The organism is Streptomyces venezuelae (assembly GCF_008642275.1).
GTDB classification, from domain to species: Bacteria; Actinomycetota; Actinomycetes; order Streptomycetales; family Streptomycetaceae; genus Streptomyces; species Streptomyces venezuelae_E.
On the sequence record NZ_CP029189.1, the window covers coordinates 3,091,888 to 3,147,389 of the forward strand.

The 55,502-nt window shown below is 72.5% G+C and carries 56 protein-coding genes and 1 tRNA gene (2 of these 57 only partly in view); 24 read left to right on the top strand and 33 right to left on the bottom strand.

Annotated features, from left to right (window positions below):
• Both DEJ51_RS13300 and DEJ51_RS13305 read right to left on the bottom strand, forming a co-directional pair.
• Window positions 1–1,077: the 5' portion of a hypothetical protein gene (locus tag DEJ51_RS13300; protein WP_150257779.1), read on the bottom strand. 348 nt of this gene lie to the left of the window's left edge; the window shows 1,077 of its 1,425 coding nt (coding positions 1–1,077); its start codon is at window positions 1,075–1,077; its stop codon lies off the left edge, out of view.
• Window positions 1,078–1,087: 10 nt separating this feature from the next.
• Complete coding sequence (locus DEJ51_RS13305) at window positions 1,088–1,558, bottom strand: hypothetical protein (protein ID WP_150257780.1); 471 nt, start codon at window positions 1,556–1,558, stop codon at window positions 1,088–1,090.
• Window positions 1,559–2,043: 485 nt separating this feature from the next.
• Between DEJ51_RS13305 and DEJ51_RS13310 the strand changes: the two genes are divergently transcribed.
• Window positions 2,044–2,538, top strand: a complete 495-nt coding sequence (locus tag DEJ51_RS13310; protein WP_223835788.1) for a polymorphic toxin type 44 domain-containing protein — start codon at window positions 2,044–2,046, stop codon at window positions 2,536–2,538.
• A complete protein-coding gene (locus tag DEJ51_RS13315) occupies window positions 2,535–2,846 on the top strand; it encodes a hypothetical protein (RefSeq protein ID WP_150257781.1) in 312 nt (103 codons plus the stop codon). Before DEJ51_RS13310 ends, DEJ51_RS13315 begins: the two co-directional genes overlap by 4 nt.
• Window positions 2,847–3,018: 172 nt before the next feature.
• Here the strand turns inward: DEJ51_RS13315 and DEJ51_RS13320 are convergent.
• The 7 genes from DEJ51_RS13320 to galU all read right to left on the bottom strand — a co-directional run bounded on the left by DEJ51_RS13320 (window position 3,019) and on the right by galU (window position 8,404).
• A tRNA-Ala gene (locus DEJ51_RS13320) sits at window positions 3,019–3,092 on the bottom strand.
• A gap of 78 nt (window positions 3,093–3,170) precedes the next feature.
• Entirely contained in the window at window positions 3,171–4,193 is a 1,023-nt protein-coding gene (locus DEJ51_RS13325; protein WP_150257782.1) for a hypothetical protein, read from the bottom strand.
• 179 nt (window positions 4,194–4,372) lie between these two features.
• Window positions 4,373–4,981, bottom strand: coding sequence for a GNAT family N-acetyltransferase (locus tag DEJ51_RS13330; protein ID WP_150257783.1), 609 nt, complete (start codon window positions 4,979–4,981; stop codon window positions 4,373–4,375).
• Between the two features lie 17 nt (window positions 4,982–4,998).
• Window positions 4,999–5,517: a molybdenum cofactor biosynthesis protein B gene (locus DEJ51_RS13335; protein ID WP_150261889.1), complete on the bottom strand. Its 519-nt coding sequence runs from the start codon at window positions 5,515–5,517 to the stop codon at window positions 4,999–5,001.
• A 59-nt stretch (window positions 5,518–5,576) separates the two neighbouring features.
• The gene (moaC, locus tag DEJ51_RS13340; protein ID WP_150257784.1) at window positions 5,577–6,056 is read right to left on the bottom strand and encodes a cyclic pyranopterin monophosphate synthase MoaC; all 480 of its coding nucleotides are present in this window, start codon (window positions 6,054–6,056) and stop codon (window positions 5,577–5,579) included.
• 73 nt (window positions 6,057–6,129) lie between these two features.
• The gene (gene glp, locus DEJ51_RS13345) at window positions 6,130–7,497 is read right to left on the bottom strand and encodes a gephyrin-like molybdotransferase Glp (RefSeq protein WP_190620355.1); all 1,368 of its coding nucleotides are present in this window, start codon (window positions 7,495–7,497) and stop codon (window positions 6,130–6,132) included.
• A gap of 4 nt (window positions 7,498–7,501) precedes the next feature.
• Window positions 7,502–8,404, bottom strand: a complete 903-nt coding sequence (gene galU / locus DEJ51_RS13350) for a UTP--glucose-1-phosphate uridylyltransferase GalU (protein WP_150257785.1) — start codon at window positions 8,402–8,404, stop codon at window positions 7,502–7,504.
• Between the two features lie 95 nt (window positions 8,405–8,499).
• Between galU and DEJ51_RS13355 the strand changes: the two genes are divergently transcribed.
• The gene (locus DEJ51_RS13355; RefSeq protein ID WP_223835789.1) at window positions 8,500–9,117 is read left to right on the top strand and encodes a 5-formyltetrahydrofolate cyclo-ligase; all 618 of its coding nucleotides are present in this window, start codon (window positions 8,500–8,502) and stop codon (window positions 9,115–9,117) included.
• On the opposite strand, the gene DEJ51_RS13360 is transcribed toward DEJ51_RS13355, so the two are convergent.
• A complete protein-coding gene (locus DEJ51_RS13360; RefSeq protein ID WP_150257787.1) occupies window positions 9,114–11,978 on the bottom strand; it encodes a penicillin acylase family protein in 2,865 nt (954 codons plus the stop codon). The genes DEJ51_RS13355 and DEJ51_RS13360 overlap by 4 nt on opposite strands.
• Window positions 11,979–12,193: 215 nt before the next feature.
• Between DEJ51_RS13360 and DEJ51_RS13365 the strand changes: the two genes are divergently transcribed.
• From DEJ51_RS13365 to mscL, 9 genes are all read left to right on the top strand, one after another.
• On the top strand, window positions 12,194–13,717 hold the full coding sequence (locus DEJ51_RS13365) for a potassium/proton antiporter (RefSeq protein WP_223836170.1): 1,524 nt from the start codon (window positions 12,194–12,196) through the stop codon (window positions 13,715–13,717).
• Window positions 13,718–14,084: 367 nt separating this feature from the next.
• The gene (locus DEJ51_RS13370; RefSeq protein ID WP_150257789.1) at window positions 14,085–15,503 is read left to right on the top strand and encodes an MFS transporter; all 1,419 of its coding nucleotides are present in this window, start codon (window positions 14,085–14,087) and stop codon (window positions 15,501–15,503) included.
• Window positions 15,504–15,570: 67 nt separating this feature from the next.
• On the top strand, window positions 15,571–15,894 hold the full coding sequence (locus tag DEJ51_RS13375; RefSeq protein ID WP_150257790.1) for an FmdB family zinc ribbon protein: 324 nt from the start codon (window positions 15,571–15,573) through the stop codon (window positions 15,892–15,894).
• 81 nt (window positions 15,895–15,975) lie between these two features.
• Complete coding sequence (locus DEJ51_RS13380) at window positions 15,976–16,809, top strand: S-methyl-5'-thioadenosine phosphorylase (RefSeq protein ID WP_150257791.1); 834 nt, start codon at window positions 15,976–15,978, stop codon at window positions 16,807–16,809.
• A 95-nt stretch (window positions 16,810–16,904) separates the two neighbouring features.
• The gene (locus DEJ51_RS13385; protein WP_150257792.1) at window positions 16,905–17,405 is read left to right on the top strand and encodes a hypothetical protein; all 501 of its coding nucleotides are present in this window, start codon (window positions 16,905–16,907) and stop codon (window positions 17,403–17,405) included.
• Between the two features lie 212 nt (window positions 17,406–17,617).
• Window positions 17,618–18,196 (top strand): carboxymuconolactone decarboxylase family protein, encoded by a 579-nt coding sequence (locus DEJ51_RS13390; protein WP_150257793.1) that lies wholly within the window; start codon window positions 17,618–17,620, stop codon window positions 18,194–18,196.
• Window positions 18,193–18,903, top strand: a complete 711-nt coding sequence (pyrF, locus tag DEJ51_RS13395) for an orotidine-5'-phosphate decarboxylase (RefSeq protein ID WP_150257794.1) — start codon at window positions 18,193–18,195, stop codon at window positions 18,901–18,903. Before DEJ51_RS13390 ends, pyrF begins: the two co-directional genes overlap by 4 nt.
• A 439-nt stretch (window positions 18,904–19,342) precedes the next feature.
• Window positions 19,343–19,753: a hypothetical protein gene (locus DEJ51_RS13400; RefSeq protein WP_411757309.1), complete on the top strand. Its 411-nt coding sequence runs from the start codon at window positions 19,343–19,345 to the stop codon at window positions 19,751–19,753.
• 123 nt (window positions 19,754–19,876) lie between these two features.
• Window positions 19,877–20,368: a large conductance mechanosensitive channel protein MscL gene (gene mscL, locus DEJ51_RS13405; protein ID WP_190620356.1), complete on the top strand. Its 492-nt coding sequence runs from the start codon at window positions 19,877–19,879 to the stop codon at window positions 20,366–20,368.
• Window positions 20,369–20,390: 22 nt separating this feature from the next.
• On the opposite strand, the gene DEJ51_RS13410 is transcribed toward mscL, so the two are convergent.
• The gene (locus tag DEJ51_RS13410) at window positions 20,391–20,603 is read right to left on the bottom strand and encodes a hypothetical protein (protein ID WP_150257796.1); all 213 of its coding nucleotides are present in this window, start codon (window positions 20,601–20,603) and stop codon (window positions 20,391–20,393) included.
• Between the two features lie 197 nt (window positions 20,604–20,800).
• Between DEJ51_RS13410 and DEJ51_RS13415 the strand changes: the two genes are divergently transcribed.
• Window positions 20,801–21,967, top strand: a complete 1,167-nt coding sequence (locus tag DEJ51_RS13415) for a low temperature requirement protein A (protein ID WP_150257797.1) — start codon at window positions 20,801–20,803, stop codon at window positions 21,965–21,967.
• 126 nt (window positions 21,968–22,093) lie between these two features.
• Window positions 22,094–23,347 carry a cytochrome P450 gene (locus tag DEJ51_RS13420; protein WP_150257798.1) on the top strand — a complete coding sequence of 418 codons (1,254 nt, stop codon included), beginning with the start codon at window positions 22,094–22,096 and terminating at the stop codon, window positions 23,345–23,347.
• 173 nt (window positions 23,348–23,520) lie between these two features.
• Here the strand turns inward: DEJ51_RS13420 and DEJ51_RS13425 are convergent, their stop codons facing one another.
• Window positions 23,521–24,015 carry a DUF5949 family protein gene (locus DEJ51_RS13425; RefSeq protein WP_030009737.1) on the bottom strand — a complete coding sequence of 165 codons (495 nt, stop codon included), beginning with the start codon at window positions 24,013–24,015 and terminating at the stop codon, window positions 23,521–23,523.
• A gap of 56 nt (window positions 24,016–24,071) precedes the next feature.
• The gene (locus DEJ51_RS13430) at window positions 24,072–24,662 is read right to left on the bottom strand and encodes a DUF4352 domain-containing protein (protein ID WP_150257799.1); all 591 of its coding nucleotides are present in this window, start codon (window positions 24,660–24,662) and stop codon (window positions 24,072–24,074) included.
• 155 nt (window positions 24,663–24,817) lie between these two features.
• Between DEJ51_RS13430 and DEJ51_RS13435 the strand changes: the two genes are divergently transcribed.
• Complete coding sequence (locus tag DEJ51_RS13435) at window positions 24,818–25,258, top strand: DUF6299 family protein (RefSeq protein WP_150257800.1); 441 nt, start codon at window positions 24,818–24,820, stop codon at window positions 25,256–25,258.
• 68 nt (window positions 25,259–25,326) lie between these two features.
• Here DEJ51_RS13435 and DEJ51_RS34485 read toward each other — a convergent pair whose 3' ends face one another.
• From DEJ51_RS34485 to DEJ51_RS13455, 5 genes are all read right to left on the bottom strand, one after another.
• Window positions 25,327–25,494, bottom strand: a complete 168-nt coding sequence (locus DEJ51_RS34485) for a hypothetical protein (protein ID WP_190620357.1) — start codon at window positions 25,492–25,494, stop codon at window positions 25,327–25,329.
• A 71-nt stretch (window positions 25,495–25,565) separates the two neighbouring features.
• Window positions 25,566–27,653 (bottom strand): SpoIIE family protein phosphatase, encoded by a 2,088-nt coding sequence (locus DEJ51_RS13440; protein WP_411757310.1) that lies wholly within the window; start codon window positions 27,651–27,653, stop codon window positions 25,566–25,568.
• A 12-nt stretch (window positions 27,654–27,665) separates the two neighbouring features.
• A complete protein-coding gene (locus tag DEJ51_RS13445; protein WP_150257801.1) occupies window positions 27,666–27,938 on the bottom strand; it encodes a hypothetical protein in 273 nt (90 codons plus the stop codon).
• Window positions 27,939–27,962: 24 nt separating this feature from the next.
• Window positions 27,963–29,261 carry an NAD(P)-binding domain-containing protein gene (locus DEJ51_RS13450; protein ID WP_150261893.1) on the bottom strand — a complete coding sequence of 433 codons (1,299 nt, stop codon included), beginning with the start codon at window positions 29,259–29,261 and terminating at the stop codon, window positions 27,963–27,965.
• A 67-nt stretch (window positions 29,262–29,328) separates the two neighbouring features.
• On the bottom strand, window positions 29,329–30,738 hold the full coding sequence (locus DEJ51_RS13455; protein ID WP_223835790.1) for an ATP-grasp domain-containing protein: 1,410 nt from the start codon (window positions 30,736–30,738) through the stop codon (window positions 29,329–29,331).
• A 294-nt stretch (window positions 30,739–31,032) separates the two neighbouring features.
• On the opposite strand from DEJ51_RS13455, the gene DEJ51_RS35520 reads away from it, so the two are divergent.
• Entirely contained in the window at window positions 31,033–32,724 is a 1,692-nt protein-coding gene (locus tag DEJ51_RS35520; protein WP_150257803.1) for a glycoside hydrolase family 26 protein, read from the top strand.
• Between the two features lie 5 nt (window positions 32,725–32,729).
• Here the strand turns inward: DEJ51_RS35520 and DEJ51_RS13465 are convergent, their stop codons facing one another.
• The 9 genes from DEJ51_RS13465 to DEJ51_RS13505 form a co-directional block, all read right to left on the bottom strand.
• Complete coding sequence (locus DEJ51_RS13465) at window positions 32,730–33,872, bottom strand: GNAT family N-acetyltransferase (protein ID WP_150257804.1); 1,143 nt, start codon at window positions 33,870–33,872, stop codon at window positions 32,730–32,732.
• Window positions 33,869–34,681 (bottom strand): lipopolysaccharide biosynthesis protein, encoded by an 813-nt coding sequence (locus tag DEJ51_RS13470; RefSeq protein WP_223835791.1) that lies wholly within the window; start codon window positions 34,679–34,681, stop codon window positions 33,869–33,871. The genes DEJ51_RS13465 and DEJ51_RS13470 overlap by 4 nt, the downstream gene beginning before the upstream one ends.
• Before the next feature lie 77 nt (window positions 34,682–34,758).
• On the bottom strand, window positions 34,759–36,054 hold the full coding sequence (locus tag DEJ51_RS13475; RefSeq protein WP_223835792.1) for a glycosyltransferase: 1,296 nt from the start codon (window positions 36,052–36,054) through the stop codon (window positions 34,759–34,761).
• Entirely contained in the window at window positions 36,051–36,827 is a 777-nt protein-coding gene (locus DEJ51_RS13480) for a polysaccharide deacetylase family protein (protein ID WP_150257805.1), read from the bottom strand. The genes DEJ51_RS13475 and DEJ51_RS13480 overlap by 4 nt, the downstream gene beginning before the upstream one ends.
• Window positions 36,817–39,117 carry a lipid II flippase MurJ gene (locus DEJ51_RS13485; protein WP_411757311.1) on the bottom strand — a complete coding sequence of 767 codons (2,301 nt, stop codon included), beginning with the start codon at window positions 39,115–39,117 and terminating at the stop codon, window positions 36,817–36,819. The genes DEJ51_RS13480 and DEJ51_RS13485 overlap by 11 nt, the downstream gene beginning before the upstream one ends.
• 137 nt (window positions 39,118–39,254) lie before the next feature.
• Entirely contained in the window at window positions 39,255–40,667 is a 1,413-nt protein-coding gene (locus DEJ51_RS13490) for an O-antigen ligase family protein (RefSeq protein WP_150257806.1), read from the bottom strand.
• Window positions 40,667–42,196, bottom strand: coding sequence for an exopolysaccharide biosynthesis polyprenyl glycosylphosphotransferase (locus tag DEJ51_RS13495; RefSeq protein ID WP_411757312.1), 1,530 nt, complete (start codon window positions 42,194–42,196; stop codon window positions 40,667–40,669). The genes DEJ51_RS13490 and DEJ51_RS13495 overlap by 1 nt, the downstream gene beginning before the upstream one ends.
• Window positions 42,193–43,380, bottom strand: a complete 1,188-nt coding sequence (locus DEJ51_RS13500) for a glycosyltransferase (RefSeq protein ID WP_150257807.1) — start codon at window positions 43,378–43,380, stop codon at window positions 42,193–42,195. Before DEJ51_RS13500 ends, DEJ51_RS13495 begins: the two co-directional genes overlap by 4 nt.
• 19 nt (window positions 43,381–43,399) lie before the next feature.
• A complete protein-coding gene (locus tag DEJ51_RS13505; protein ID WP_411757313.1) occupies window positions 43,400–44,491 on the bottom strand; it encodes a DUF3344 domain-containing protein in 1,092 nt (363 codons plus the stop codon).
• 174 nt (window positions 44,492–44,665) lie between these two features.
• On the opposite strand from DEJ51_RS13505, the gene DEJ51_RS34490 reads away from it, so the two are divergent.
• The 5 genes from DEJ51_RS34490 to DEJ51_RS13525 all read left to right on the top strand — a co-directional run bounded on the left by DEJ51_RS34490 (window position 44,666) and on the right by DEJ51_RS13525 (window position 47,609).
• Window positions 44,666–44,803 (top strand): hypothetical protein, encoded by a 138-nt coding sequence (locus DEJ51_RS34490; RefSeq protein ID WP_190620361.1) that lies wholly within the window; start codon window positions 44,666–44,668, stop codon window positions 44,801–44,803.
• 79 nt (window positions 44,804–44,882) lie between these two features.
• Window positions 44,883–45,293 (top strand): rodlin, encoded by a 411-nt coding sequence (locus DEJ51_RS13510; protein WP_030011310.1) that lies wholly within the window; start codon window positions 44,883–44,885, stop codon window positions 45,291–45,293.
• A 250-nt stretch (window positions 45,294–45,543) separates the two neighbouring features.
• Window positions 45,544–45,777 (top strand): chaplin, encoded by a 234-nt coding sequence (locus DEJ51_RS13515; RefSeq protein WP_150257809.1) that lies wholly within the window; start codon window positions 45,544–45,546, stop codon window positions 45,775–45,777.
• Between the two features lie 121 nt (window positions 45,778–45,898).
• Window positions 45,899–47,074, top strand: a complete 1,176-nt coding sequence (locus DEJ51_RS35525; protein ID WP_150257810.1) for a chaplin — start codon at window positions 45,899–45,901, stop codon at window positions 47,072–47,074.
• 190 nt (window positions 47,075–47,264) lie between these two features.
• Complete coding sequence (locus DEJ51_RS13525) at window positions 47,265–47,609, top strand: hypothetical protein (protein WP_150257811.1); 345 nt, start codon at window positions 47,265–47,267, stop codon at window positions 47,607–47,609.
• 82 nt (window positions 47,610–47,691) lie between these two features.
• Here the strand turns inward: DEJ51_RS13525 and DEJ51_RS13530 are convergent, their stop codons facing one another.
• Together DEJ51_RS13530 and DEJ51_RS13535 are read right to left on the bottom strand one after the other, a co-directional pair.
• Window positions 47,692–47,931 carry a chaplin gene (locus DEJ51_RS13530; protein WP_150257812.1) on the bottom strand — a complete coding sequence of 80 codons (240 nt, stop codon included), beginning with the start codon at window positions 47,929–47,931 and terminating at the stop codon, window positions 47,692–47,694.
• Between the two features lie 154 nt (window positions 47,932–48,085).
• On the bottom strand, window positions 48,086–48,571 hold the full coding sequence (locus tag DEJ51_RS13535; protein WP_150257813.1) for a hypothetical protein: 486 nt from the start codon (window positions 48,569–48,571) through the stop codon (window positions 48,086–48,088).
• 271 nt (window positions 48,572–48,842) lie between these two features.
• On the opposite strand from DEJ51_RS13535, the gene DEJ51_RS13540 reads away from it, so the two are divergent.
• A complete protein-coding gene (locus DEJ51_RS13540; RefSeq protein WP_150257814.1) occupies window positions 48,843–49,253 on the top strand; it encodes a rodlin in 411 nt (136 codons plus the stop codon).
• A 116-nt stretch (window positions 49,254–49,369) separates the two neighbouring features.
• Here the strand turns inward: DEJ51_RS13540 and DEJ51_RS13545 are convergent, their stop codons facing one another.
• A complete protein-coding gene (locus DEJ51_RS13545; RefSeq protein ID WP_190620362.1) occupies window positions 49,370–50,011 on the bottom strand; it encodes a vitamin K epoxide reductase family protein in 642 nt (213 codons plus the stop codon).
• 192 nt (window positions 50,012–50,203) lie between these two features.
• Between DEJ51_RS13545 and DEJ51_RS13550 the strand changes: the two genes are divergently transcribed.
• Window positions 50,204–50,971, top strand: a complete 768-nt coding sequence (locus DEJ51_RS13550) for a DUF6227 family protein (RefSeq protein WP_150257816.1) — start codon at window positions 50,204–50,206, stop codon at window positions 50,969–50,971.
• A gap of 25 nt (window positions 50,972–50,996) precedes the next feature.
• On the opposite strand, the gene DEJ51_RS13555 is transcribed toward DEJ51_RS13550, so the two are convergent.
• Both DEJ51_RS13555 and DEJ51_RS13560 read right to left on the bottom strand, forming a co-directional pair.
• A complete protein-coding gene (locus tag DEJ51_RS13555) occupies window positions 50,997–51,947 on the bottom strand; it encodes a 1-phosphofructokinase (protein ID WP_150257817.1) in 951 nt (316 codons plus the stop codon).
• A gap of 220 nt (window positions 51,948–52,167) precedes the next feature.
• Window positions 52,168–53,730: an MFS transporter gene (locus DEJ51_RS13560; protein WP_150257818.1), complete on the bottom strand. Its 1,563-nt coding sequence runs from the start codon at window positions 53,728–53,730 to the stop codon at window positions 52,168–52,170.
• Window positions 53,731–53,792: 62 nt separating this feature from the next.
• Here DEJ51_RS13560 and DEJ51_RS13565 point away from each other — a divergent pair, with 62 nt between their 5' ends.
• Window positions 53,793–54,746 carry a helix-turn-helix transcriptional regulator gene (locus DEJ51_RS13565; RefSeq protein ID WP_150257819.1) on the top strand — a complete coding sequence of 318 codons (954 nt, stop codon included), beginning with the start codon at window positions 53,793–53,795 and terminating at the stop codon, window positions 54,744–54,746.
• Window positions 54,747–54,840: 94 nt separating this feature from the next.
• Here DEJ51_RS13565 and DEJ51_RS13570 read toward each other — a convergent pair whose 3' ends face one another.
• Window positions 54,841–55,502 carry the 3' portion of an RNA polymerase sigma factor RpoD/SigA gene (locus tag DEJ51_RS13570; RefSeq protein WP_150257820.1) on the bottom strand. The gene runs 316 nt beyond the window's last position, so the window shows 662 of its 978 coding nt (coding positions 317–978); its start codon lies beyond the right edge, outside the window — the gene reads right to left on this strand; the stop codon is at window positions 54,841–54,843.

A 55,502-nucleotide genomic window follows, 5' to 3' on the forward strand; every position in this document is an offset into this window, starting at 1 on the left:
ATCCTGATGGGTGTAGGACCGGCCAAGGGACTCCACCGGTATGGAAACGGGCTTGCCGCCCGATTCCGCAAAGGCCTCCAGCGCTTGGCGGCGCCACTCGTCCTGCTCATCGGCACGCGCCTTGGCGACCACGTTTCGCAGCGCTGCGTCGTCGGTCAGCATCCGGTCGACGTCGAGGTCGAGGGTGGTTCCGATGCCGCGCAGATAGTGGTCCATGTGCCTGGCAGCATCGGTCTTGCCTATGAAGTCACCGCTGTTCGAGATGCCGTTGGCCTGGAGTTCCTTCCAGTAGTCCCCGAGGTCCGGTGATTCGACGTCGTACCGTCCTGCCCCGTCGTCAGCAGCCACTCTCTTCACCGTAGGGGTCAACAGACCAGCGGCCAGGAGATCGTCTCTGTTCTGGGACCACAGCTGTGCCCGCGCCTCCGGGCTCAGGGACTGCCACAGTCGCTGCAGCTGCCCGCGCTGCTTGTCGTTCGCCTCTTCCCCCAGACCGGCGAGCTTCACGGCCCTGGGCAGCATGTCCTGGTCAAGCGACGTGTACGCAGCGTGGCCTGCGTTGGTCGCATCACCCCCGTGGCTCGCGCGTAGCGCCCGTACAGCCGCCGTGTCCACTTCGGAAGCGTGGCTCACGAAGCCGGTCAGCGTGTCGGCGTACCACTGCATCATGTCGCGTTTCCTCTGCCCAGGCCCGTCCACCTCGCAGATGACAGCATCCGCAATGACCACGGTTCCGTCCTTGCGTCCGGTGACGCTGAAGCCCTCTTCCTTGGCGTTGGCAGTCACGCTCTTGGCCTGCTGCTGGATCGTCTTCAGCTCCGAGTACGCGTCATCAAGGACACTGGCAATACTCTTTGCTTCACGGTGCAGGTCCTCGAACTCCTTCACCGTTTTGTCAACGAAGTCCCGGGTCACGCCCGCGTTGACCCCTTCCCAACGGGCTTTGTCAGTCTTCGCTTTCATGCCGTCGCGGGCCTCGCCGCCCAGCCGCTGCATCTCCCCGACCACGCGCTTCCAGTCGGCGACCGCTGTCCCCAGCTTGCCGAGGTCGACTTCCATGAGCTCGGTGTAGTTCATGGTTAACCCCCTACTTGAAGTACTCGGCGAGACGGGAAGCGGGCACGGCCGACCCATCCCGGTTCTGGAGGGACGCGGCGATCGCGGCGTCGTCCTCCGCGTGTGCCTTCTTCGAGTAGTCCAGGTGGTTCGATATGTGAGCGCAGGCCTGCAGGATGCTCTTGACCTGAGAAGTCCATACGGACACCGTCGCCTCAAGCTCACCCCCCAGGGCGAAGTTGCTGCCCTTCAAGGCTGCTGCGGCCTGCATCGTGGAGCCGGCCCCCTCTTTGTCGGCACCAGCGCCGGCGATGTCCGCTTCCTTCTGCAACTGGCTGTGGAGCACGAACGCCTCATGTCCGACAGCACCGAGGTCGTCCTGATGCACGACAAGGTCGCTCTGCCCGCTCCCGGAGCCTCCCGGCACCTGATTGAGCCTCATCGACACCCGCTGGTCGGCGGCCACCGTTGTCTTCGCGGTCTCCCACTCATCCCATGCCATCGCGCCATTCCACCACGCACCTGCGACAACTTGATCGACAGGAGCAAGAGTGCAGTCGACTCTCAGCCAGCACTACGAGGTGTCGGCCTCCGCGCAGCGGAGACACAGCCGGACCGCTGATCACCAGCCCCGGGCAGCCAGGGCCGCTTCGCATGCCCCCGGAACAGCCAGATGTCCGCCGGAGGGGATGCTAGCCGGTGCGCACAGCCATCCATCACCCCTCACACGCAGCGAACCAGCTGTCGTCTGTGGGGTGTTCACGAGTGTGCCTGAACAGGCACTCCAGAGGCTGCCGTAGCTCGCTTCCCATCTGACTGGAGATCATTTCCCAGCGCTGCACCGATGCCGCTGGTAAGAAGTTGGTGTTCGAACGGCTGCGCACGGCACAGTGGCGTGGCCAGTGAGCTATGGGCAAGCGCCCTGGCTGGGGCGGATATCGGTCCGCGCCGACACAGCGGCCGAGTGCCGCCTGATCTCGTGGGGCAGTGGTGAACGAACGGGACGTCCTGGATAAACCCGAATGGTACGAATTCGGGCGCAACTACGGTTCCGACATCAACGCGGCGCTGATGATGTGGGGCGTGAAGGTGGCTCCCGGACAGGACTGGGACCACAAGCCGCAGCTCCAGGAGCGGTACGACCTCCAGACCCTCGACGACTACTACTTCAAGCAGCCCGGAACGAACCGCGAAGTCTTCTACGACATCTACTCCAACGTCCACTACGGATACGTCGGCCGCGCGGCCGGCTTCGACGCGGACACCTTGATCAAGGGCGCCTCCCTCGGAGAGACGCTGCTCACCGGGGACGACGACCAAGGCGATCAGATCACCATGCGCGTCGGTATGGATCTCTACGACAAGTACGGCGACAGCCTGACCGAGGAACAGCTCCGGCAAGGGATCGGCGAAGCGATGGACCGGATGGAACAAGCTCAGCGCAACGGCGAGAACGTCCCGCAGATCAGGAATCGGAAGTGACGCGGGGACAGTGGGGGTGTGCGCTCGCCCCTGTGGCCGGTCTGGCCACCGGCGTGCTCGGGTCGGTGCTGCTGGCAGCCGCCTGGCGGGCATGCGACGTCGGGGTGAACGGCGCAGCCAACGGGCTCGCGCTGGCCTTCTACGGAGCCCTGCTCGCGATCACGGCGGCGGTGTGGTGGGCGGTGCTCATCGGGTACGTGGGGCGTTGGAACCTCACGGCCGCCCTCCTGGGCGGCACGGTCGGCGCCGCGGCCATGGTGTGGATCTTCGTGGCTCTCCTCCAGGTCCCCGACGGCTACCGCTGCTGACGAGGTCGCCCGGACACGGTGACACGCCGAGCCGGGTGCTCACCGGCCCCGTACAGCAGCCGAGTCGGCGGGCCTACGGCAACAAGCCCCGCAAACGCCGAGATCCCGCCCGGTCTTTCGACCGGGCGGGATCTCGTGACGTTCCCGAGAGCTACTCGCGAACTGTCGTCTGTGGACCTGTGGGGATTTGAACCCCAGACCCCCTCGATGCGAACGAGGTGCGCTACCAGACTGCGCCACAGGCCCTTGCGACGTGTGAAACATTAGCATCCCCGCGCGGGTGCTCCAAAACCGATATCCCGGAGCGTCCGCGCAGGTCACCGATCACTCGTTCGCGGCGCGCGGGCGGTCGTCGCCCTCGTACTGGTCGAACAGCGGGGTGCGGCCCTTGCCCTGGGCGCGGGGGCGCGGGGTGGCCTGGGGCTTCGGGTCCGGCTTGGGGGGGCCGGGCTGGGCGCGCAGGCGGGGTTCCGTCGGCTCGGCCGTGCTGGAGCGGGTCGCGCTCCAGGCGTCCGGAGCCGCCGGGCCCGTGGCGCGGGGGGCCACCGGTGCGGTCACGTACGTCGGCAGCGGGACCGGGACCGGCTCCCAGCTGTCACCGCGGGCCGGGCCGCGTTCGCGTTCGCGCTGCTGGTCCACCCACTCGGCGTGGTCGGTCTGCTCGACCAGGGCGCGCCGTCCGGCCTCCTGCGGGGAGACCGGTGGCGCAGGGTCCGGTTCGCTGCCAGCCGCGGCCTCGGGCTCACGACGGCTCGGGCGGTTCTCCCGCAGCTGCCGCGCGGCCGCCTCGGCGCGCCTGCGGTCCATGGTGAACTCGTAGCGCCGCCGCTCCTGGACGCGCAGGTGCACGATGTACGTGCTCAGCAGCAGCGCGGGGACCGCGGGTGCCCACAGGTAGTGCAGGCCGCCCACCGCGGCGACGATCGCGCCGAGGGTGAAGACCAGGAAGAGGAGTGCGGTGGTGCGCCGACGGCGTGCGAGGACCTGCAGGCGCTGTTCGCGCCGGGCCCGCTCCGCCCGCTGCTCCCGTTCGACGGTGGCCGGTCTCGGCTCCGCCCTGGTCGGGGGCACGGCAAAGGCCCGGGCGTCGGCGTCGACGGAATCGACCGTTTCCGTCGCGGCGTCCGGGTCCGCGTGGGGCTCCGCCTGCTCGTCACCGCGCTCACGCAGCCCCTTGGCGTAACGGCGCTCCATTCCCGCCCGGCCGGAAAGCAGCCGAATGGCAGTGGAGAAGCGTTCCGTCGGACGGGCTTCGTTCAGCTCGTCCTGCCTCCGGAGCCACATGGGCACCAAGTAGGCGGCCCAGGCCCCGACAATGACTGCGTAGATGAGGCCGCTGCTGCTCACACCTCACACCGTAGAGGGGCGCGGCCGGGGGGATCGGCCAATTGGGCCGGTGTGTCGCACGATCTCGCTGATATCACGGACTTTTTTTGTGATTCTTCGGATCAGGTTATGGGCGAATCGGTTACCCGAGGCCATTAATTCGAACAGATATTCGTTTATCGACGGAGGGCTCCGCGCCGCTATTTTGGCGGGGACTGCGAGTGGCGCGCACGGTGCCAGCGGCGCATCAGCCCTTCGGGGACCTCCTCCACCGTCACCGCGTAGACGAGGTGGTCGCGCCACGCGCCGTCGATGTGCAGATAGCGCGGCCGCAGCCCCTCCTCGCGCAGGCCCAGCTTCTCCACGACCCGCCGGCTCGGGACGTTCTCGGGGCGGATGCACACCTCGATCCGGTGCAGACCGACCTTCCCGAAGCAGTGGTCCACCGCCAGCGCGACCGCCGTCGGCATCACACCGCGGCCCGCCACCTCGCGGTCCACCCAGTAGCCGATGTGGCCCGCGCACATCGAGCCCCAGGTGATCCCGGCGACCGTCAGCTGGCCGACCATCCGACCCTGGTACTCGATGACGAAGGGCAGCATCCGGCCCGCGTTCGCCTCCGCCCGCAGATGGCGGACCATCTGGCGGTACGTGGGCCGCTGGACCACCGGCCCCCACGGCGCGGGCGGCGGGATCGTGGCCTCCCACGGCCGGAGCCAGTCACGGTTGCGCCGGTTGAGCTCGCGCCAGGCCTTCTGGTCCCGCATCCTTATCGGCCTGAGGGTCACGTCTGCGTCCGACAGGACCACCGGCCAGGTCGGGCCGTTCAGCTCGGGCTCCCGGAGGGTGCCGCCGGTCTGGGGTGGTCGCCGCCCCGCATCTGGTCCACCGCGTGCGGCAGGACGCGGGCCAGGACGGCGAGGCCGTCGCGCACCCCGCCCGTCGATCCGGGGAGGTTGACGACGAGGGTGCGCCCGGCCACGCCCGCCAGGCCCCGGGACAGGGCCGCGGTCGGCACCTTCGCGAGGCCTTCGGCGCGGATGGCCTGCGGGATGCCGGGGATCTCGTAGTCCAGCACCCGCGCGGTGGCGTCCGGGGTGCGGTCGGTCGGCGAGATCCCGGTCCCGCCGGTGGTCAGGATGACGTCGTAACCGGCGGCCACGCCCTCGCGCAGCGCCTGCTCCACGGGATCGCCGTCCGGGACGACCCGCGGGCCGTCCACCGTGAACCCGAGCTCCTCCAGGGCCGCGGCCAGCAGCGGTCCGCCCTTGTCCGCGTACACGCCCTGCGAGGCCCGGTTCGAGGCCGTGACGACCAGTGCCCGGCCCAGCGGCCGCGGGGTCATTACCGGCTCGGCGGGGGCGTGGTGACCGTGGCTGTGGACCTCGCCGCCGCGCTCGGCGTTCACGAGCGCGCCCAGTCGCCGGACTTGCCGCCGGTCTTCTCCTCCACCCGGACGTCCGTGATGACCGCGCCCTTGTCGACCGCCTTCACCATGTCGATCACGGTGAGGCCGGCGACCGCGACCGCGGTCAGGGCCTCCATCTCGACGCCCGTACGGTCGGTCGTCTTCACGGTGGCGAGGATCTCGACCGCGTCGTCGGCGACCCGCAGGTCCACCTTCACGCCGGAGACGGCCAGCGGGTGGCACAGCGGGATCAGGTCGGGGGTCTTCTTCGCCCCCATGATCCCGGCGATGCGCGCGGTCGCGAGGGCGTCGCCCTTGGGGACGCCCTCGCCGCGCAGCAGCTCGACCACCCGCGGGGCGACGAGGACGCGTCCGCTGGCCCGTGCCGTCCGGGTGGTGACGTCCTTCCCGGACACGTCCACCATCCGGGCCGCGCCGGCCTCGTCGATGTGGGTGAGCCTGCTTTCGGTACTCATTGCTGCGCCGCTCCGCTCTGGGCTCCCGGGGAGCCTGTGTGGTGCGACACACGCTACCCGCACCGGCCCGGCTTCAGCCGAGCAGGACCACTTCCAGCTCGGTCCCCGGCTCCACCGAGGTGACGTCCTCCGGTACGACCATCAGGGAGTCGGCGTGCGCCAGCGCGGCGATCAGATGGGAGCCCGATCCGCCGACCGGGGCGACCGTGCCGCTCTCGGCGTCGTACTTGCCGCGCAGGAACTGGCGGCGGCCGGCCGGGGAGCCGAGTGCCTTGTCGGCGCTCAGCACCGCGCGCACGCTCGGCCGCCGGACCTCGGACTCCGGCAGCCCCATGAGGGTGCGGATCGCGGGTCGCACGAACAGCTCGAAGGAGACGTACGAGGACACCGGGTTGCCGGGCAGGGCCAGCAGCGGGGTGTGGTCCGGGCCGATGGTGCCGAAGCCCTGCGGCTTGCCGGGCTGCATGGCGAGCTTGCGGAAGTCCATCCGGCTGCCGTCGACGTCCTCGTCATCGCCCTCACCCGCGCCGGACTGCCCGACCGAGGACAGCGCCTCCTTGACGACGTCGTACGCGCCGACGCTGACCCCGCCCGTGGTGACCAGCAGGTCGGCGCGGATCAGCTGGTCCTCGATGGTGGCGCGCAGGGTGTCGGCGTCGTCCGCGACGGCGCCGACCCGGTAGGCGATGGCGCCGGCGTCCCGGGCGGCCGCGGCCAGCGCGAAGCTGTTGGAGTCGTAGATGGTGCCCGCCGTGAGCGCCTCGCCGGGCTGGACCAGCTCGCTGCCGGTGGACAGGACCACCACGCGGGGGCGCGGCCGCACCCGTACGGTGCCGCGCCCGATGGCGGCCAGCAGGGCGATCTGCGGCGGCCCGAGGACGGTGCCGGCCGCGAGGGCCAGGTCGCCGGCCTGTACGTCGCTGCCGCGGGAGCGGACGTGCGCCCGCGCCTCGGCGGCGCGGTGCACCCGTACCTCGCCGCCCGCGTGTTCCGGGGCGGCGCTGGCCGGGGTCATCCCGGCGGCCGCGCCGCCGCCCGTGCCGCCGTCGGTCCACTCGACCGGTACGACGGCTTCCGCGCCGGGCGGCAGCGGGGCGCCGGTCATGATCCGGGCAGTCTCGCCGGGGCCCACGGTGGGCAGCTCACCGCTGCCCGCCGCGACGTCCCCGACGACCGTCAGCACCGCGGGGAACTCCTCGCTCGCACCCTGGACGTCGGCCGTCCGGACGGCGTAGCCGTCCATGGAGCTGTTGTCGAAGGGCGGGAGGGCGACGGGCACGGTCACGTCCTCGACCAGGACACAGCCCTGGGCGTCCAGCAGTTGGAGCTCGATGGGCTCCAACGGCCGGACGGCCGAGAGGACGTCCGCGAGGTGCTCGTCCACGGACCACAGACGGTGGCCGCCCGCCAAGCGTGGATGCTGCGGTGCGGAACTGCTCAAGGTGCTACATCTCCTCCGTGACGTAACGGTGAAGCCAGGTGCGGAACTCGGGGCCCAGGTCCTCGCGCTCGCACGCGAGGCGGACGATGGCCCGCAGGTAGTCGCCGCGGTCCCCGGTGTCGTAGCGACGGCCCCGGAAGACCACGCCGTGCACCGGACCGCCGACGCTCTCGTCGGCGGCCAGCTTCTGCAGGGCGTCGGTGAGCTGGATCTCCCCACCGCGGCCCGGCTCGGTCTCCCGCAGTATGTCGAAGATCGCGGGGTTGAGGACGTAACGTCCGATGACCGCGTAGTTGCTGGGGGCGTCCTGGGGGTCCGGCTTCTCGACGAGGCCGGTGATGCGGACCACGTCCTCCTCGTCCGTGGCCTCGACGGCGGCGCAGCCGTAGAGGTGGACGTTGGCCGGGTCGACCTCCATGAGCGCGATGACGGTGCCGCCGGTGCGGGCGTAGATGTCGGCCATCTGGCGCAGCAGCGGGTCGCGCGGGTCGATGAGGTCGTCGCCGAGCAGGACGGCGAAGGGCTCGCGGCCGACGTGCGGCTCGGCGCACAGCACCGCGTGGCCCAGGCCTCGCGGGTCGCCCTGGCGGACGTAGTGCATGGTGGCCAGGTCGCTGGACTCCTGGACCTTCTTCAGGCGGTCGTCGTCGCCCTTGGCGATGAGGGCCGACTCCAGCTCGTAGTTCCGGTCGAAGTGGTCTTCCAGAGCACGCTTGTTACGCCCAGTGATCATGAGAACGTCATCGAGACCGGCCCCGACGGCCTCCTCGACCACGTACTGGATGGCCGGCTTGTCCACAACCGGGAGCATTTCCTTCGGGGTCGCCTTGGTCGCCGGAAGGAAGCGGGTACCGAGGCCAGCGGCCGGAATCACGGCCTTCTTGATCACGGGGTGCAACATAGTCATGCCCCGAACGATAGTGGGCTTCCGTCGAACACCCGACGAGATCCCATCATGTAGATACAGGTATGCCCCGATTCGGAAGGATATTTGATTTCCTCGTGGCACAGAACCCGCCCACCGCCTCGGCCAAGGCCGAACTGCGCCGAGAACTGCTCGCCGCGCGCCGCTCCTTGTCGCCCGAGAACCGCCGTGCGGCGGCCGCCGCACTCGCCGTCCGCTCCCTCGAACTGCCCGAACTGGCCGGTGCCCGCACGGTGGCCGCGTACGTCTCGGTCGGCACCGAACCCGGCACCCGGGACCTCCTCGACGCCCTGCGCGCGGCCGGCAAGCGGGTGCTGCTCCCCCTGCTGCTGCCCGACGACAACCTCGACTGGGCGGCGTACGAGGGCCCGGCCTCCCTCTCCGAGGCCGCCCACCCGGGCAAGATGCGGCTGCTGGAGCCGACCGGCCCCGCGCTCGGACCGGACGCGGTCACCGGGGCCGACGTCGTGCTGCTGCCCGGGCTCGCGGTGGACGGCCGCGGTATGCGCCTCGGCCGCGGCGGGGGCTCGTACGACCGGGTGCTGCAGCGGCTGGAGCGCGCCGGGGCACATCCGGCGCTGGTCGTCCTCCTCTACGACGACGAGGTGGTCGCGCGGGTCCCGGAGGAACCGCACGACCACCCCGTTCAGGCGGTGGCCACCCCGTCAGGGGTGCGCCGTTTCAGCCGTCCCTAGGAACCCTCGGGCTTGAGGGTCAGGGTGTCGACCGTGGCCTTCTCGACGGCGTCCTTGCCGAAGGGCCACTCCAGCAGCTCGCCCTTGGCCCACATCGTCGTCTGGTCCGTGTAGTGCGCGTTGTAGGCGTGCCCCGAGGCGCCCGTGAGGTTGATCCAGCGCGACTTGTCCAGCTCGTTGAGGTTGACGACCATCCGCATCGACGGCACCCACGTGACCTCGTACCCGCTGGAGGCGTTCCAGCCGGTCGCGTTGACCGTGGCCTCGCCGCCGCCCAGGTTCCACGGGCCACGGTTGAGGAGCCACTGCAGGAAGCCGGGGCCCTCCTTGCCGATCGTCTGGTTCTTCAGCGTCAGCTGGTGCAGACGGCCCCAGCTCCAGGTGGACTGGTCCTTGCCGAGCTTGGCGGTCAGCTCCCAGCGGGCGTCGGCCATGGCCCGCGCGAACAGCTCGTCGCGGGTGGTGGTGGCCGGCTTGTTGAGGCCCTTGGCGGGCACGCTCCACCACGGCGACTTCTCGTCCTTGACCAGGCGGCGGACCACCTCGAACCAGCGGTCGCCGCCGTCGGGCTGCGCCGAGGCGGAGTCACGGGTGCCGCATTCGCGGACCGTCTTGGCGAGGTCGTCGGCCGGGCCGGTGCCGTTGCCGAGGACGTTCATGCAGCTGCCCTCGATCCGCAGCTCCTTGGGCATCTTCTCGCCGAAGGACAGCTTGAGGATGTTGCGCCAGACCGCGTTGAAGTAGGCCGCGGCCGCCGAGTCGGGCTCCTGCGTGTAGTTCCAACCGTCCAGCAGCTTCTGCGCGGCACGCACCCCCGGGTCCGAGACCTCTATCTTCGCCAGCATCGGGGTCAGCAGCGCGGCGATCTCGCTGCTGTTGTCCATCTGCATGGTGCGCATGTCGTCGGTCGAGATCCGGCCGCCGTCCTTGATCTTCGCCTCGATGAGGTCGTTGATCCGCTGGCTGCGGGCGCCGTAGCCCCAGTCGGTGGTCAGCACGTACGGGTACTTGCCCGCGCCGGTGCCGCTCTCCACGACGGCCTGGTTGGCGGTCACGATGTAGCCGCGCGCGGGGTTCTGGTCCCAGGGCATCTCGTTCTGCGGGATGTAGCCGGCGTTGCCGTCCTTGGCGCCCTTCCAGGCGTACTTGGAGTCCCAGCCCGGGGCGGGCATCCGGCCGTCACCCTGGCCGCGCACCGGGATGCGGCCCGGGGCCTGGTAGCCGATGTTGCCGCTGGCGCCCTTGTTGTCGGCGTAGATCAGGTTCTGGGACGGGACCTCGAAGTCGGCGGCCGCCTTGCGGAAGTCCTCGAACGTCTTGGCCCGGTCGAGCTTGAAGACCGCGTCCATGGACTTGCCGGGGTCCAGCGCCGTCCAGCGCAGGGCGACGGCGTACCCGTCACCGCGGTCGGGCGCGGAGCTGGCGACGGGGGCGCGGGTGCCGACCGTACCGAGCTCCTCGCTGCGGTCGGAGACGAGCGGACCGTTGTTGGTGGTCCGGACGGTGATCTTCTTGCTGGCGCCGCCCGCGACCTTGATGACCTCTTCGCGGGTGTCGAAGGGCAGCACCTTGTTGTCGTAGACGTAGCCCTCGGGCTTGACCTGCTCCAGGTAGAGGTCGGTGACGTCGGCACCGAGGTTGGTCATGCCCCAGGCGATGTCGGCGTTGTGGCCGATGACCACGCCGGGCATGCCGGAGAAGGTGTAGCCGGCCACGTCGTACTGGCACTGGGCCGAGACGGTGCGGCAGTGCAGGCCCATCTGGTACCAGACCGAGGGCAGCTGCGGAGACAGGTGCGGGTCGTTCGCGAGCAGCGGCTTGCCGGTGGTCGTGTACTTGCCGGAGACGACCCAGGAGTTCGAGCCGATGCCGCTGCCGTTGGGACCGAGGATCGCGGGGATCTCGTCCAGGGTGTCGGCGAGGGAGGTGAGCTGGGTGCGCAGACCGACGGCCGCGCCCTGGCCGGTGACGTTGTCGGCCAGGCCGGTGGCGGTGCCGGCGGGGGTCACGGTCTGGGTCCCGACGGCGTTGCCGTTGCCGGAGCCGCTGCCCGAGCCGGAGCCCGAGCCGGTGCCGGAGCCGCTGCCGGCGGCGCCGCCCTGCGGGGTGTACTTCCCGCCGTCGACCTTGCCGCCCTCGACGATCGCCTTGTTCCGGTCGAAGGGGTACGGCGGGTAGAGCTCGTCGATCTGCGCCTGCGACAGCTTGGTCGCCATCAGCGCGCGGTCGATCTCGTCCTGCATGTTGCCGCGCAGGTCCCACGCCATCGCCTTGAGCCAGGCCACCGAGTCCACCGGCGACCACTGCTCGGGCTGGTAGTCGTCGCTCAGCTTGAGCGCGGCGTGCTCGACCGAGAGGTCCTTGCCGGACTTCCCCTTCAGGTACGCGTTGACCCCGTCGGAGTAGGCCTGGAGATACTTCTTGGTCTCCGGCGACAGCTTGGTGTCGAACTCGGCCTGCGCGACCTGGCGCCAGCCCAGCGTGCGCAGGAAGGCGTCGGTCTCGACCTGGCCGGAGCCGAACATCTCGGAGAGGCGGCCGGACGTCATGTGACGTCGTACGTCCATCTCCCAGAACCGGTCCTGCGCGTGCACGAAGCCCTGCGCGCGGAAGAGGTCGTCGTCGTTGTCCGCGTAGAGCTGGGGAATGCCGTGGGCGTCGCGCTTGACGTCGACGGTCCCGGTCAGGCCCGGCACCTTGAGGGAGCCGGTCGTCTGGGGGAAGGAGGCGCGCACGCCGTCCACGCTCCAGTACGCCCCGTAGCCGAGGCCCGCGAAGAGCGCCAGGACCAGGACGAGCACGATCAGACGGGCGCGTCGTCCCTTCTTCTTGACGGGAGGAGCGGTTTCGTTGGCGGGCATCGCTGTCCTTAGAGGGGCAGGGTGGTCCTGGGAGTACTGGGAGCAACCATAGGCGCAGGACCGACTTCGTTGATCCGCCAGGGGTGGAGCTGGCGAGGACAGGGGGGAACAGGCGTTTCACAATGTGGTTATCGCGTAAAGGGCGCGTCAAAGATTAGGTAAGGTAACGAACTACTTGCCGAACTTGTCGCCGGGAGGATCGATCCGCCGGGCGCATTGAGGAGGGCCGCCCGCTGACTGTCCACACGCTCAATGAGCTCTTGCTGGTCTGCTCGCTCGTGCTGCTCGTCGCCGTGGCGGCGGTACGCATCTCCTCACGCAGCGGCCTCCCCAGCCTGCTCATCTACCTCGGCATAGGCATCGCGATAGGACAGGACGGCATCGGCAACGTCGTATTCGACAACGCCGAGCTGACCCAGGTCATCGGTTATGCCGCACTCGTCGTGATCCTCGCCGAGGGTGGTCTGGGCACCAAGTGGAAAGAGATCAAACCGGCCCTGCCCGCGGCGGTCATGCTGTCACTGGTGGGCGTCGCGGTCAGCGTGGGCGTGACGGCTGCGGGAGCGCACTACCTGGTCGGACTGGAATGGCGCCAGGCCCTGCTGATCGGCGCGGTCGTCTCCTCGACCGACGCCGCGGCCGTCTTCTCGGTGCTGCGCAAGGTCCCGCTGCCCGCCCGGATCACCGGCGTGCTGGAGGCCGAGTCCGGTTTCAACGACGCACCCGTCGTCATCCTGGTGGTGGCCTTCTCGACCGTCGGTCCGGCGGACGAGTGGTACGTCCTGATCGGCAAGATCGCCCTGGAGCTGGCGATCGGCGTCGCGATCGGCCTGGCCGTGGGCTTCCTGGGCGCGTACGGGCTGCGGCACGTGGCCCTGCCCGCCTCCGGCCTCTACCCGATCGCCGTGATGGCCATCGCCATCGTGGCGTACGCCGCCGGCGCCATCGCGCACGGCTCCGGCTTCCTCGCGGTGTACCTGGCGGCGATGGTGCTCGGCAACGCCAAGCTTCCGCACTGGCCGGCCACCCGGGGCTTCGCCGACGGGCTCGGCTGGATCGCCCAGATCGGCATGTTCGTGCTGCTGGGCCTGCTGGTCACCCCGCACGAGCTGGTCCGCGACTTCTGGCCGGCCGTGGTCATCGGGCTGGTGCTGACGATGGTGGCACGCCCCCTGGAGGTCTTCATCAGCCTGCTGCCCTTCCGGATCTCCTGGCAGGAGCAGGTGCTGATGTCGTGGGCCGGGCTGCGCGGAGCCGTGCCCATCATCCTGGCGACCATCCCGATGGTGTCCGGGATCGAGGGCAGCGACCGGGTCTTCAACATCGTCTTCGTGCTGGTCGTCGTCTACACCCTGGTGCAGGGCCCGACCCTGCCCTGGCTCGCGCGCAAGCTGAACCTCGGGAACGGGGACGAGGGCGCCCTCGACCTCGGGATCGAGTCGGCACCCCTGGAGAAGCTGCGCGGACACCTGCTGTCCTTCGCCATCCCGCCGGCCTCGCGGATGCACGGCGTGGAGGTGAGCGAGCTGCGGCTGCCGCCGGGGGCCTCGGTCACGCTGGTGGTCCGGGACGCGAAGAGCTTCGTACCGGCGCCGTCGACCGTGCTGCGGCGCGGGGACGAGCTGCTGGTGGTGGCCACGGACCCGGTCCGGGACGCGGCGGAGGCGCGGCTGCGCGCGGTGGCCAGGGGTGGCAAGCTCGCGGGGTGGCTGGGTACGGGCGGACCCGCGCCGCGTTAGAGCGACGTTCTAATTCAGCCAATTTCGCCGAGGTATGTCCACTTCTGTCTGCTTTTCCGGGCTCTTTACATGCGAAGCAGCCGTTAATCCCAGGTGAAGACACCCCTTGTCGTCGAATTCACAAGGCGTGGTAGTGGCTTTCCCTGTACGATGAAGGCACACCAGATCGAACCAACTCTGCCTGACGCAGAGCTGGCGCGACCGCAAAGCGGCCGTGGCACCACCCCGTAGTGGGCGCCCAGGTATCACTCGGTTCTGCGCAAGAGGACAGCTCTCGGGGCTCCCACATGTACGGGTGCGGTCGCTCACAAGGCGAAGCACCGTCCGCAGACGGGGACGCTCTACCAGGCAGCGGAAAGGCAAGGCCGTGACATCCGCGGTCACGACCGACACGTCCGCCCGCCCCGGCTACGGGCAGCTGCTTCGCACTCCCGGCGCCCTCGGCTTCGTACTCCCCGGCTTCGCAGCCCGACTGCCCTTCGGCATGCTGACCATCGGCATCCTGCTGCTGGTCCAGCACACCACCGGTTCCTACGGCAGCGCCGGCGTCGTCGCCGCCGTCACCGGCATCTCCATGGCGCTGTCCGCCCCGCTGATGGGCATCTTCACCGACCGCTTCGGCCAGACCGCCGTCCTGCTGCCCGTGGTCCTCACGCACTCCGTCGCCGTCACCGGCCTGGCCGCGCTCGCGCTGCTGGACGCACCGGTCTGGGCACTGGCGATGGCCGCCGTACCCACCGGCGCCTCGGTCCCGCAGGTCGGACCGATGGTCCGGGCGCGCTGGGCCGCCAAGCTGGAGGGCTCTCCGCTGCTGCCGACGGCCGCCGCGTTCGAGTCCGTCACCGACGAGTTCACCTTCGTCGTCGGCCCGGTCCTGGCGACCGCGCTGTGCACCGGCGTCCACCCGGCGGCCGGCCTGGTCACCGAGGCCACGCTGACCCTGCTCGGCGGCCTGCTCTTCGCGGCCCAGCGGGCCAGCCAGCCCAAGACGCACACCCCGTCGCACACCGGTGAGAAGCGCGCCTTCGCGCTGTCCTTCCCCGGCCTGCGCGTCCTGATCTTCGCCTTCCTCGGGATCGGCGCCGTCTTCGGCGGCATGCAGGTCTCGCTCGCCGCCTTCTCCAACGAGATCGGCAACCCGGGTGCCAACGGCCTGCTCTACGGGGTCTTCGCCGCGGGCAACATGACCGCCGGAATCGCCATGGGCGCCATCGCCTGGAAGATCGGCCCGCGTCGCCGGCTGATCCTGGGCTACGTCGGCCTCACCGCCGCCGCGTCCGTCCTGTGGGCGGCGAACTCGATGATCCTGCTGGGCGCGCTCGGCCTGGTCGTCGGCCTGTGCATCGCCCCGGCGCTGATCACCGGCTACACCATGGTCGAGCAGCTGGTCCCCGCGAACGCGCGGACCGAGGCCTTCACCTGGCTGACCGGCTCGATCGCCTTCGGTCAGGCCATCGCCGTCATCCTGGCCGGCCGCCTGACGGACGCGCACGGGTCCTCGTTCGGCTTCCTGGTGCCCATGGGCGCCACCGCGCTCGCGCTGACCGCCCTGCTGGCGCTGCGGGCGAAGCTCGCCCCGAAGGCCCCGAGCCGGATCGTGAACGCGTCCGCACACGAGGACGCGCCCGCACAGGAAGGCGCGCCCGCACAGGAGGACGCGCCCGAGACCGAGGCCACGGCCCCCGCGAAGCCGCAGCTGGCCACCCGCACCATCCCCTCGACGGCCTCCCGTAACCGGGTGAACGAGCGTGGGATGGGTCACCGCGTGCCGGTGACGGTGGACTGATCCGCCGGAATACGTCACCATGGAGCGTCGTTAGCACTCATTGAGTCAGAGTGCCAGGAGGAAATTCGTGCCGACCTACCAGTACCAGTGCACCGAGTGCGGTGAGGGCCTTGAGGCCGTGCAGAAGTTCACCGATGACGCACTGACCGTGTGCCCGAGCTGCGACGGACGCCTGAAGAAGGTGTTCTCCGCGGTCGGCATCGTCTTCAAGGGCTCCGGTTTCTACCGGAACGACAGCCGTGGCGCGTCGTCGAGCAGCACCCCTGCCTCGAAGCCGTCGTCCGGCTCCTCGTCGTCCTCGACGTCGACCGCTGCCGCCGCTCCTGCCGCCTCGTCCTCCTCGACGTCGTCGTCGAGCTCGTCGAGCAGCAGCTCCACGTCGGCCGCCTGACCGCATCCTCCCGAGGCCCCGCCGCCCCTGTCGGCAGCGGGGCTTTCGGCATGCCCACGGCAGGGCCTTAGGGTGGACCGCATGGTGAACGCAGAGATCGGTGTCATCGGCGGTTCGGGCTTCTACTCCTTCCTGGAGGACGTCTCCGAGATCCAGGTGGAGACCCCGTACGGACCCCCGAGCGACTCCCTGTACGTGGGCGAGCTGGCCGGGCGCCAGGTGGCCTTCCTGCCCCGGCACGGACGCAGCCACACCGTCCCCCCACACAAGATCAACTACCGGGCGAACCTGTGGGCCCTGCGCTCGGTCGGCGTCCGCCAGGTACTGGGCCCGTGCGCGGTCGGCGGTCTGCGGGCCGAGTACGGGCCGGGCACCCTGCTCGTTCCCGACCAGCTGGTCGACCGTACGAAGGCCCGCGCGCAGACCTTCTTCGACGGTGAGCCGCTGCCCGACGGATCCGTTCCGAACGTCGTGCACACCACCTTCGCCGACCCGTACTGCCCGGTGGGCCGGGCGGTGGCGCTCGCGGCGGCCCGCGGCCGGAACTGGGAGCCGGTGGACGGCGGCACCATGGTCGTCGTCGAGGGACCTCGCTTCTCGACGCGCGCGGAGTCGCGCTGGCACGCGGCTGCGGGCTGGTCGGTGGTCGGCATGACCGGTCACCCGGAGGCGGTCCTCGCCCGGGAGCTGGGCCTCTGCTACACCTCGATGGCCCTGGTCACCGACCTGGACGCGGGTGCCGAGACCGGCGAGGGCGTCTCCCACACCGAGGTCCTGAAGGTGTTCGGCGAGAACGTCGGACGACTGCGCGAGGTCCTCTTCGACGCGGTGGCGGCCCTGCCGGCCACGGAGACCCGGGACTGCCTGTGCACGCACGCGCATGACGGGTGGGACCTGGGCATCGAGCTGCCGTAGCCCCTCCTCGCCTCTCCTTGCTTCGCCTGGCCTCTCCTTGCCTCTGCCGAGGGCTCCGCGGCGGCTTTGTCAGTGGCTGCTCCTAGCCTGTGAGCATGGGAAATCGGGGCGGGACGGCAGTAGCGCGCGCGACGGTCGCGGAGCTGGAGGAGTTCGCGGCCGAGGCCGGCTGTGCGGGCATCGACGGCGCCGGGGACCTGGGTGGCGGCTGGTCGCAGGTGCAGTACGACGACCAGCCGGACGGCGCGGCGCTGGCGGCGGCGCTGGCACGGCGGACAGGGGCACCGGTGCTCACGGTGGCCTACCTCGACAGTGACGTCGGCTTCGTCGAGGCCGCCACCTTCGCCGGAGGCAGCTGGAGAGCGCTGCTCAACCGGGTCACGGCCGAGAACTACGAGATACCCGTCGACCGGTTCCCGGTGGAGACGGCCCTGGCGGGCGCCCTCGACTGGGCCGCCGCGGCCGGCCTGAGCGCCGACCCGGCCGGGATCCGGGCCGCTCTCGCCGACTCCGAGACCTTCGCGGAGGAGCTCACCGACCGGCTCCTCGGCGCGCTCGGAATCCCTTCCGCGGCGCCCGGCGCAGCAGGCGCCTAGCACTGCGCTGCGTTGTGCTGCTGTGCTGTGACCGGGACGGGCCGGGCCGGGCCGCGCGCCTCGCGCAGTGACCGGGGCGATCTGCCGCAATCCGGTGGACTTCCCGGTCTCGGCACCGGAAACCCTCCGCCGGCTGTCACATCCCGGCCGGCTGTCCTGTCCTTCCTGGTGAAGGCGGAATCAAGACCGCCCCGGCCAGGGAGACGACAGTCATGCCGCGTATCTCGCTCACCCCGCCCCGAACCCTGCTCATGCGGATCGGGGCCTGGTACTCGCGCCGCACCTACGGCAAGGTGCTCGACCCGGGCCAGGCCTACGGGCACAACTCGCGCGTGCTCCTTTCGTACGTCCGGCTGGAACGGAGCGTGGCGAAGTGGAAGGCGCTCGACGCCGGGCTGAAGCACCTCGCCGTGATGGCGGCGGCGGCCCGTGTCAACTGCTCGTGGTGCATGGACTTCGGCTACTGGGCAGGCCACGAACTGGGCCTGCCGGCCGAGAAGATCGAGCGGGTGCCGCAGTGGCGGGAGGCCCGTGAGGTCTTCACCGAGCTGGAACTGCTCGTCATGGAGTACGCGGAGGCCATGACGGAGACCGAGCCGACGGTCACGGACGAGCTCGCCCGGGAACTGATCGCACGGCTCGGCGAGGAGGCGTTCGTCGAGCTCACCGCGATGGTCGCGCTGGAGAACTGGCGCTCGCGCGTCAACAGCGCCTTCGGCCTGACCGGTCAGGGTTTCGCGGAGGACTGCCGGATCCCCGGCCGGGCGGCGACCTCGACAATGAAGGCGTGAACACCGACCTCCCCCGCGCCGACCGCAGGGTCATCGTCGCCCTCGACTTCGACGACCGCCGGGCCGCCGAGGCGCTCGTCGAGCGCCTCGGCGACGCCTGCGGCTCCTACAAGATCGGCCTGGAGCTGCTGACCGCGGCGGGGCCCGGACTCGCCCGGGACCTCGTCGCGCGAGGGCACGAGGTCTTCCTCGACCTGAAGCTCTTCGAGATCCCGAACTCCGTCGCCGGAGCGGTCCGGGCCGCGGGCGCGCTGGGCGCGTCCATGGTGACCGTGCACGGCATGGGCGGTACGGGGATCATGTCCGCGGCGGTGGAGGCGGCGCGGGAGTTCCCGCGGCTACGGGTCGTCGCGCTGACGGTGGTCACCAGCATGACCGGGAGCGACCTCGCGGACATCGGCGTCGCCGCGGACACCGAGGAGCAGGTGCTCCGGCTGGCCCGGCTGGCCGTGGGCGCTGGCTGCGACGGGGTCATCGCCTCGCCGCGGGAGGCCGGGGTGCTGCGCGGGCTCCTGGGGCCGGACCGGCTGATCGTCACGCCGGGGGTGGTCCTGGAGCCGGAGGAAGCGGCCGGCGGCCACGCCCGGCCGGGGACGCCTCGGGCCGCCTTCGAGGCCGGGGCCTCGCACGTCGTGGTGGGCCGGTCGGTCGCTCGGGCGGCGGACCCGGTGGCCGCCCTGCGACGGGTGCGGGCCTGCGCGGACTGACTCGTCCGGGTGACGGGGTTGTCCACAGGCTGGGGACCGTCCACAGGCTCCGGCGGGATTCCCCGGGAGGCCGGATCGTGGGAAGTGTCCGGGCACGGGGTCCGGACACAGCGACTCGTTCGGTCTGGTGGTGTTCGTCATGTCCCGTACGTCCACGGCCCTTTCGGCCTGCTCCGCCTCTTCCTCTGCCTCCTCCTCCGTCTCCTCCTCGGTCTCCTCAGCCTCCTCCTCGGCGTCTTCGGCTTCCTCCTCGGCGTCTTCGGCTTCCTCGGCCTCCTGCGCTCCCCCTGCCTCCTGCACCTCCCTCTCCGCCTCCGCCAGCCGGGCTCCGGCCGCTCCCGCGGCGTGCGCGACGTCCTCCGTCTGTCCCCCGGCGCGCCCGGTCCCGCCGTTCCCACCGCTTCGCGTGGGGCGGGGCGGGCTCCGGTTGCGCCGGGCGGTGCGACGGCGGCGTCGGGCCGCTTCGGCCGCGCTGGCCGTCGTCGCGGCGGCCGTCGCGGTGGGCGGGACGGAGGCGCAGGCCTCGCGGGGCGCCGCGCCGCCCGGGGCGCGGGTCTCTCAGCGTGCTGCGCCACCCGTCGCGGAGCGGAGGGTGTCGGCGCCCGTGCGCATCGCGGACGCGGCGACGGTGCGGCTGCTGCGGCCCGGAGACCGGGTGGACGTGGTCGCGGCGGAGCGCACGGGGTCGCCCAGGGTGGTGGCCACGGGGGTGCTGGTCGCCGAAGTACCCGCTCCCGACCCGGGAGTTGTGGACGGTGGTGCGCTGGTGGTGCTGTCCGTTCCGCGGGACGTCGCGCCGGGTCTGGTGGGTGCGGGCGCCACGACACGACTGGCGGTGACGTTGTGCTGATTCGCACACACGGGCAGTCAATTCACCTCAAGGTGGCGACCGATTGGACACTTCACGCCTGGACTGCCGTAGCTTTCGGAACCGTTGGCTCCATGTTCGGCAGATGTGAAGAGAGGCTCAGTGGTGAGCGAGAAGAAGAAGGAGAGCGTGCTGGCAGGCTTCAAGGCCTTCCTGATGCGCGGCAACGTGGTCGACCTCGCGGTGGCCGTGGTCATCGGCGCCGCGTTCACGAACATCGTGAACTCGGTGGTCAAGGGGATCATCAGCCCGGTGGTGGGCGCCGTCGGCACGCAGAGCCTGGACGGCTACAAGTCCTGCCTCAAGGCCCCTTGCGGCATCGGCCCGAACGGCCAGCCGACGGGTGTCGAGATCCTCTGGGGCTCGGTGCTGAACGCGACGCTGACCTTCGTCATCACCGCCGCGGTCGTGTACTTCCTGATGGTGCTGCCGATGGCGAAGTACCTCGCGCGGCAGGAGGCCCGCCGCAAGGCGCGCGAGGGCGTCCAGGAGCTCGTAGAGATCACCGAGCTGGAGGTCCTGAAGGAGATCCGGGACGAGCTGGTCGCACAGCGCGGTGGCGGCGTGGCCCCCACCGGTCCGCGCAACGGTTACTGACCTCTCCGGCCGCCGCGGGCGGTCAGACGTGGTGCGGGGGCTTCTCGTCGAGGAAGCGGGCCAGGTCGGCCGCGCTTCCGCCGGCGGGCGGCCGCTCGCCCCAGCCGTGGTCGGTGTCGTCCGAGGACTGCTGGTCCAGCGGGTCGTCGAAGACCAGCCGGGGCTTCGGCCGCGGCTCACCGGCCTCGGGTGCGGTACGTGAGGGCTGCGGGTCGGGCGTGGGGGTGCTGCTCATGCCTCCAGGGTACGGCCGCCCTCTCCCCCGCCCGGCCGGCCGATCCCGGTCCGGCTCCCGCTCGGGCCCCGGCCTCGGCTCCGGCTTCGGTCGGTTCCGGGTCGTGGACCGTGCCCCGCATCCGCCCGGGGCACACGGGCGCGGCGGGCCGCGCGTCCGCCCGGCCGGAGGTCCATGGCTCTGGTCTCCTGGCCGGTATGGCCTACTCCCCCATGACCGCCCGCAGCCCCGACGAGCTCCACCGCGCCGCCACCCCACTGGAGCTGTTCTTCGACCTCTGCTTCGTCGTCGCCATCGCCCAGGCCGGAGCCCGGCTGGTGCACTCGCTCGCGGAGGGCCATCCCGGAGCCGGGGTGGTCGGCTACTTCTTCGTCTTCTTCGGCGTGTGGTGGGCCTGGATGAACTTCACCTGGTTCGCCTCGGCGTACGACGTGGACGACGTCCCGTACCGGATCGCGACGCTCGTGCAGATCGCCGGTGTGCTCGTGTACGCGGCCGGGGTGAGCCGGGCCTTCGACGACAACGACTGGGCGGTCGCGGTCACCGGCTACATCATCATGCGCGTCGCCCTGACGGCGCAGTGGCTGCGGGCCGCCTCCGGGGAACAGGGCGCGGCCCGGACGGCGGCACTGAAGTACGCGGCCGGACTGGTGGTCTGCCAGCTGGGCTGGATCGGCCTGCTGTTCGTGCCGGACGACATGAAGCGGTGGCTGTTCGTCGTCCTGCTCATCGCCGAGCTGGCGGTGCCGGTGATCGCCGAGCGCGGGCACCAGACGCCCTGGCACGCGCACCACATCGTGGAGCGGTACGGCCTGTTCACCATCATCGTGCTCGGCGAGACGATCGCCGCGGCCACGGTGGCGGTCAAGTCCGCGATCGACGAGCACGAGGCGCTGGACCAGTTGCTGCCCATCGCGGCGGGCGGGCTGCTGATCGTCTTCGCGGCTTGGTGGATCTACTTCGCGGTGCCGATGCACCAGCACCTGAACTCCAACCGCGAGGCCATCCCGTGGGGATACGGGCATCTGCTGATCTTCCTCTCAGGTGCGGCGATCGGCGCCGGCATCGAGGTCGCGGTCGAGCACGCGGTGGGCAAGGCGCACATCTCCCAGGTCGCCGCGAACGCCGCCGTCACGGTCCCGACCGCCGTGTTCCTGCTGATGGTGTGGCTGCTGCACTCCCGCCACTTCAAGCGCGGCCCCGCCCAGCAGCTGGTCCTGCCGGTGGCCGCCCTCGTGACGCTCGCCTGCACCTGGTCGGGTACCTACGCCGTTGCCTGGGCGGGCCTCGTCGGGGTGCTGACGGTGGCGGTCGGTCTCGCCCTGTCCACCCGGGCCGGTATGACCACCGGTGCCACCGTCTGACCCCGCGGGCCGCCCGTACCCGTCGGCCGCCCGTACCCGCGGCCCGCACACCGCCCGACCGTCACTCCCGCGCCCCCGCCGCCGTTCTCCAGCGCAGAACGACGCGCACCGACTGGAGGCCCTGCCATGACTCTCCCGGCACAACGCCACGGCACCGACCCCGGCCGGGAGCTGGCCGAGCCAGGCTTCTGGCAGCAGCCCCCCGCCCACCGCCTCGCGGCCTTCGCCCGGCTGCGCGCGGCCGAGGGACCGGTGTTCGTCCCCGAAGGGTCCGGGCGCGGGCACTGGGCCCTCGTCCGGCATGCGCAGGTGCAGGAGGCCAGCCGCCTCCCGAAGGTGTTCGCCAGTGCCCCCGGCGTGACCACCCCCGAGCCGGCCCGCTGGGTGCGGGCCCTGTTCGGGGACTCGATGGTCAATCTGGACGGCCCCGACCACGCCCAGCTGCGCAAGATCGTGCAGCGTGCCTTCACGCCCCGCCTGCTGGCGGCCGCCGAGGAGGACATCCACGCCGTGGCCGCCCGCATCGTGGACGACGTACTGGCCGAGCGGCCCGACGAGTTCGTCTCGGCCGTGGCCTCCCGGCTGCCCCTGGAGGTCATCTGCAACATGATGGGCATCCCGGAGCGCTACCGCGCCGAGATCGCCGACCGCGTCAACCACGCCTCCGAGAACATCGGTGTGGAGCGGGGTCTGGCCTCCCGGCTGCGGATGCCCGGGCGCGGGCTGCGGGCGCTCGCCCGCATGCAGCGGATGGTGGCGGGCATCGGGCGGGAGCGGCGCAAGCACCCCACCGACGACCTGATCTCGGCGCTGGTCTGCGCGAACGTGGACGGCCAGGCCCTCGGGGCACGCCAGCTCGGTGCCTTCTTCTCCCTGTTGATGGTCGCCGGGGTGGAGACCACCCGGAACGCGATCACCCACGGGCTGTCCCTGCTGACCGATCATCCGGACCAGCGGGACCTGCTGCTCTCGGACTTCGAGAAGTACGCGGACGGAGCGGTGGACGAGATGATCCGGCATTCGACGCCCATCATCCAGTTCCGCCGGACCGTGGCCGCCGAACACACCATGGACGGGCACGTGTTCCGGCCGGGCGAGAAGGTGGTCCTCTACTACGCCTCCGCCAACCGGGACGAGGCGGTCTTCCCCGACCCGGACGCCTTCGTCATCACCCGCTCGCCCAATCCGCACCTGGGCTTCGGCGGCGGCGGCCCGCACTTCTGCCTGGGTGCGCACCTGGCCCGGGTGGAGATGAAGGCCCTCTTCCGTGAGCTGCTGACCCGGCCGGTCGGGCTGCGGGCGGTGGGCCTGCCGGACCTGGCGGGATCGAACTTCGACAACCGGGTGCGCTCGCTGAGGTTCGCCTTCGAAGGGCCCTGATCACGGGCCGGACCGGGCCCCTGTCCCGGACCGGCCCCCGGTTCGGGTCCCGGTTCGGGTCGGTTCGGGTCCCGGTTTGGTTCGGTTCGGGTCCCGGAAAAGCGGAAACCGGCCACCGGGCGGGCTGGGAGCCCGGCGGCCGGAGCGGGTGGTGGCGGGCACCCGGCCTGTGGTTACCGCTGAACGCGCCGCACGGCGAGGACGCAGTGGGCACTGCTGGTGAGCACGGACTCGTCGCCCGCGAAGGCCTGCAGGGTCTCCGGCGCGACCGGCTGGCCCGGGACCGCCTCGGGCCAGGCACGGGTGGCGAAGAGGAAGTACGCCTGACCGCTCTCGTCCGCCGCGGCGACCCACTCGTCGGGGGCGGTGCAGCGCGCGTTCATCCCGGGGAGGGTGAGGGCGATCTGGTTGCCTTCCAGGAGGATCTGCACCGGGAAGGTGGCCGCCTTGAGGGTGCCGTCCATGACCACGTCGCCGATGGGCAGGCCGATCTCCTCCAGCAGCCCCCGGGCGGCCGCCTCGCCGGCCTCCCGGCCCTGCGGTCCGTCGCCGAGGGTGTAGGCGAGGAGGTACGGGATGTCGTGCGCCTCTTCGGGGTCTCCGATCCAGGCGAGCACCGAAAGGGTGCCGAGCTGGGACCGGTCGATTTCGGCTTGAGTAGAAGTCATGCGCGCACCCTAGTGGTCTCTCCGCCGGCCCTTTCGCGGCCCTTCACCCGGGCGGGCTAGACGGCCCAGAATCCCTCTCCGGAATTCGCCTGCGTGTTCGCGTCCTGGTACTGGAGCCGCACAATGCGCGCGCTTTCCGGAATTTCGAACACCACCCACCCCTCGGCCCGCTCACCGACCTCCAGGGAATCGAAGACGATCGGTTTGCCGGTCGTCAGCTCGCCGGTCTTCACCACCGGGTGACGCTGCCCCGCGCTGTCGTGCGCCCACATGCGCCCGAGGGCCCCGTACGAGGCACCCCCCACGTTGACGAAGGACATCGAGGCGGCCACCCAGCGCTTCCCGGCGGGCGGGGCGAAGTTCTTGTCCACACTGATCGCCGGGTCCACGAACGCCCCGAGTTCGACCTGGAGGTGCATGCCGATCTGCCTGCCGTGCACCCGTGCGGTGCCGCCCACGTGGGCGTCCTTCACACCGGGCCGTGCGGGGGCCTGCGCCGCGCCCGGCGCCCCGTCGTCCACCACGACCGCCGGCGCGGCGGCGGGCGCGAGTACGTCCGGCTCCGGGGCGCTCTGGCAGGCGGCGGCACCGAACAGGAGGAGCGGCAGCAGGGCGATGGCGGGCAGGGGGAGGGCGGGCTGGCGCATGCAAGATCCCTTCGGGGACGTGGTCCGGCCAGTTTCACGCGCCCGGGCAGGTAATTGCGCACAACGACACGAGCGCGCGGATCACGTGGGTACGCCCACCTGCCAGCACAATGCGTTCCGGTGGAATCCCGCCATCCGCAGCACCTGGAGGAAGAATGCCCATCCCCGCCCGCCGAATGGCCCTGACGGTTTTCTCCGCCCTGGCCGCCACCACGCTGTTCACCGCTCCGGCCGGCGCCACCGTCTTCAATCAAGGGATTTCCGTGCATCGCGACGCGTACGTCGCCAAGGACGGTTCCGTCACCCTTTCCGGGACGTACCACTGCGAGCAGGCGTCACCCTCTGGGGCGATGCAGATCAAGGCGACCGTCGAGCAGGAGGGCGGCGGCCGGCTGAGCATCGGCGCGGAGCAGGTCGTCTGCGACGGTCAGGAGCGCCGCTGGGTGGCCGACGCCCCGGGCGCCTTCGTGAACGTGCACCCGGGCCGCGCGGTGGTGACCGCGGAGCTCCAGGAGGTCCGGTTCTCCGGCCTGATGCCGAAGTCTGTCGCCACGGTCGCCCGGGACTCGCAGAACGTCGAGTTCCGCGAGCACTGAGCGGTGCGGGCACGCGACTCGGCTCGCGCCCTCGCCCGCGTCACGCGCCCCCGGGCCGGTAGCCGCCGCTACCGGCAGTCGGGGGTGACGTCCGTCATCGACATGAAGGCCACCGACCGGCAGGCGGGGTCCGCATGCGCCCGCCCCGTCACCCAGTCCACGACGGCCGGCACTCCGGACACCAGCAGGAGCACGGCCAGGGCGCCCGTCACGGCGGCTCTGGTCAGCCCGCGCACAACACGATCCGTTCCATGGCTCGCATCATCACCCCACTCCGGGCGCCCCACAACCCGGGGTGACCGTCCGGTCACCCCGCGCTCCGGGGGCTGCCCGAGGCGTCGAACTCGCACCACACCGCCTTGCCGTCGCCGCGGGACTCCACGCCCCAGTGCGTGGCCAGCGCGTCCACCAGCAGCAGCCCGCGCCCCGTGGTGGCCGCCTCGCCCGGGGTGCGCCGGCGCGGCCACACGCTGGAGCGGTCCTTGACCCACAGCCGGATCCGGCGGACCGGCTCCGGCAGCACCTCCATCGTCAGCACCGCCCCGCCGTCGGTGTGCAGCAGGGCGTTGACCAGCAGTTCCCCGGCCGCCAGCTCCACGTCGTCGGCGAGCTCCGGCATGCCCCAGTCGCGCAGGGCCTGGCGCAGCGCGTAGCGGGCCTCCGAGAGGCCTTCCGGGTCGGCCTGGTGGACGTACTGGTGGATGCGCGGCGCCCGGTGGGTGCCCGGGTCGGGGGCCCGGCGCAGCACCAGCAGGGCCACGTCGTCCCCGGAGCCCCAGCGCTCCCAGAGCCGGTCGGAGAGGTGATCGGCGAGCGCCCCGGCCCCCTGGGGGCCACTGCGCACCGCCTGGGCGAGGGCGTCCATCCCGGCGGTGATGGTGGTGCCCGGCTCCTCCACCAGGCCGTCCGTGCACAGCACCATGGTCTCCCCCGGTACCAGGTCGAGCCGGGTCTCGGGGAACTCCTCGTGCTCGAAGAGCGAGGCCAGGCCGAGCGGCAGGCCGCCGCGCACCTTGGGCCAGCCCGTACGCCCGTCCGTGTGCCGGATCAGTGGTCCGAGGTGACCCGCGCGGACCGCGCGTACGCCGCCCGTCTCCAGGTCCACCTGCGCGTACATGCAGGTGGCGAAGCGCTCGGTGTCCAGCTCGGCGAGGAAGCGCGAGGCCCGGGCCAGCACGGTGGACGGCGGATGGCCCTCTCCGGCGTACGCCCGCAGTGCGATCCGCAGCTGGCCCATGATCGCCGCCGCGTGCGTGTCGTGGCCCTGGACGTCGCCCACCACGACGCCCACGCGGTCGCGGGGCAGCGAGATCACGTCGTACCAGTCCCCGCCGACCTCCCGCCCGCTCCAGGCGGCGTGGTAGCGGACCGCGATCTCCCCGCCGGTGATCTCCGGGATCCGGCGCGGCAGCATGGCGGCCTGCAGGCCGGTCGCGAACTCCCGTTCCTGGTCGAAGAGGAGCGCCCGCTGGAGGGACTGGGCGACGATGCCCGCCAGGCCCAGGCAGAGGTTGCGCTCCTCCGGGCTGAACTCGGTGCGCCGCCGGTAGAAGAGGACCAGGCCGCCGATGGCCTTGGCCTGCGCGATCAGCGGCAGATAGGCGGCGGCGTCGTACCGGATCCGGTTCAGGTAGTCCGCGAGGAGCGGGAACTCCCCGCCGAGCTCGGTGAGCGACGTGACGAAACGTGCCTGCCGGGTGAGCACCGCGCGCGACAGCGGCAGCGAACCGTCCAGCCGGGTGAACCGGCGCTCGCTGAGGATCTCCAGGGACTCCCCGCTCAGCGCGATGATCTTGATGGTGCCGCCCTCGACGAGCCCCAGGGCCAGCCCGTCCGCACCGAGCCGCTCCAGCGCGCCCGCGCCGGTCAGCGCGGCCGTGACGTCGTCGACCGTCACCGCCCGCGACAGGGCCTCCGTGGTCCGCTGCACGATCGTCGTCTGCTGGGCGCGCGCCGCCTCCAGCTTGCGCAGCAGCGTCGCGTGGGCCAGCTCGGCGGTCGCGTCCCGGACGATCCCCACGATCCGCTCGGGCTCCCCGGCGCCGTCCCGGAGCACCCTGCCGGAGGTGTGCGTCCACTGGTCGCGGCCGTCGCGCCGCCGGACCATGAAGTACGCCCCGTACGTGTCCCCGCCGTCCGCCAGGACACCTTCGACGATCTCGGTCAGCCGGACCCCGTCCTCGGGCGGGATGCGCAGGGCGACCCCGGGAAGGGTGCCGTCGAACTCCTCCGGCCCGAGGTCGAGGACCTCCATCGCGGCGTCGTCCAGCACCACCGTCCCGGCACCCAGCTCCCATTCGAGGCTGCCCATGCCGTTGAGTGCGAACCGCTCCCCGGGCGCGGTCACGGGGGACCGCCGGACCGGCTCGGGTCCGTCCCGTTCCGCCGCTGCCACGTTCCACACCACCTAACGGCCGGGCCAGTACGGCTGGGAGATCAGCCGCTCCCACTCCTCGTCAGGATGACCCGGAAGGGTGCGCCCGGCCTCCCTCCAGCGCTTGACGACGGAGAGGTAGATCGTGGGCTGGTCGGCGTGGGAGGCAGTCGCGTACGGCCCCGCGTACGGCCCCGCGTACGCGGCGCGGTCGTACCCGGCGGCCCTGGCCCGACCGGCGGGCTGTTCCCCGCGGCTGGCGGGAATGCGTACCCAGCCGCGGCCCTGCGCTCGCTCCGAGCTCATCACGGACCCCTCTCTCCGCGGATCTCACCGCAGATACGTCTTCGGATGCCCTGGGGGTACCCCCGGAAGCCCGGGGGCAGCGGCCCCTCCCGGCCGGGGGACACCGGAGGAACCCGGCCGCGGACCCCGGGCACCGAGGCGCTTGCGGACTCCTCTCACCAGTCTCCCCGCCGTGAAGCCCGCGCCGTGTACGAATCGCATGGAAGGGCCGAATGAGGGAGCCGTCAGCAGGCCCGCGAAGAACAGTCCCGGCCACGAGGACTCGAACCCGGGGCTCAGCTCCGGCGCCCCGCTGCCCCCCACGGTCTCCAGCGCCGCCCGCAGCCCCGCGTCGAGCAGCTCCAGCCGGGCCAGCTCCGGGACGAAACCGGTGGCCGCGATGACGTGCGCGGTGTCCAGCACCACGCCCTCCCCCGCCGGGTCGGTCAGCCCGAGCCTGGTCCGCTCGCCCACCGCCACCGCCCGGTCCAGCCGGTGCCCGAGCAGGACGGGGACCCGCCGCTCGAAGCGGTCCCGCAGCCACCAGGCGCCGGCCGGGCCCAGCGCCGTCGCGGCGATCCGCTCCCGGGTGGGCGCGGGCAGCCGGCGCACCGCCCACGGCAGCTCCGACCACACCCAGCTGCGCCAGCCGGTACCGAGGCCGCTGTGCGGATCGCGCAGGGCCCGCAGCGGGGGCCGGTCCAGGGGCTGCGGGACGGTGTTCCAGTTCAGTCGGGAGCGCCGGGCGACCAGGCAGGGCCGGGCGCCCTGCTCGGCCAGCAGGGCGGCGGTCTCCAGGGCCGCCTGCCCGGCCCCGAGCACGGCCACCTCGCGGCCCGCGAACCGGCTCAGGTCCCGGTGGCCGCTGCTGTGCGAGTAGTGCCCGGGCGGGAGGTGCCCCAGCACCTCGGGGTGGCGGACGAAGGGCATCACCCCGACCGCGAGGGCCACCGTACGGGCGAGCAGCGGCGGCCCCTCGGCGGTGCGGACGCGGAAGCCGTCGCCCTGCGGGGTCACCTCCAGGACGGTCACCTCCTCCACCTCCGGCGCGGCCTGCCGGGCGAACCACATCCCGTACGCGCTGAACGTTCCGATCGGCAGCGGAGTGCCGTGTTCCGTGGTCATGCCGAGGGTCGCGCAGTAGTCGGCCAGGGTGTGCCGCCCGTCCGGCGCGGACAGATTGGACGACCAGGGCTCCGACTTCAGGTACATGCCGTCGGGCATGTGGTCGCGCCACGAGGCCATGGGCCGCCCCAGCAGCCGTACGCCGAGCCCCTCGGCCGCCGCGTGGGCGGCGATCGAGAGCCCGTACGGGCCCGCACCGATCACCACGAGATCGTCGATCCGCGTCAACGCCGCTCCTCCAGCTCGATGGTCGCCGGCCCGGCCCGGTCAGCCGCGCCGGTCCGGGTCAACGGGTCACCAGCTCGTCCGGCTCCGCCGAGGCCTCCGGCGGGACGGGGCGGGAGGCCTGCGCGGCGGCTCCCGTGGCACCGCCGGCACCACCGGATCCGGTGGCCTCCTGGTTCCGGCCACGCTGCCGGGGGGCGCGGACGACCGCGAGCGCCGTGCGGCGGCCCTGCCCGGGAACCCCGCGCAGCGCCCGTACCCCCTTCCCCGCGCCCCGCCCCAGCAGGGCGCCGAGCATCGCCAGGAACGGGAGCGGATCGTCGGCGGCGAACCAGGCCGTCTCGACGCGCCCCCGCTCGGCGGGCCGCTTCGGATCCTGCTTCGGATCCTGCTTCGGGTCCCGCTTCGGGTCCTGCTTCGAGTCCCGCTCAGGGGCCGGCCCCTGGTCCGCGCCCGGGAGCGGACCCGAGGGCGCGCCCGGGCCCGGGGACGCCACCGCCGGCCCGGCCGGATCCGCGGGCACCACCGCCGGACGGCGCGGCATCGTCCCGCCCCGGACCCGTGCCAGCAGCGCGTAGTTCTCCGCGACGAACACCCGGCCCGGTCCGCCCGAAGGCTGCGGAACCTGCTGGCCCGTCAGGTCCAGGTACATCGCCTGTACGACGTCCAGCCCGGCCCCGTCCGCGAACAGCCGGAACTGCGCGCCCGGCCGCGGGTTGAAGTCCACCAGCCGGAAGCAGCCCAGCTCGTCGCGGCGGAAGTCCAGGTCCAGGATCCCCTGGTAGCCGAGGCGTTCGGCGAGCCGCAGCCCCGCCTCCTCCACCGCCGGATCCGGCAGCCAGCGCCCCACGGCCGTCAGCCCGGTCCGCACCGGCCAGGACAGTTCCTTGCGGCCCGAGCCCGCGAGCAGCGGCCGCCCGCCCCGCGCGAAGGCCCCGTGGAAGAACCAGTCGGTGTCCGGGCCGGCCGGCAGGAACCGCTGGAGCAGCAGCCTGCTCCCGGCCTCGGCGGAGCGCTCGTAGAGCCGGCGCGCCTCGGCGGTGGTGTGCACGAGCGTGGTGCTGCGCAGCCCGTCGGCCCCGGCGGGCAGCAGCCAGGGCCGGCTCCACTTGGCGATCACCGGCAGGCCGAGCCGCCAGGCCGCCTCGGCGGCCTCGGCCCCGCTCGCCGGGATCACGGTCTCCGGGTGCGGGACGTCCCAACGCGCGCAGAGCCGCGACAGTTCGGCCTTGTCGGCCACCCGGGCGGGCAGGTTGTCGGGCTGATGGGGGATCCGGAAACGCTCGCGCAGCACCGGGGCGACCCGGGACACGGCGATCGCGCTCAGGTCGTCCATGGCGATGAGCACCGCCGGACGGCCGATCTGCTCCGACACCCCGTTCAGACACTCCAGCAGCGCCTCGGGCGCCTCGGGGTCCAGCCCGCCCTCCGGTCCGGGGTGCACGGCGCGCAGGTAGCGCGAACGCCCCATGGGACCTCCCCCGGCCTCGACGACGGCATGGACCTCCACACCCTTGCGGCCAAGGGATCTGACGGCGCCGAGGGTTCCGTGGTGGAACGGATTCCGGTCGAGTCTGAGCACAACGGCGGGCACATGGTTGAGATACGCGGGCATGGCAGCGGTGTCTTTCACCTAGTCGGACCAAGCGGGGGTGGTGTGCACCTGCTAATGGCCTACGCGGCAGTCACCGAACAGGCCATTCGTCAGATCTGATGCCTAACGTCTTCGACAAGCACACCGATTCAGGAAAGCTCGGGAGACGCCATGCCCAGACCACGCCGCCGACTGGCGAGCACCTGCATCGGTACGGTCACGGCCGGACTGCTGGCCACCGGAGCCGCGCTCGCGGCACCCGAGAAGGACCGGCCCGAGGGCTCGGACATCGCCATGGGCGCCTATCTCGACTACGGGCCGCCCGGGGTGGCCCGGATCCCGTACCTGTCGAGCTGGCTGGGCGGCAAGGAGATCCGGGTCGGGCACACCTATCTCCCCGGCGACAAGTGGGCCGGCATCGAGGGCAGGGTCTCGTTCCTGGAGGACTGGGCCGAGTGGCGCCGGGCCGAGGACGACCGGCTGTTCGTCCTCAACGTGCCCATGCAGGAACGGAACGAGAGCCGGGTGCCCGACTACCAGGTGGCCCAGCTGATCAGGGCGGGCGCGGAGGGCCAGTTCGACCGGCACTTCCAGCGGCTCGCCGAGCGGCTGGTGGATCTGGGCGTGCCGGACACGGTGATCGTGCTCGGCTGGGAGATGAACGGCGTCACCTACACCCACCGGTGCGCACCGGATCCGGAGAACTGGAAGGCGTACTGGAAGCGCATCGTCACCGCGATGCGCGCCGTGCCCGGGCAGGAGTTCCGGTTCGACTTCGCCCCGAACCGGGGTGCGGACGCGATCGGCTGGACGAAGTGCTACCCCGGCGACGACGTGGTCGACGTCATCGGGATGGACTCGTACGACCAGGGTCCCGGCCAGACCTTCGACGACCAGATCACCCAGCCGTACGGACTTCAGCAGCAGGTCGACTTCGCGAAAGCACACGGGAAGCCGATCTCCTACCCGGAGTGGGGGCTGTTCCGGCGCGGGGACAATCCGGAGTACGTCCGGCGCATGCTGAAGTGGATCGCGCAGCACAAGCCGCTCTACCACACCATCACCGACTACTGCCCGCACGGCGTGTGGCAGTGCAAGCAGAACCCGCAGTCCGCGAAGGCCTTCCGCGACGCGCTGACGCCCGAGCGGCCCGGCCCGGTGGTCCCGACCCCGGTGGTGCCCACGCCGGTGGTCCCGACCCCGGTGGTCCCGACCCCGGTGGTGCCCACGCCGGTCGTCCCGACCCCGCAGGTCCCGACGCCCCAGGTGCCCACACCTCAGGTCCCGACGCCGGAGATCCCCACGCCCACCCCGGTGGTCCCGACGCCCGTGGTGCCGACGCCCCTGGTCCCGACGCCCGAGCTCCCGAAGCCCACTCCGGTGCTCCCGAGCCCGCAGACCCCGCCGCCGGTCAGCCCGAGCCCGCTCGTCCCGGCACCGGTCACCCCGGGCCCGGTCACCCCGAGCCCGGTCGCGCCGAGCCCCCAGGTCCCCAGCCCGGAAGTCCCGCTGCCGGCCACTCCCAGCCCGCTCGTCCCGACACCCGAGGTCCCCGACCCCGACACCGATCCCGAGCCCACCCCCCGGCCCTCGCCGGCGGTCCCGACGCCCCAGGTCCCGGCGCCCTCGCCGGTCACCCCGAGCCCGCTCGCCCCGAGCCCCGTCACCCCGGGCCCGGTCACGCCGAAGCCCGAGCCCACGCCGCCGAAGCCCCTGCCGCAGCCCACCCCTCCGCCGCCGGTCAACAGCAAGCACTGGTGCGTGCCGCTCAACTTCGGCGAGTGGCTCTCCAAGCTGGTCGGCACGCAGTCGGTCTGCGTCAAGCTGGACTTCGGCAAGGGTTCCGGCATCTGGCCCTTCTAGACGGGTCATCGCACCCGCAGTTCGCCCAGCCGCGCCCGCCAGTCCCTGGCGGCCGGCAGCGCCTCCCGCAGTACGTCCACCGCCCGCTCGCGCCCCGTCACCTGCGACTCGTGTACGCGCAGCAGGGGCGCGAGCGCCGCCGTGGCCAGCAGGAAACGCTGGTTGACGACGGTCTCGGGCCGCCAGTGGTTCTTGTACGGCTCGTTGCCGCGCAGGAAGCTCACCACCGGCCGGCCCTCGGCGTGCGCCCGCCCGGCCTCGTACCGCAGCAGCAGCGTCGCGACGTCCACCTTCCGCGTCCGCAGGTCCGGGTCGGCCCCGTACAGGTAGCCGCCGCTGAGCCCGGCCGACAGCAGCGTGACGTTGGCCGCCACCACCTTGCCGTCCAGCCGGAACTCCGTCAGCCGGCTCTCCCCCGCCCGCACCATCCGCCGGGTGGCCCGGGTCAGGTGCTCGGCGAAGCGCGGCCGCAGGTGCTCGGGCGTCACCCCGCGGCCGCGCCACTGCTTCTCGTGCAGCCGCAGCAGGGTCCGTACGGCACGCGGCACCTCCTGCTCGGTGACCTCGTGCTCCTCGATCCCGGCCGCGTCGGTCTTGCGCAGCTTGGCCCGGACCCGCTGGGCGCCGGAGGCCGGCATCCGCTTGACCAGTTCGTCGAACGGCAGCGTCGGCAGCTCCATGCACGTGGAGTCCGTGAGCCTGCGGGAGACCCCGGGCCACTGCCGGTACAGCTCCTCGGCGGCAGCACCGGGGCGTACCTCCCGCAGGTCCACGACGGCCCTTCGGGCGGCCCGGTGCAGCCCGCGGGCCAGCGCCGGGACGACCTGGCCGGCGTACTCGGCGGCCACGAGCACGTCGAAGTAGTCGGTGATGAGGCCGCCGAGCGGCACCAGCAGGGGCACCGGCCGGTGTACGAGCATCAGCGGAGCCGCGCCGACCAGCTCCTCGCCCCGCCGGACGAGGACGATCCGGAGCCGGCCGTCCTTGCCGTACGAGAGCCACCAGGAGTGGAGCCAGGCGTGGCTCTGGAAGGGGGTGGCGGTGGGGCAGGCGCGGAAGAGCCTGTTCCAGGACTCCTCCAGCGCGGCGAACTGCCGGGGGTCGCGGCACAGCGTCACCGACAGGGCCCCGGCGGAGCCCGGACTCATCGAACGGACTCCTTCTCCTTGGCCGAGGCCGGCTCACCCTGGGCGGGCAGCGAGGCGTACTCCTCGACCGGGGCGGCCGCCTCCACGGGGGAGCCGGCGGAGGAGCCGACCGGGGCGCCGGCCACCGGACCGGCCGCGGACCCGGTCGCACTGTCCTCGGAACGCCGCGCGCGGCCCGGCCGGGCCAGCAGCCACAGCCCGCCGAGCAGCCCGCCGGCGCACATCCCGACGGCGCCGCTGATGGCGGCGGACGGGGAGGCGGGCTCGGCCGGCGCGACCGCCTGGTTGAACAGGAGCAGCTGGACGCCGGTGTTCTTCGCGGCCTGATTGCTGCTCAGGGACAGGGCGTCGGCGACCGCGTTCGCGATGTCGGCAGCCTCGGCGGGGCTCTTCGAGGTCCCCGTGACGGCGATCATCGGAGACTCCGGGGAGGTCTCGGCCCGTACCTGGGTACGCAGCTTCGCGGCGCTGACGCCGGCCCGCGGCTGGGCGTAGGCGAGGGTGGAACTGCTGGTCGCGATACGGGCGTAGGCCTGCGCGAAGCCGAGCGCGGTGGCCGGCTCGGTGGTGTCGTCCGGTACGGCGACGACATAGCTGGTGGCGGCGTACTCGGGGGCCTTGAGGACCCCGTAGGCCCCGCCCGCGGCCAGGCCCAGCAGGGCGCAGGCGGGCAGCGGCCACCACACGGGCGCCGACAGCCTCCGGCGGCGCGGCCTCCGCTCGGAGCGGTGGTCGCCCTTCCGCTCGGCCCTGTTCTCGGCCCTGTTCTCGGCCTTCTTCTCGGGGTTCTTCTCGGACGTGTCGGCCATGGACGTGCTCGCTTCCTGGAGGGAGGGGGGTGCCATCGGGGCCCGTCGGGGCCCCTGTGGCGGGGGGCAGGGAAGGATCAGCCGGTTCCGGTCGGCTCCGCCGGTCCGGGCCCGACCGGCTCGCGGCGGGCGCCGACGACGGTTGCGGCGCCGGCGGAGGTGCCGGCGGGTGTGCCGGCGGAAGTGCCGGGCGCCGGGCCGGCGAGGGCACGGCCCCGGGCCGTCCCGGCGCCCGGGGCGGCCGAGAGGGCGAGGTCGTACACGTCCAGCAGCTGCCGCGCGCTGCGGGCGATGTCGTAGCGGCGGACCACCGGCGGCGGGGGCAGCCTGCGCGCGCCCGCCTCCATGTGGCCGCGCAGCGCCGCGACCAGTTCCTCCGTGCCGGTGCCGATGCGCCGGGCCCCCGGGGCCTGGGCGGCGGGCAGGTCGTCGATGGCCGGGCAGGTCACGTGCAGGACGGGGAGTCCCGCGGCCAGGGCCTCCACGACGGCGAGCCCGAAGGCCTCCTCCCGCGACGGGGAGACGAAGACGTCCATCGCGGCCAGCAGCGCCGGGATGCCCGGCGTGCGGCCGTCCGCGCTGTCGCCCAGCGGGTCCCGCTCCCCCAGCAGGTGGATCCGGCTCTGCGCGCCGAGCTCGGCGGCCAGCCGGCGCAGCCCCGCCCGCTCCGGCCCGTCCCCGGCCAGCAGCAGGTGCGCCCCCGGCAGCGCGGCCACGGCCCGCACCAGGACGTCGAACCGCTTGCCGGGGACCAGCCGGCCGACCCCGCCGACCACGAAGGCCCGCTCGGGCAGCCCGGTGCGGGCCCGGGTGGCCCGCCGGACGCCCTCGTCGAAGCGGAACCGGACGGCCTCGATCCCGTTCGGTACGACGTGCACCCGCGCGGCCGGCACCCCCCACCCCTCCAGCCGGGCGGCCACGGTGTCGGAGACGGCCACGGTGGCCGCGCCCAGGCGTTCACTGGCCAGATACAGCGTGCGCACTCCGCCCGAGAGCGGCCTGCCCTCGATCTCGCCCTCGCCGAGGGAGTGTTCGGTGGCCACGGTCGCCGCGGTGCCCGCGAGCCGGGCCGCGAGGCGCCCGTAGACGCAGGCCCGGTACAGGTGGGTGTGCACGAGGTCGTACCGGCCGCGCCTGATGAACTTCACCATCCGGGGCAGTGCCCCCAGGTCCCGGTTGCCCCGCATGCCCAGGTGGACGACCCGGACCCCGTCGGCGCGCAGCCCCTCGGCCACCGGCCCGGGGTTGGTCAGCGTGAGCACGTCGCACTGCATCGGCATGTGGCGCAGCAGCAGCCGCAGTTGCTGTTCGGCGCCGCCGACGCCGAGCCCGGTGATGATGTGCAGGGCCTTGACCGACTGGAGTGGCTTCACCGCTGCACCCCGCGCCGCAGCTCGCGCACCTGGTGGCGGAACTGCTTGATCCGTAGCCGGGCGCCTCCGTCGGCCTGGCTGACGTGCGTGCGCGGCAGCGCGTGCGGGCCGGCGAGCCGTCCGGGGTCGATGGCGCAGGCGTAGCCGTATCCGGCGGCCCGGGTGGCGGAGACGACCCGGGCGTCGAGGTGCCCGTACGGGTAGCAGAACCCCTCGGGCAGGGTGCCGGTCAGTTCCCGCAGCAGGTCGCGGCTGCCCCGCAGTTCCTGCTGGAGCACGTCGTCGGCGGTCGCGGTGAGGTCCTGGTGGAGCAGCCCGTGCGAGCCGATCTCCTGTCCGGCGTCGGCGACCTCGCGGATGCCCTCGGCGGTGAGCAGGGACTTGCGCGGGCCCAGCGGGTCCCACACGTTGTCCACGCCGAGCCGCCCGGGCAGGACGAAGAGGGTGGCGGTGCAGTCGTAGCGGCTCAGCAGCGGGAGCGCGTGGGACAGGAAGTCGGTGTAGCCGTCGTCGAAGGTCAGTCCGACCAGCCCGGCACCGCGCCCGGCCGCGCGGGCCCGCAGCAGTTCGCCGACGGAGACCCCGCGCAGGCCGCGGGAGCGCAGCCACATCAGCTGGGCCTCCAGGGCGAGCGGAGTGACGGTGATCCCGTACGGGTCCTCCGCGGGGTCGGTGAACTCGGCGACCGAGTGGTACATCAGGACCCACGGCGAAGCGGTCCGGCGGGTGGGGACCACCACGGCGGCGGGGGCCGTGTCGGTGTCAGCGGACATTGCGGAACCTCTGCGTGAACTGGGAGATCTGACCGGGCAGGGCGGTGACTTCGAGGGCGCGTATGGCCATGCCGGTGGCTCCGAACATGGCCGGGACCAGCAGGCAGCCGAGGGCGGCGCTGAGCATCGGGTCGGGGATCATCGGGCCGGCGATCCAGCCGGTGGCGGCCGCGGCGACGGCGGCGACCCCGAGCCGGCTGATGCTGACGGCGACCCGGCGGACCTGGATGACGATGATCCGCGAGCCGAGGCCGGCGAGGAGCAGGACGGCGGTGGTGGAGATGCCGGCGGCGTTGGCGGCGGCGATGCCGTAGGTGCCCCACCAGCGGACGGCGAACGCTCCGGCCACGACGTTGACGAGCAGTCCGGCACCCATCGCGAACGCCGGGAACCAGGTGGGCCGGGCGGTCGAGAAGAAGGGCCGGGACAGTGCTCCGACGAGGCAGTGGCCGAGGAGTCCGAGTGCGTAGACCCGCATGACGGAGGCGGTCGCGAGGGTGTCCTCGTGGGTGAAGGCCCCGCGTTCGAAGAGGACCTCGATGATCTGGGGCGCGTAGCCGATGACGAGGGCGGTGCCCATCAGGACGGCCAGCGAGGCCAGCGCGAGGTCCTGCTCCACCCGCCGCCGGGCCTTCTCCCGCTCCCCCGCGGCCATGGCCTGGGCGACGACGGGGAAGGTGACGGTGCAGATCATCAGCGACAGCACCATCGGCATCTGCGCGACCTTCTGCGCGTAGTTGAGATGGGAGATCGCCCCGGGCGGGAGCGAGGCGGCCAGGAACCGCTCGACGAGCACCTGTGACTGCCGGAACACCGCGAAGAAGATCACGGGGGCGATCACCCCGAAGGCGATGAGGGTGGGGCGGTCCCGGTCGCGCTGGTTGCGCGGGGCGGCCTTCTTCGCGCGGGGCGGGCCGAAGCCCACGTTGCGGACGAAGGCGGGCAGTTGGACGAGTGCCATCAGGAGTCCGCCGACCGCGACGCCTGCGGCGGCGGCCCGGACGCCCCACAGGGCGTGCAGGGCGACCATCGTGCCGATGATGCCGACGTTGTACGAGACGTAGATCGCGGCGGGCGGCAGGAAGCACCGGTGCGCGCGCAGCGCTGCGCTGAAGTAGCCGGCGATGCCGAAGGAGAGCACGGTCAGCGCGGTGAACCGGGTGCACTCGACGGCCAGTGCGGGGTCGGGCAGGCCGGGGGCGAGTACGGCGACGACGGCGGGCGCGGCCACGACGAGCAGGGAGGCGACGGCGGCCAGGAACACGACGAGGCGCGGCAGGGTCGCCCCCACCAGGAGCCGTACGGGGTCCTGTGTGCGGGCCTCCCTGCGGGTGAGCCCGGCCCGGCCGGCGGCCCGCCGGGCCAGGGCCTGGCTGAAGGCGGGCACCATCAGCAGCGCCATGGCGTCCTCGATCAGCAGCGTGGAGGCCATCTCGGGCACGGTCCAGGCGATCAGGAAGGCGTCGCTGTCGTGCCCGGCTCCGAAGAGGTGCGCGATGGTCTGGTCGCGCAGCAGCCCGAGCACCGCCCCGGCGGCGGTCAGTCCGGCGGTGACGGCGGCGGCCTTGGCCAGGAACCGCCCGAGCGGCTGGCTTCCGACGGGGCCGTTCCCCGCGGGGGCGTTCCCACCGGCGGCGTTCCCCCCGGGGGCGGCGGATCCGGGCACGGGGCTCCCCCCGGGGGTGGCGGGGAGCTCACCCGCCCGGCGGGCCTGGCTCGGCCGCCCCCCGCCGGCGGTGCCGCTGCCGCCGGGAGCGGCCGGAGGGAAGGGCTCGCCCGCGGTGCGGCTCCCGTCGGGGGAGGTACAGGGCCCGCCCGCGCGGTGCGCCTGACGGACCCCGCCCCGCGGCCGGCTCCCGTCGGCGGCGGCGGAGTCGGGCGCCTGACCGCCGCCGGGGGTGGCGGAACGCGCCACCGCGCGGCGGTCCTGGCCCGCCCCGGCCTCCACCCGCATGCTGTGCCGTCCCGAGGCTCCGCCCGGGTACCCGGCGGAACCGAACGCGGGCCCGCGCGGGAGCCCCCCGGCGACGAACCCGGGGTCGGCCGGGACGGGCACGGCCGGGCGGGCCGCGTCGTCAGGGCCCGGGAGACCCGGCAGACCCGACAGGCCGGGCAGGCCCCGCAGACCCGGCAGGCTCCGCGGGCCCGCAGAGCCGGATCCCGGCACTCCGGGGCGGGCCGCCGGGTCCTCCCCGCCGGCGGCCCGCCCGGCCACCGGCGCACCGCCCGGGTACCCGGCCACGCCGCTACGGCCGACCGGATCGGCCCCGCCCACGGACCGCCCGGGCACAGGCACGTTCCCCGGACGGCCCGCGGGACCGGGATCCGCCGGGACACGCGACGGGCCGGCGGCCGGGGCTCCCGGGACACGGGCGTGGCCCGCCCCGGCCGGAGGGCCGGAGGCGGGCCGCCAAGGCGTGGTGTCCGTCACGGGCGAGCCGCAACCCCGGGGGCCCTACCCCGTGAACCCGCACCCGTGGCGGCTCCGGAGACCGCGCCCGCCCCGCGCAGTGGACCTGCGGCCTCCCGGGAGGGAAGCGCCCACCAGGCCGCCAGGCCGATGATCACTCCGGTCAGCACCGTGGACGGCCCGCCGATGTCGGCGTAGAGGAAGTCGGTCAGCTGCCACACGAACAGCCCGGTCGCGATCAGTCCGCAGTCCCGTGCCGCGGTGCCCGCGCCGGCGGCGAGCCGGCGCACTCCCGCCACCAGCAGCGCCGCCCAGCCGCCCACGAGTGCGACCAGCCCGACCAGGCCCTGCTCGCTCAGGATCAGCAGGTACATGTTGTGCGGGGAGAGCAGGGGCTGGCGCAGGTACGCCTGCCCGGCGCCCGCGGTGTCGCTGCCGGAGGACAGGCCCAGCGAGGCGTGCCCGTCCCGGTTGGCCGGGAAGCCCTTGAGCCCCACCCCGACCGCGGGCCGCTCGCGCCACATCGACTCGGCGGCGGCCCACATCGTGTAGCGGTCGGTCACCGACTGGTCGGGGGCGCTGGAGACCTGGGTGATGGAGGTCAGCCGTTCGGCGACCATCTCCGAGCCGACCCCGAACCCGCCGACCAGGACCACCCCGGCGGCCGCCAGTGCGGCGACCACCTTCAGGGCCCGCCGGATCCCGGACAGTGCCATCACCAGCACCGCCGCGCCCGCGGTGGCGATCCACGCGCCCCGGCTGAAGGACAGCACCAGCGGGAGCACCAGCACCAGCGCGCAGGCTCCCGCGATCCGCCGCAGGCGCCGCGGCAGCCCCGGGGCGAGCCCGGCCGCGGTCGCCACGATCAGCCCGTACGCCACGACGGTGGCCATGCCCATGACGTCACCGGGGCCGAAGGTGCCGACGGCCCGGACGTCCTCGCCCTGGTACGAGGCCCCCGTGTGGGTGGCGTACTGCACCACCCCGACCGCGCCCTGCACCAGGGCCAGGACCACGAAGCACCCGGCGGCCAGCCGGAACTCCGCGGCGTCCCGCACCAGCAGCACCACGGCCGCCGGGACCAGCACGAAGACCTGGAGGTAGCGCACGAAGCCGGGCAGGGCGGCGTACGGGTCCCCCGCGGTCATCGTGGCGACCGCGAGGCCCACGGCCGGCGCCCCGAGCACCGCGACACCCAGCGGGGTCAGCGCCCGCACCCGGCCGCGCAGCGCCTGCACGGCGCAGACGAGGACCAGCAGCAGCGAGGCGGCGTCGGCCGGGCCGACCTTCCCGGAGGCGGTGGCGTCCCCCGCCGGGAGCGGGGCGAGCAGGAACAGCACGGTGGCGGCGAGCGGCAGCAGCGGCCAGTGCCCGCGCAGCAGGGCCGGCCCGTCCGGCCGGATCCACCGGCCCGGTACGGCGAGACTCATCAGCTGCCCCCCAGCCGGAAGCGGAAGAAGGAGGCCGCGGTGCGGGCGAGGATCCACAGGTCCTGCCACAGCGACCAGGTGTCGATGTAGTGGTTGTCGAAGCGGGCCCGGTCCTCGATGGAGGTGTCCCCGCGCAGGCCGTTGATCTGGGCGAGGCCGGTGATGCCGACGGGCATCCGGTGGCGGGCCTCGTAGCCGGGGTGGACGGTGGAGAACTTGGCGACGAAGAAGGGACGTTCGGGGCGGGGTCCGACGAGGGCCATGTCACCGCGTACGACGTTCCACAGCTGCGGGAGCTCGTCCAGCGAGGACTTGCGCAGGAAGGACCCGACCGGGCTCATCCCGCGGTCGCCCGCGACGGTCCAGCGGGTGGCGGCCTCGTGCGCGTCGGCGCGCAGGGTACGGAACTTCAGCAGGGTGAAGGGGCGCCCGTACAGGCCGACCCGCTCCTGCCGGAAGATCACCCCGGGGCCGTCCCAGACCCGTACGGCCAGCGCGCAGGCCGCCATGACGGGGGCGGCGGCGAGCAGCGCGACGAGGGCGAGCACGGTGTCGATGACCCGCTTGGCCCAGCGCTCCAGCGGCCGGGCCGGGCGCGGGAGCAGCGGCTGCACGGCGAACCCCCAGAGCTGGTCGGTGGGGTGCGGCACCCGCATGCCGGTGACCTTGGCGGTGCCGGCCGGGTCGGCGAGCCACAGCCGGCAGCCGTGGTCGTGGAAGAGCCGGACCAGGGAGGCGGTGCGCTCGTCGGCCTCCGGGGGCCGGGTGAACACCGCGTGCCCGACCGAGTTCTGGATGACCGCGCGCCGGATGTCCTCGTGGGTGGCGAGCAGCGGCAGGGTGCCGCCGTCGCTCTCGGCGGGCGGGTAGCCCGCGACGGGATCGGCGAGTCCGACCGGGCGCAGTCCGTACTCGGGGCGGCCGTGCAGCGCGGCGGCCACCGCGCTCGCTCCGGGGCCGGGTCCGACGACGAGGGCGGAGACGGGCCGGCGGACGGCGGAGCGGCGCCGCAGCTGGTTGACGAGTCCGCGGCCCGCGCACGCCAGGACGGCCTGCAGGCAGACGGCGGTGAGCAGCACGCTCCAGCCCATGGCCCGGGCCGGGGAGGCGGCGGCCGTGACGGCGGCGACCGAGCACCACAGGACGGCGGACCGCCCGGCCAGCACGGGCAGTTCGAGGAGTGCGGAGGGGGCGAGCCGCGGCCGGTAGAGCCCGGCCTGCGCGTGCAGCGCGGCGAGCAGGAGGGGGGCGGCGTACAGGACGGGCGGCGCCGTAGCGGGCAGGGTCGTCGCGGTGAGTACGGCGGCCAGCGCGTCGGCGGTCAGCAGCGGGAGGACTCGGCCGCGACGGCGCACGCGGCGGGGGCGTACGGCGGAGCGGGCCAGGTCGGCCCTCGGCCCGCGCGGGGGGTGGATGGCGGTCGCCGAACGGCGGGCCGCCGCGAGGTGCGCGGGCGCGAAGGCGCCTGCGCGGGCGGGCCCCGTGCCGCCCTGCTTGGTGTGCCGGGCGGGTGCGCTGTCCATCGTCATCGGCTGATGCGCTCCTGGTTCAAGGGCCGGGGCCTGCCCAGCAGTTCGTGGTACAGGCCGGTGACCGCGTCCGTGGTCCGCCGCACGTCGAAGTCGGTCCGGGCGTGCTGCCGGGCCTGCTCACCGAGTTCGGCGAGGAGCCGCGGCTCGGCGAGCAGCCGTCCCAGGGCCTCGGCCAGGGCCGTCGGATCCTCCGGCGGCACCAGGCACAGGCGTCCTTGGCCCGGCGGCAGGCTCTCCCTGGCGCCGCTGACGTCGGAGACCAGGACCGGGCGGCCACAGGCCATGGCTTCGAGCGGGGCGAGCGCCATGCCTTCCCACCGCGACGGCAGTACAACGAGATCGGCGGCCCGAAGCCACGGTCGGATGTCGGAGGCGGCGCCCGCGAAGTGCACATCGGGTGGCGCGGTGCGGCGCAGCCGTTCGGTGTCGGGGCCGTCCCCGACGAGGGCGAGGCGGGCGCCGGGGACGGTGGCGAGCAGCTCCGGCCAGGCGCGCAGCAGGATGTCCTGCCCCTTCTGGGGGCAGATGCGGCCCACGCACACGGCGAGCGGGGCGTCGGCCGGGAAGCCTGCGGGCATCGGCAGTTCGGCCCGGGCCCGGGCCCGGTCGCGGTCGGGGTCGGGCCCGCCGGGGCGGAAGTGGTCCAGGTCCACGCCGTTGCGGATCACCGTCCAGCGGGCGGTGATCCCCTCGGTCTCGCCCGCACGGCGTTCGGCGTCGCTGACGCAGAGCACCCGGTCGGCCCAGCGGGCCCCGTACCGCTCCCAGCGCAGTGCGAGCGCGCCGGTGGCGCCGCCGACCGCGTCGAAGGACCAGGCGTGGGGCTGGAAGACGGTGGGCAGGCTCCCGCGCGCGGCGAGCCGGCCGGCCAGGCCGGCCTTGGCGCTGTGGGCGTGCAGGAGGTCGGGCCGTACGTGGTGGAGCACCTGCCGGGCGCCGATGATCTCGGCGGGCAGGCCGGGGCCGGGGGCCCGCCCGGCGCGCCAGGTGAGCACCTCGGCTCCGGCGGCCCGGGCGGCGTCGGCGAGCGTGCCGCCGGGCGGACACCCGACGACGGTGCGCAGCCCTTCGGCGGTCTGTGCGCGGACGAGGTCGGTGACGACCCTGGCCACACCGCCGTCGACGGGTTGTACGAGGTGGAGGACGGTCGTGGGCTGTGCCGCCCGAGGCTGACTGGGCACGTGGAGTGGTCTCCTACGTTCAGCGGCGCGCGTCTGTCTGAACGAAGAGCACACCGAGGAAATGACCCTGACTTTCGCCCGTGAATCTGAAGCTCAGACTGCGGGCACCACCGGACAGGGCGGGACTCAGGTCGAACACGTCCGCGTCATATCCGAGATTGTTCACGTGTTCGGGCTGTCGCGCGAACGGCTGATCACCGAATTCCGTGATCGTGGAATTCATAACATCATTAAAAGGATTTTCTCCGTCACTGAGGCTCACCCGGCGGCCGCTGTCGGCCGTCACGGTGAGTGAATCCCCGAGGACGCCCCGGTCCCCGTCGTACCCGACGAGCCCGACCCGGCCCGCGGAACCGGCCGGCGCCTCCAGGCCCTCGACCTCGACGACCGCGTCGGCGGCGCGGGCGGCGACCGACTCGAAGCCGTCCCACAGCGAGATCCGGCGCACCGGCTCCTGCGGGTGCTCGTAGGCGACGACCAGCGTCCAGCCGCCCCAGGCACCCACCTCGGAGTGCCCCATCGCGATGTTGAGCTGGGCCACCGTCCACAGGCCTGCGCCGCCCTTGCGGACCAGCGGGGTCACGTCGGCGGAGGCCTGGTAGGCATCGCTGCCCGCGTCCGTGCGGTGGCCCGTCACCGTGTCGGCGAGGACCTCCTTGTACGCGCCGCCGGGCTCCGCGACCAGCACCCGGCCGTTGTCCTCCGGCGGCTTCTGCTCGCCCACCCGCAGGTTCCCGCCCCAGTAGAGACGCGCGTACGAGACCTTCGCGCCCTGCGGCACCTTGAGCTCGGCCCGGGTGGAGTTGTAGGTGTCCGGATTCTTGTCGACCTCGCTGTAGAACATCTCGAAGTCGCCGTTGACCCCGGCCGCGCCCTTCTTGACCTCGGCGCACGGCTCGGCCTGGGGGGACTGCTCCTTGCGGCAGCTGATGCCGGAGTTGGAGGCGCGCACCAGCCCGCCGTGCTGCACCGCCTGGTAACGCTGGGTGAACGGGATCCGGGGCAGCTCCTTGGGAGCGGGAACCGCCGCGCCCGCCGTCTGGGGGTTCAGGGAAAGGGTGAGGCAGGACAGCAGACCGAGCGCGCCGAGGATTCTGCGGGAGGAACCCATGACCCTGTCTCCATTTTCGATCAAGGGGACAAAACAGGAGTGAACTTTGGCAGAAATCAGGCGGGAAATCACGCCGGACTCGCTCGTACGGCCTTTTGGGCGATAGCACGCACCCTCACAACCGGCGGGTCGTTATGGGTTGCACCATTGTTCGAACCGAAAGGAAATGCGGAGATGAGCGGCCCACCCTGCTCCAGGGCCTCCGTCGCCGTCCCGCCGAACGTGGTCGCCCTGCCGAACGCCTCGTTCGGCAGCACCCGCATCAGCGCCCGACCGTCAACCGTGCTGCCCGAAACGCCCGCATCCGAGTGAAGCCACGCAACCCGAACCGGGACCGCGCCGTTGATCCGGGTGCTCCACTACCGGGCAATCCTGCAAAAAAGGGACGACAATGATCAAGAAGATGATGGCCTCGGCCGCGGTTGCCGCCTCGGTCGTGGGCATCGGTGCCGCCATGGCGCCGCAGGCTATGGCCATCGGCAACGACAACGGCGTCAACACCGTCCAGGGCAACGGCGCCGCGCAGATCTACGGCAACCAGGCGACCTACGGCAACATGAGCCCGCAGATGGCTCTGATCCAGGGCTCCTTCAACAAGCCCTGCATCGCCCTCCCCGCGAAGGCCAACGTGCAGTCCGTGCTGGCCCTGATCAACGTCGGCGTCCAGGACATCCCCGTCCTGTCCAGCCCGCAGAACCAGCAGTGCACCGAGAACTCCACCCAGGCCAAGGGCGACGAGGCCCTCTCGCACATCCTGGACAACATCCCGGTCCTCTCCGGCAACGTCTCGAACGGCAGCTGACCGAGGCCCGCGCCAGCGAGGCCGTCGCACCCACCGGGTCGCGGCGGCCTCGCCGCATGTGGGGCCGGGATGCCCCGGCCCCCGAATTGTCGATACGAATCCGCCGGCACCCGGAATTCGGTCCGGACTTCGGTCCGCGCATCGGGGTGAATTGCCGGCAGACCGCCAAGAATATGCGGTTTCTTTTTCCCGGGCCGCTCGTTGTTATTTCTGCAGTGGACACGCCCCTGCGGGAAGGAAAGAAATCAAAATGACGTACAAGAAGGCAGTGGTGCTGGCCGCCGGCGCTCTCATGCTCGCCGGTGCCGCCTCCCCCGCCATGGCCGACTCGAACGCGGCCGGCCAGGCCGTCGGTTCCCCCGGCGTCCTGTCCGGCAACCTGGTCCAGGTGCCCGTCCACGTCCCGGTCAACGTCTGCGGCAACACCGTGAACATCATCGCGCTGCTGAACCCGGCGTTCGGCAACACCTGCGTCAACGCCTGACGAAGCGCTTGTGCCCGCGAGGGCAAGCCTCCTCGGGGTGGCCTAGGAGTGCACGGCGGTGCACTCCGAGGCCTCCTCCGATTCCACACCGGCCGTGGCGCCGGTAGACAGGGAAGGACCCATGCGACAGGTACTGAGCCGACAGGTACTGGGCAAGGGGATGCTCACGGCGGCAGCCGCTTCGAGTCTGCTGTCGATCGCGACCGGCGCGGCCTACGCGCACCCCGGTGCGAGCGCCGAGGTCTCGCATTCGCCGGGCGTGCTGGCCGGCAACAGCGTCTCGGTACCGGTCACCTTCGCACCGAACGTGTGCGGCAACAGCGTGGACGGCGGTGCGGCGCTCAACCCTGCGATGGGGAACACGTGCGTCACCGACACCGGCTCGCACGCGCACGACGGCTACGACTACGGGCGCTACCTCAGCCCGGAGCACGCCGAGGCCTTCGGGCGCTACCTCGACGAGCGCGAGGGCCGGCACACGGTGCCGGAGCAGCGCCACGGGTCGCCGCGCCACGCGGGCGGGTACGAGCAGCCCCACCAGGAGCGGGCCCGGCACGAGCAGCCCCGGCAGGAGGGGCCGCGGCACGCGAAGCCGCGGCACGAGGAGCCACGGCACGAGGGCGGCTACGGCAGCCCGGGTGGGCAGCGGGGCGAGGAGGAGTGCGACGACCACCCCGAGGCGTCGCCGCCGCCCCCGCCGGCGCACCACGCTCCCCCCGCGCCCGAGCATCCGCACCCCAAGCCGGAACCGGTGGAGGAGCACCCGGCCCCGCTGCCCACCCCGGTGCCGGTCCAGGAGGCGCCCGCGCCCCCGCCGGAGGCTCCGCCGGCACCCCCCGCGCCGCAGCCTCCGGCCGAGGAGGCCCCGCACACGCTCCCCGCCCCGGAGCCCTTCCCGGCACCGGCCGAGGAGACCCCGCACACGCTGCCGGCCCCCGCCCCCGGTCCGGCCCCCGTGGTGGAGGAGGGGCCCGCGCCCGGTCCGCCGCACGGCAGCCTGCCCGTGGAGCACCCGGCTCCGGCTCCGGCCCCCGCGCCCGGGGTCGTACCGCCCGCGGACCAGCCGCCGGCCGCCCCCGGTGGTGACACCCCCGTCACCCTCCCCCCGGTGACGGCACCGGCCCCGGCCCCCGCACCCGTACAGCCGCCGGCCCCCGCTCCGGCACCGGCTCCGGCGCACGTGACCGGGCCGATGCTGGCCGAGACGGGTGCGGGTCAGCCCGCGGCCGCGGCGGCTCTCGCCACCGCCCTGATCCTGGGCGGCGCCATTCTGTACCGGCGGTCGCGCGTGTCCTGACCGGCAATACCGGTAATCGGAAAAAACAGCGGCCGGAGAATCCCCGTCGGATTCTCCGGCCGCTGTCATGTCCGCACCTCTCCGCGCGCGCGTTCGCGTTTCCGCAGCCGCGGGGAATCGTTACCCAGGGTGAAAGTGGCGCGACGGTCGCCGCTGACGTCTCTGTCCACGAAAGAAGAGGATTTCGATTATGAAGTTCACGAAGGTCGTCGCTGTCGTCGTCGGCTCCGTCGCCGCCCTCGGCGCCTCCTCCACCGCGTTCGCCGCCGAGACCGCGGCGGCGATGCCCCCCATGAGCCTGACCGGCGGGGTGACCGAGACGCTGAACGCCGTCGGGCCCGTCTCCGAGTCCCTTCCGCAGACGGTGGGCAACGGGCTGGCCGAGCAGGGCGACACCGTCAACAAGGTGGTGGGTACCGCTCAGAAGGTCAACAAGGTCCGCAACGACGTGCCCGGCACCGTGCTCGGCCTCGCGAACGGCGCCACCCAGGCGTCTCCGGCGCTCGGCGGCGTGAAGCTCAACGGCGGCCAGTGAACCGCCCCGGCTGAACACGCCGACACGACTGTGGGCGCCGCCGGCCAGGCCGGGGCGCCCACAGTCGGTTGTTCTGCCGACGTCAGTTGTTGACGCAGGTGTTGCCGAACGCCGGGTTCAGCAGGCCGATGACGTTCACGGTGTTGCCGCAGACGTTGACCGGGACGTGCACCGGCACCTGCAGCAGGTTGCCGGACAGGACGCCGGGGGAACCCACGGCCGCGCCCTCGGCCGACGAGTCGGCGGCGGCGGAGCCGGCGGCACCGGCCGCAGCGAGACCAGCGGTGGCCAGCACCAGAGCGGCCTTCTTGGCAGAGTTCATGGGAAGTGCACCTTCTGTTCGATGTTCTGCCCCGATCCGGGGCTCACATCGAGCGAAACGGTCCAGCTTCCCAGACGACACGGTCACGCGCACGATGAGACCTGTTCGGCTCAATTGTCGTAACCATGTGACGGGTTGGGTCCGTTATCCGCCTCTACGGGACTGCGGGAAGGGCCGGGACCGCGGGTACGGCCGGGGTCGCGGGCAGGGCCGGGAGCGCCGGGACTTCGGGGACCGCCGGGGTCGCGGGAAGCTCGGGGAGCGCCGGAACCTCGGGGACCGCCGGCAGCTCGGGGATGAGGCCGGACAGGTCGGGAAGCTCGGGGAGCTTGATCTCCGGCAGCTTCGGCAGCTCGATCGGCGGCAGCACCACCCCGTCGGGCAGCAGACCCCCGACCGAAGCGAGAAGGCTCTCAAGGGTCTTGGTGAGGCCCGCCAGGAGGTCGTCGATGGGGCCGGCGGCCGCCGCGCGCCGCTCGATCTTCTCCACCTGCTTCTGAACGGAGGCCACCCGTTCGGTGAGGGCCGCGGAGCCGTCACCCTCCACGGCGACCGCGGGGGCAGCCGCGCCGGACAGTATGACGACGGCGAGGGCCGACGGGACGAGGAGGCGGGCGCGGGACGGCTTCGTGCGGTGCATGGACGTTCCTTCGTGGTGGGGACACGGAAACGGAAGGGAATGATCCGTTTCATCACCCACCGTGCGAACACCTCGCACGGAGCGCAACCGGAGCCCCGGCCGGTGCTGGCTTCGTACGGGCTTCGCGCAGGCGTCCGGAGGCCACTCACCCGGGCCGGGGAAAACCTCGGCAGACGCAGGCCGTTTGAGTGAAGCAGCGGAACCAACCCCCAGGTCGGGCAGTTGACCAGGGCGCTCCATCAGCGGGCACTCGTGCGACAGAAGGATCAAGATGTTCAAGAAGTTCATGACCGCCGCCGCGGTCTCCGCCGTTGCGATCGGCGCGGGCGCTGCCGCCGCGGCCCCGGCCATGGCCATCGGCAACGACAACGGGATCAACACCGTCAACGGCAACGGTGCCCAGCAGATCTACGGCAACCAGAAGACCCACGGCGACATGAGCCCGCAGCTCAGCCTGGTCCAGGGCACCCTGAACAAGCCCTGCATCGGCCTGCCGGCGAAGGTCAACGCCCAGTCGCTCATCGCCGCGCTCAACATCGGCGTCCAGGACATCAACGTCCTGTCCAACCCGCAGAACCAGCAGTGCACCGAGAACTCCACCCAGGCCAAGGGCGACGAGCCGCTCTCGCACATCCTGGACAACATCCCGGTCCTGTCGGGCAACCTCTCGAACGGCAGCTGATCTCCGGCTCCTCCGCCCTTCGGGTGACCGCGGGCCGCTGAGCCTGTGGAGTGAAGGACGAGGGCCCCGGCGGCGTACAAGCCACCGGGGCCCTCTCCGCGTTCCGCACCCGGCGGTCAGCCGGTCCAGAAGTCCCACCAGCGCGTGAGCACCAACATGCCGATCACTCCGATGTGCAGGGCGGGCGGGGCCCAGCCGAATTCGGTGAAGAAGCCCCGCAGCGGTCCGGGGGCGGGCAGGGCGCGCGTACGGACGTTGTGCGCGGTGACGGCCCAGAACATCAGCAGGGTCGCGACCCAGGCCAGGCAGCACCACAGGCAGAGCGCGTTGATCTCGTAGAGCGACTGGACCATCAGCCAGCTGCAGAAGCCGACGCCGAACAGCGTGCCGGCGTTCAGTCCGAGCCAGAACCAGCCGCGGTAGCGGGCGCCGGCCAGCAGGCCCACGCCGACGCAGACCACGACGGCGTACGAGACGAGCCCCAGCATCGGGTTGGGGAAGCCGAAGGCCGCCGCCTGGTCGCTCGTCATCACGCTGCCGCACGAGACGACCGGGTTGAGACTGCACGCGGGCTTGAAGTCCGGGTCCTCCAGCAGGAGGAACTTGTCGAGGGTGATCACCCACGAGGCCAGCAGCCCGGCCGCCCCGGTGACGGCCAGCAGCCAGGCCAGCCCCTTCGGGGCGGCGTCCTGCCCACCCTCGTGTCCACTGCGGGGCCGTACCTGCTGACGCGGGAGGCCCACTGTATTCGTTGCCATGTGGCCCATAGTCCCGCGGTTCCCCTCAGACCGGACTCAACCGTGCGCATCCGTACGTAAGTTGACCTGAAGGTGTGGCGGGAACCGCCGATGCTTCCCGGACGTTTTACCGAACCCCGGACGTGATGTCAGAACCAGGGGTTACGTTGAGCTTCCGCGAAGTGACAAGCTGCGACGGCCTGGAGACCCACCTTGAGCGATCCGTACGAGACAACCGAGGCGCACCTCGAACGACTCCTCGGCCGCGCCCTGAACTCCTTCGACCTGCCGGACAGGCTGGTGGAGCGCCTCGGCACGGCGCTCGCCCACAGCTCTTCGCTCTACACCGCCCACCACAGTCCGGAGGCGGGCGTCTGGCGGGAGACCCACCGGCACACCTACCTGCTGACCGACGGCGGTTCGGTCTCGCTGTGGGAGCTGGCCTACCGGCTGGAGGGCGACCGGACCGTCCGGCACGACGTCTTCGCGAGCAAGGCGGAGATCTGCCTGGCCGTCACCCGGCTGTTCGGCGAGGCGCCGGCCGGGGCGTCCGCGGATCCGGCGCCGGTGCCGTGCGAGGAGGAGCCGGAGGGTGGCGCGGCGCTGCTGAGCGCACTGTACGCGACTGCGGCCCCCGTCCGGCACCGGGAGTACGCGGTGGAGGAGTCCGCCGACCACGCCCGGCGGGTGCTGCGCCGCGCGGAGAACGCCGACCGGCCGGGCGAGCGGGTGGCGGCGGCGCTGCGGTCGGCGTACGCGCACCAGATCACGCAGGCGTTCGGGGCGCGGCACAGCCTCTCGGACGGGCGGGGTGCGGGTTTCAGCCTGTACGAGCACGCCTTCGTGCTGGTGGACGGGACCGAGGTGAGCCTGTGGGAGGTCGAGCACACGGCGACGCCCGACGGGCGGCACATGTGCGAGGTGTACGAGAGCGAGGCGGCCGCGCGCGGAGCGATGGAACAGCGCGCCCGCGTACGGTGACCCGGCCCGGCCCGGGCGGCGGGCGCTACGGCATGCCGGGGTCGGCGAGCTGGAGGTCCAGAGGCGGGTGGTCGGTGATGCGGACCAGGTCGGGGCGCAGGTCCGCCGAGGTCGGCATGGCGCTGCCCGGCAGCCGGACGGCGGCCTCACCATGGGTCAGCGCCGAGGCGAGGGCGCCCGGGCCGGTGCCGCCCTCGATCAGGAACCCGGCCAGGGAGGCGTCGCCCGCGCCCACGGCGGCGCGCACCACCGGGGCCGGGGCCGTGCCGTAGAAGGCGCCCTCCGCCGAGACCAGGAGCCGGCCGTCCGCGCCGAGGGAGGCCAGTACGGCCCCCGCGCCCCGCTCGCGGAGTTCCTCGGCGGCCTTGACCGCGTCCCCCAGGGTGGGCAGCGGGCGTCCCACCGCGGCCGCCAGCCCGGACGCATCGGGCGTGACGAGGTCGGGAAGGGCGGCCAGGGCCCCGGGCAGTGCGGTCCCCGGCGCGTCCAGGGCGACACGGGCGCCCGCCGCGTGCGCCTGGGCGGCCAGGTCGGCGTACCACCGGGGTTCGATGCCGCGCGGGAGGCTGCCGCAGCAGGCGACCCAGGCGGCTTCGGCGGCGGCGGAGCGGACGGTGTCCAGGAGGAGGGCGGCTTCCTCCGGGGAGAGCGCCGGACCGGGCGAGTTGATCTTGGTAAGGGTGCCGTCGGGTTCGGTCAGGGCGATGTTCGAGCGGGTCTGTCCGGCGATCGACACGGCCGTGACGTCCACGCCCTGCGCGCCGAGCAGTTCGGCGAGCAGGATGCCGGGGGCGCCGCCGAGCGGGAGGACCGCCGTCGTGCGGACGCCCGCGGCGGCGACGGCGCGGGAGACGCCCACGCCCTTGCCCCCGGGGTCGACCCGTTCACCGCCGGCGCGCAGTACCCGGCCGCGGACCAGCGGGGGGACCTCGTAGGCCCGGTCGAGGGAGGGGTTGGGGGTGACGGTGAGGATCATCGCGAGCAGAACTTCCGTACCGGTGGTCTCGGTCGAGACCGAGGTCAGGGCAGGCCAGGTCAGGGCAGGCCAGGGCAGGCCATCTTCGGCCAGCTATGTCCGTTTCATTCATTGATGAACGGATTTGAACCACTGTACGCAGGCCTCCGGACGGAGACAAAAAACGGACATGCCCGCCCGGGAGGGCGGACATGTCCGTGCGGTGGCGCTCAGGGGCGGCTCAGCCGGCCGGGACCTTCTCCACGGGGCGGTCGGCGTGCTCGGCGGCACCCTCGCGCTGCTCCATCGGGAGCGCCCTGCGCGGCAGGACGAACATCACCGCGAAGATCACGACGAGTACGGCCACGACCCACCAGAGCGCGCCGCGGAAGGCCTCCACGTACGGCGGGCCGAAGACCATGTCGTCGTCGATCAGCCCGAAGAAGACGACGGAGGTCAGGGCGAGGCCCAGCGCGTTGCCCATCTGGCCGGTGGTGTTGATCAGGCCCGATGCGGATCCGGCGTGCTCGCGCGGCACCTCGGAGAGCACGGTGTCGTTCAGCGGGGCCACGATCAGGCCCATGCCGACACCCATGACGATCAGCGGGGCGGCCATCTGCCAGGAGGCGATCTCCATGCCGTAGTGCTGCGACTCCCAGATGTAGAGGAGCAGGCCTGCGGCCATGACCAGCGCACCGGCCTGGAGCACCTTGCGGCCGAAGCGCGGGACGAGCTTCTCGACCGAGAGGCCCGCGGCGACCGAGACCGCGATGGAGAACGGGATGCCGGTGAGACCCGCGCGCAGCACGCTCCAGCCGAGACCCATCTGCATGTACATCGTCCAGACCAGGAAGAAGATGCCGGTGGCGATGCCGAAGGTCAGCTGGACGGCGATACCGCCCGCGAAGCTCTTGACCTTGAAGAGCGAGAGCTCGACGAGCGGGGAGCCATCCTTCTTGATCTTGTACTTCTCGTACGCGATGAAGGCGGCGAAGACGAAGGGCGCCGCGCCCATGCAGACGAAGCCCCACGCCGGCCAGTCGTTCTCGTGGCCGTGGGTCAGCGGGAAGATCAGCAGGACCAGGGCGAGGGTGGCGAGGACGACGCCGACCAGGTCCAGGCGCAGCGCCTTGGGGGCCTTGGACTCTGCGATGAACTTGCGGCCCAGGATCACGCCCATGATGCCGACGGGCAGGTTGATCAGGAAGATCGGGCGCCATCCGAGACCGAAGAGGTCCCACTCGATGAGCAGCGCGCCGAGCAGCGGACCCGAGACGGCGGCGAGGCCGACGATCGCGCCGAACATGCCGAAGACCTTGCCGCGCTCCTGCGGCGGGAAGGTGACGTGGATGATCGCCAGGACCTGCGGCACCATCAGGGCGGCCATACCGCCCTGCAGGAGGCGGGCCGCGACGAGCACGTCCGGGTTGGCGGCGATGCCGCAGAGCAGCGAGGCCGCGGTGAATCCGGCGATGCCGATCAGGAAGACACGCTTGCGGCCGTAGATGTCACCGAGACGGCCGCCGGTGATCAGGCCCGCGGCGAAGGCGAGGGCGTAGCCCGCGGTGATCCACTGGATCGCGCTGGTGGAGGCGCCGAAGTCCTCACGCATGGTGCGGATGGCTATGTTGACGATCGTGACGTCGACCAGGTCCATGAAGGCCGCGGTCATCACGATGGCGAGCGCCAGCCAGCGGCGGCGGTCGGCGGGCGAGCTGGGTGCGTCGTGGGCTACGTCGTTCCGCTCTTCTTGTACGGGCCCGTTCTCTCTTTCGGGCGATGTCCTGGACGTCTCGGTGCTCATGAGGAGAAACTTAGACGGCGTCTAGGTCAGTCTGTGTCCTATTTCGCTGGCAGCCTGGATTCATGACCGACACACCCGCACGGCTGCTGTCCCTGCTGTCCCTCCTCCAGACCCCCCGGGAATGGCCCGGGAGCGAGCTGGCGCAGCGCCTTCGGGTGAGCGCGCGGACCATCCGGCGCGACATCGAGCGGCTGCGGGACCTCGGCTACCCGGTGGAGGCCACCCTGGGCGCCGAGGGCGGCTACCGGCTGGTGGCGGGGGCGGCGATGCCCCCGCTGCTGCTGGACGACGAGGAGGCCGTGGCGATCGCGGTGGGGCTGCGGGCCGGGGCCGGGCATGCGATCGAGGGGGTCGAGGAGGCCTCCGTACGGGCCCTGGCGAAGCTGGAGCAGGTCCTGCCCTCACGGCTGCGGCACCGGGTGAGCGCGCTCCAGTCGGCCACGATCGCGCTGTCCCGCGGCGACGGGGCGAGCGTCGACCCGCGGACGCTGACCACGATGGCGGCGGCGGTGGCGGGGCCGGAGCGGCTCCGGTTCGCCTACCGGGCGGGGAACGGGGCCGAGACGCGGCGGCTGGTGGAACCGTACCGGCTCGTGAGCACCGGGAGCCGGTGGTACCTGGTCGCCTACGACCTGGAGCGCGAGGACTGGCGGACCTTCCGGGTGGACCGGGTCGAGGAGGCCTTCGCGACGGGGGCCCGGTTCGTACGGCGGGACCTGCCGATGGAGGCGGAGGAGTTCGTCCGGCGGGGGCTGCGGGGCGGGGAGAAGCAGCCGTACCGGGTGGAGGCCGACTTCGCGGCCGGCCCGGAGGAGCTCCCGGCCTGGCTGCGGGCCACCGCCCTGCCGGGCCCGGACGGCGGGACCTCGGTGCGCTTCGAGAGCGCGGACGCGCCGGAGTGGACGGCGGCACGGCTCGCCCTGACCGGGCTGCCGTTCACGGTGCGGGAACCGGCGGAGCTGCGTGCCGCGGCCGGAGCACTGGCCGCACGGCTGTCCGGGGCCGCGGCGCCGTAGGCCCGTCGGGCCCCGTCGGCGGGGAAGGGGGAGCCCCGGCGCCTGGGGGGGATAGGCACCGGGGCTCGTCCAGGGGGTTCGGCGGCGGGCCGTTCTAGGCCACGGCGTCGAAGCCGGTGTCGCGCGCCATCCGCTTCAGCTCCAGCAGCGCGTGCTTCTCGATCTGGCGGATCCGCTCACGGGTCAGGCCGTGCTGCTTGCCGACCTCCGTCAGGGTCCGCTCGCGGCCGTCCTCGATGCCGTACCGCATCTTGATGATCGACGCCGTGCGCTGGTCGAGCTTGCCCAGCAGGTCACCCAGCTCCTCGCTGCGCAGCAGGGAGAGCACGGACTGCTCGGGCGAGATCGCCGAGGTGTCCTCCAGGAGGTCACCGAACTGGGTGTCGCCGTCGTCGTCGACCGACATGTTGAGGCTGACCGGGTCGCGCGCCCAGTCCAGTACGTCGCCCACGCGCTTCTCCGTCGAGTCCAGCTCGGCGGCGATCTCGGCGTGCTCCGGGTCACGGCCGTTCTCGCGGTTGAACTCCCGCTGGATGCGGCGGATCCGGCCGAGCTCCTCGACCAGGTGGACGGGGAGGCGGATGGTGCGGGACTGGTCCGCGATGGACCGGGTGATCGCCTGCCGGATCCACCACGTGGCGTACGTGGAGAACTTGAAGCCCTTGGTGTAGTCGAACTTCTCGACCGCGCGGACCAGGCCGGCGTTGCCCTCCTGGATCAGGTCGAGGAGGGGCAGCCCGCTGCGCGGATAGCGCC

Excerpts from the sequence above, each read along its gene's own strand:
- DEJ51_RS13445 (WP_150257801.1), bottom strand. The coding sequence starts at position 27,938 with ATGAGCTCGGAGCGAGCGCAGGGCCGCGGCTGGGTACGCATTCCCGCC.
- moaC (WP_150257784.1), bottom strand. The coding sequence starts at position 6,056 with ATGAGTACCGAAAGCAGGCTCACCCACATCGACGAGGCCGGCGCGGCC.
- DEJ51_RS13495 (WP_411757312.1), bottom strand. The coding sequence starts at position 42,196 with ATGACGATGGACAGCGCACCCGCCCGGCACACCAAGCAGGGCGGCACG.
- DEJ51_RS13335 (WP_150261889.1), bottom strand. The coding sequence starts at position 5,517 with ATGACCCCGCGGCCGCTGGGCCGGGCACTGGTCGTCACGGCCTCGAAC.
- DEJ51_RS13490 (WP_150257806.1), bottom strand. The coding sequence starts at position 40,667 with ATGAGTCTCGCCGTACCGGGCCGGTGGATCCGGCCGGACGGGCCGGCC.
- DEJ51_RS13455 (WP_223835790.1), bottom strand. The coding sequence starts at position 30,738 with ATGGGGCGTTCGCGCTACCTGCGCGCCGTGCACCCCGGACCGGAGGGC.
- DEJ51_RS13415 (WP_150257797.1), top strand. The coding sequence starts at position 20,801 with ATGGCCTACTCCCCCATGACCGCCCGCAGCCCCGACGAGCTCCACCGC.
- DEJ51_RS13385 (WP_150257792.1), top strand. The coding sequence starts at position 16,905 with ATGGGAAATCGGGGCGGGACGGCAGTAGCGCGCGCGACGGTCGCGGAG.
- DEJ51_RS13545 (WP_190620362.1), bottom strand. The coding sequence starts at position 50,011 with ATGGCAACGAATACAGTGGGCCTCCCGCGTCAGCAGGTACGGCCCCGC.
- DEJ51_RS13560 (WP_150257818.1), bottom strand. The coding sequence starts at position 53,730 with ATGAGCACCGAGACGTCCAGGACATCGCCCGAAAGAGAGAACGGGCCC.
- DEJ51_RS13535 (WP_150257813.1), bottom strand. The coding sequence starts at position 48,571 with ATGCACCGCACGAAGCCGTCCCGCGCCCGCCTCCTCGTCCCGTCGGCC.
- DEJ51_RS13465 (WP_150257804.1), bottom strand. The coding sequence starts at position 33,872 with ATGAGTCCGGGCTCCGCCGGGGCCCTGTCGGTGACGCTGTGCCGCGAC.
- DEJ51_RS13510 (WP_030011310.1), top strand. The coding sequence starts at position 44,883 with ATGATCAAGAAGATGATGGCCTCGGCCGCGGTTGCCGCCTCGGTCGTG.
- DEJ51_RS13390 (WP_150257793.1), top strand. The coding sequence starts at position 17,618 with ATGCCGCGTATCTCGCTCACCCCGCCCCGAACCCTGCTCATGCGGATC.
- DEJ51_RS13480 (WP_150257805.1), bottom strand. The coding sequence starts at position 36,827 with ATGTCCGCTGACACCGACACGGCCCCCGCCGCCGTGGTGGTCCCCACC.
- DEJ51_RS13420 (WP_150257798.1), top strand. The coding sequence starts at position 22,094 with ATGACTCTCCCGGCACAACGCCACGGCACCGACCCCGGCCGGGAGCTG.
- DEJ51_RS13435 (WP_150257800.1), top strand. The coding sequence starts at position 24,818 with ATGCCCATCCCCGCCCGCCGAATGGCCCTGACGGTTTTCTCCGCCCTG.
- DEJ51_RS13380 (WP_150257791.1), top strand. The coding sequence starts at position 15,976 with ATGGTGAACGCAGAGATCGGTGTCATCGGCGGTTCGGGCTTCTACTCC.
- DEJ51_RS35525 (WP_150257810.1), top strand. The coding sequence starts at position 45,899 with ATGCGACAGGTACTGAGCCGACAGGTACTGGGCAAGGGGATGCTCACG.
- DEJ51_RS13360 (WP_150257787.1), bottom strand. The coding sequence starts at position 11,978 with ATGCCCGCCAACGAAACCGCTCCTCCCGTCAAGAAGAAGGGACGACGC.
- DEJ51_RS13530 (WP_150257812.1), bottom strand. The coding sequence starts at position 47,931 with ATGAACTCTGCCAAGAAGGCCGCTCTGGTGCTGGCCACCGCTGGTCTC.
- galU (WP_150257785.1), bottom strand. The coding sequence starts at position 8,404 with ATGACTATGTTGCACCCCGTGATCAAGAAGGCCGTGATTCCGGCCGCT.
- DEJ51_RS35520 (WP_150257803.1), top strand. The coding sequence starts at position 31,033 with ATGCCCAGACCACGCCGCCGACTGGCGAGCACCTGCATCGGTACGGTC.
- DEJ51_RS13305 (WP_150257780.1), bottom strand. The coding sequence starts at position 1,558 with ATGGCATGGGATGAGTGGGAGACCGCGAAGACAACGGTGGCCGCCGAC.
- DEJ51_RS13525 (WP_150257811.1), top strand. The coding sequence starts at position 47,265 with ATGAAGTTCACGAAGGTCGTCGCTGTCGTCGTCGGCTCCGTCGCCGCC.
- DEJ51_RS13470 (WP_223835791.1), bottom strand. The coding sequence starts at position 34,681 with ATGGCCGACACGTCCGAGAAGAACCCCGAGAAGAAGGCCGAGAACAGG.
- DEJ51_RS34490 (WP_190620361.1), top strand. The coding sequence starts at position 44,666 with ATGAGCGGCCCACCCTGCTCCAGGGCCTCCGTCGCCGTCCCGCCGAAC.
- DEJ51_RS13410 (WP_150257796.1), bottom strand. The coding sequence starts at position 20,603 with ATGAGCAGCACCCCCACGCCCGACCCGCAGCCCTCACGTACCGCACCC.
- DEJ51_RS13565 (WP_150257819.1), top strand. The coding sequence starts at position 53,793 with ATGACCGACACACCCGCACGGCTGCTGTCCCTGCTGTCCCTCCTCCAG.
- DEJ51_RS13555 (WP_150257817.1), bottom strand. The coding sequence starts at position 51,947 with ATGATCCTCACCGTCACCCCCAACCCCTCCCTCGACCGGGCCTACGAG.
- DEJ51_RS13540 (WP_150257814.1), top strand. The coding sequence starts at position 48,843 with ATGTTCAAGAAGTTCATGACCGCCGCCGCGGTCTCCGCCGTTGCGATC.
- DEJ51_RS13515 (WP_150257809.1), top strand. The coding sequence starts at position 45,544 with ATGACGTACAAGAAGGCAGTGGTGCTGGCCGCCGGCGCTCTCATGCTC.
- DEJ51_RS13425 (WP_030009737.1), bottom strand. The coding sequence starts at position 24,015 with ATGACTTCTACTCAAGCCGAAATCGACCGGTCCCAGCTCGGCACCCTT.
- DEJ51_RS13505 (WP_411757313.1), bottom strand. The coding sequence starts at position 44,491 with ATGGGTTCCTCCCGCAGAATCCTCGGCGCGCTCGGTCTGCTGTCCTGC.
- DEJ51_RS13430 (WP_150257799.1), bottom strand. The coding sequence starts at position 24,662 with ATGCGCCAGCCCGCCCTCCCCCTGCCCGCCATCGCCCTGCTGCCGCTC.